This window comes from Lactobacillus sp. C449L, from assembly GCF_059900815.1.
The window spans coordinates 114,888-172,558 of the sequence record NZ_JBWXGA010000002.1; the positions used below are offsets into that span (position 1 = coordinate 114,888).

A 57,671-nucleotide genomic window follows, 5' to 3' on the forward strand; every position below is an offset into this window, starting at 1 on the left:
AACGACGCCCAAAACACCATCAATTTTTTTCAGTCCTGCAATGCTAACCTTGCTACTATCTCTAACGATGATCCGTAATCGGGTCATACAGTGATAAAGTGACTGAACGTTTGATATTCCGCCAATCTGGCTGTATATTTCTTTAGCCATCTCAGCATATTTATCTGTACTCATTTCTTCCTCCTAAATTTGAAAACAAAATTATTATATAATTAAATATACCAATTTTCAACTATTATATAAACTTGCTTATTTTTAAGCGGTTTACTCAATAAACCTAGCTTATACCAATATTAATAAAATTTGCTATTTCAACCATTTTTGTTGATAAAGCTTGATTAAATCACGTGATTTTTCAACTGCCTTAGCACTGTTTTGAAAATCATGACTAAAATATAAATAAAAAATCACATTAATAACATAAAACTGTCCAGCGATTGAGTTAGTTGCTCCCACTCTGACATCAGGCTCAATTGGCTTGCATGTGGTTAACGCTAAGTCAGCTATTTTCAGTAAACTATTTTGACCAAACATCGTTAAGGTAATTACAAATAAATGATGCTGCTTAGCATAGTTAGCCAAATATAAACATTCTGGCGTTTCGCCGGAATTAGAAATCAGCCACAAGGTACTTTTTGCAGTTGCACTGGCAATTTGTGTTAGTAAAACATGGAAATCTTCTTCACACGTGACATTGCAACCAATTCTAGTCCATTTCTGATAAATGTCTTTGGCGGCTAGCGACGAAGCTCCAAGACCAAATACATAAATATGATTTGTTTCTATTAGTTTCGTAACAACTTCTTCACAAACTTTTTTATTAAGTAAATTCTGAGTTTGACTAAGATTTTCTATCTCATTTTTGATCAACTTATTACTAATCGATTCAAATGACTCATTAGCATTAATATCAAGCTGTGTATCTTTCGTATCACTTTCTTCTTGAGCAGCTAAATCACGCGAAAGCATTACTTTCATAGTCGTATACGAATCAATTTGTAAACTTTTGACTAGCCGAGAAACAGTTGCAGCACTAGTTTTTGAAGCTTCCGCTAAATTGTTAATTCCCATTTGGACAGCTTTTTGGGGATTGCTTAAAATATAATCAGCAATTTTTTTTTCTGAAGTGGTCAAATATTTTCTGGCTGCCTCGACACGGCTCTTAAAATTCATTTTTATACTCCATTACCTTTTATTTTCTAGCATAATACCTTAGGCTAGAAAATTTCATTAACTTTTTCACCCTCCTTTGTTTACGCTTTCATTATATATTATTGAAATATTTTTTCAACATATTTTTTATTTAAGTGATAATTTTTTTCATAAATTGACAAAAAAAGCTAAAAGCACATTCAAAGTGCTTTTAGCCGTTGAGAATTTTTTATTTTACTAATAAAAACTCATCCGTATTTAATCGATGAGCGCCCAGCCTAGTTACTATGTGGTTAGAGTGCTCACGTATTGGCTTCAAAATAGAATCATGAGTATATGAAATAAATGTAATTGAATACTTCTCATCAATTGCACTTTGAACCGTGGCTTTAAGGCAATTCTGACTCATCAAACCAACAACAAAAATATTCTCAGGTTTCATCTGATGAATCTTTTGAGCCAAATTTGATTCTTTAAACGCATTATCTTCTTTTTTGGTAAAAACAGGCGCTGCATCTACAATTTTGAGTTTTGCAGATAAATCTCCATGATTTTCCTGTTTAATATAAAAAATCGGCTCATTACTTTCTTCAAAAGTTTTGATAATACGATTAATTTGGTTAATCCGTCTAGAAAGACCTGATTTTCCTCCTAAAAATCGCATGGGCTGTTCTTGAACGTCAACAACAAGTAGCAAATTATCTGCTGGCATGGTTATCCTCTCGCATGATGAATAGTATATAAACTAATAACTCTTAATATATTATATAGAGATACAGTTAATTGGCTGATTACTTAATCAATCTACTATTTCTGTATCTGCTTTCATTATAACGCGTTAGCAGGAACTTTCAATATAATCATTATTACAAAAAATGAAAATTTGTTACAAAAAGGTAATAGTCATTATTATTCCAGCAATAAATACTATTTAAATTTCACCTTATTAGCTCAGATGTTTTTAGCTAATACTCTGTTTGAAAAATTATCCTTTGACCAGCTTCAATATAATCCAATAAAGGTAAGTCGGCAGGGACCACCCTTGCCAAAACATTGATTCGATCATCAGCCGGTAGATCGCATCTAGTAATTTGTAATTCGCTTTGATAGCGTAAGTATCGACGATTATCACAGGTAATTGTTCCCTTTGGCCGTGGCATGATTTCTTCCTGTGGTTCAGTATCAAATAGCTGACGAACCCGTCCTTCTGTCAGACGAACAACATCGCGAGCAACATCGGGACGATTATGCCATTCATGCTCAAATAAATCTGGTAGGTCATCATCGATATGCAACGTTACCGAATCTGTTTTCACATAATTGGTAAAACTAATAACCGTGGACGATTTCAAAGCTGCATCCCCAATAAAAATACAGTCGCAACTTAGTTTTTTTAATTCAAGCATTGCCGCCAGCGGATTTTCGTTACGTTGTTTTTCAAGTGTTGGTAATCCAGCATTAATTGGACCGCGACGTTTGCTGTCTCCAGCCACAAAGGCAACGGTTTGTAAATTCATTTGATGAAGCCACTTGTTCTTTTCTTCAAACCAAACTGAATCAAGCCCAGTTTCAGGACGAGGGTAATAATTATGCCATGCCAAAAGATGATTAAAATCTGCTCCATGTACCCGTAAGTCGTTAATTTCATCTTCATTAATCGTACTTGCATTTAGGGCAATTGTCATTTCTTTAGATAGTTTTGCAATTAAATTAGCATCAACTCCATCGTCAATTCTCAATCCTGTTAAGTTTAAAGACTTAATCTGATCCATATCATTGATTGAAATGCCGAGTTCTTTAAGTCCTTTTTGGGAAACATCAGCAATTACGTTGGTTTCCAGATTTTGACACCATTTAATTAATTCACTTAGCCTTTTCAAAACGACACTTGTATCATCTTCAGGAATATGCAAAGAAGTAAAAACCGTGGTCAAACCTGCATTACGCATTGCCAAGAGATAATTATAATCATCTGCTGTTAAATCGTGGTTAAGATACATTGAAAAACCTAACATGTTTTCCATTTCTCCCTTTTCTTTATATCGAACAAAATTACTAGATATTATTATACTATGTTATTGACAAAAATAAGTGCCTAATCAAAAAAAAGCCGTATTAATTCACGGCTTTTTTTGATTATTCAACTTAAAAATCAGCCTTAATCTTCTCGAAGATTAAAAGTACTCCACGGTTCAACTAAGTCTAATAAATCCATGTCATCATCACTTAAATGACCAACTAAATTTCTTCGACCATCATTTTTAAACGGTGTCAGTACTACTTGTAGTTCACCTTTGTATCGCGGATACTTTTCGTTAACAACAACAATATCGCCAATTTCAAATGTTATCGGCTCATTGTTATGAGCTGGAATTTTTTCTTCAGCGTATACAACACGCGTCTTAGTGTCTCGCAATAAAAACTCAGAAGCATCTCCGCGATACAGGTGTGCATCCTGCAAGCAAATTGTTCGTTCAATTTGAGAAACATCTTTTTCGAATTTAATTCCCATGGTTGGAAATGTACTATTAAATGCTTTAGCTGCTGCAGCTAGTTCTTCTTCACTTGCGAAAGCATTTCCGATAATAATGTCATCAATCATTTTGGTTAAACGCAAGTGCGTAACCTGACTGTAGATATTTCTTAAACGGTCATTCTCCATGGTTGGAAGCCCTTCGTGAACCGGCCATGGGCCAAATTGCGCATTTTTCGAAGAAATAAACGCTGCTGTGTGAAGACCATATTCACGGTACTTGAATGAGTAGTCCATAAAAATATCTTCACTTAACCCAGTATATTCCTGGGGATAGAAGTTGTGACAGCCAACTAAGTTATCCGGTTCCGGATCATAAGACATAATACTGTCAAGATAATTCGTGCCACGACTCATGTTTAACTCAATCTTTAAACCGTATGGATTATGAGTCATTGCAGCTTCTTCCATGCCACTGAAGCCTTCATCTAGACGCAGCCCCCAAACCCCTAAGTCATGAAAGAAGGCCAAATTATTGTACTTGATATTTAACTCCTTAAATAAGCCGGGATTTATATCAACTACGGTGGTAAAGCCTAGTTTATTAGCATATTCAATATCTTTTTTTAACTTTGCCAATAAGTCTTCGCCATCAGCACTTTTTAATTGTAAAAGTGATGTAAAAATGCGCGTATAGCCATATTTATGGGACAAATCCATATATTTTTTATCTTGCTCAAAGGTACTTTGTTCAGGATAAAGTGAAATACCTAACTGTTTCATATGATTATTGCTCCTTAAACCTTATCTAATTTATTTGGATCTATTTTATTTGATGCAATGAAGAACTATTTTAAAAATAGTAATTATTTCGCTACTAGGAAAGCAATTATTCTCTCACAATTTAACGTTCTTTAAGCGATATTCATAAAAAGACGGCATTTAAAATGCCGTCTTTTTTCATTCTGCAAACTATTTATTAGTAGTTGCATAATCTGAAATAGTTAAAGTTTGTTGGAAACCATTTGCACTAGTAATCGTCAAAACGGTATTGTTATTACTGAATTGAACTGCAGTTTTATCAACACCATTTGCAGTTGCAGCCAGTTGCACGATTTGATCAGCTTCAGCAATAGTTAAGTTTTTAAGATCTGAAACTATTACCTTTTTGCCATTAAGTGCAGCCTTAGCAGTATTAATCTTACCCAAAGCGTCATTAACTTGAGCAACCGTTGAAGCGGCCGTGTTTACTTGAGTACCAGTTGTTACAGCAGAATCATAAGCAGCACGTAATGACTTAGATGATAACTTATATGCATCACTTGCTTTGACTGTTGCGTCTTGGGCCAGAGCATCTTGCAGTGCCTTCTTGTCAGTTGCCGAAGCATTAGTTGTTTCGTTTTTAGCAGCTTCTGGTGTGTTAATCGGCGTCAACTTATGTCCACTAACAATGCTAATGTCGTCTTCTCTTAAAAAGCCATTTTTATCACTTTGCAATTTGTAGAACAAAACAGCTTTGTTTTCTGCTTGAACCCAGATGTAGCGTAGTTCATTTACACGTGCAGTATGACCCTTGGCAAAAGTCTTAGTTGCTTGAACAACTCCCTTATCGGTATAAACTTTAGCATCGCGAGCAAGAGTTACCATTGTGGTGTTTTGGTCATCATCTGGTTTGGCATTTGATGGATTCAGTTGCTTACCTGTAATCACACCAACATTACTCTTTTTAACCCATTGATCAGTACCAGGATAATTGCTATCGTTAATTCGATAATATAATTTATCTCCAATATATTGCAACTTGTCTACTTGAACTTTTTGACCTTTTGCAATTAATTTCTTAGTTGCATTACCCTCACCATCGTAAATGTACGCATTATGGCTCAAGATAATCATGGTTGGATCGTTTTGATTATCACTTGGAGTGTCATCGTTTGGATCATTAATTGGCTTTAATTTTGCACCAGTAATTTTACCAACGTTAGCTGCCTTGATAAATTGATTATCTTGACCACTAATTCTGTAATAAAGCTTCTTATTGATGTAAATTAACTGGTCAACAGTAACACTTTGACCCTTCTTAACCTTTTTCTTTTCAGTTTTGCCTTTTGCATCATAAATATATGCATTGCGCTTAATTTTTGCTGTAGCTGTTGCTGTTGTCTTGCCAACCTTTTTGCCGTCAACGTAACCAACATTTGCTGCTTTAACAAAAGCTCCGCTGCCAATGTCATAATAGTCTATACCATCAATGGTAACTTTATCCTTGTACTTTAAAGTAACGCCTTTGCCAATCTTGGTATTTTTGGCACTACCCATATAAGTCTTCAACCGTTTGCCGTCTTTATCATAAACATATGCATTATGGCTTAATTTAATTGTGCCCTTTTTTGAAGCTTTTTTCTTAGCTGCAGGTTTATCAGCGGCTTGCACTAATACAGCCTGGCTTGCACTCAAAACTGGACTAACGCCAATAAGTGCAGCAGTCGATACCATCATTAACTTATGATTTAATTTCATTTAATTACCTCACTTTAAAATACTTCTTTATAATATATTGTATACTTAAAAAACGCTCTAATAAACAAAGATATTAAGAGCTTACTTTTTCTTAATACTATTTCTGAAAGTCATCGTCCTTAATTAAAAGACGTTCACCAGTAACTACCGCGCTCTTTTATTCCCAATTCGAATCTTTAGAAAGTGGCAGTTTTTGCCAATAGTTTGGTTTATTAACCTGCCGACCGCGAGCTATTGCCATGTCGAACTCTTCTACATCTTTTGTAATCGTTGAATCTGCGGCTATAAATGCATGATCAGCTATCTTAACTGGGGCTACTAGAGTTGCTCCAGAGCCGATAAAAGTACGGTTTCCCACAATTGTGCGGTCTTTTTTAACACCATCATAATTAGCAAATATAGTGCCACAGCCAACATTGACATCCTTGCCTAAAGTTGCATCACCAACATAAGTCAAGTGACCAACTTTTGAGTTTTCACCAATTTCAGCATCCTTGATTTCAACAAAGTTTCCAATATGAGCACCCTGTCTAATAACAGATCTAGGACGTAGGTGAGAATTAGGACCAACATCAGAATGGTTATCCATTTTAGAATCTTCAATTGTTGAGGAAGTAACGGTTACATGATTGCCAATTTTAGAATTATCAATTCTTGAGCCAGACGTAATTGTGCAATCACTACCAATTACTGAATTGCCTTTAATGACAACATTGCCTTCAATTACTGTATCGCAACCAATTTTCACATTCGCATCAATATAAGCAGTTGCGGGGTCAATAAAGGTCACACCATTTTCCATGTGTTTTTTGTTGATTCGTTCTTGCATAATTTTAGTAGCCTGCGCTAAAGCCACTCGATCATTAACACCAATACTCTCACTGAAATCGCGCATTCTATAAGCACCAATACGCTGACCTTCATTACGCAAAATTTCTAAGACATCGGTTAAATAGTATTCTCCTTGCGCATTTCGGTTGTTGACATGTGTCAGAGCCTCAAAAAGCTGCTTATTATCAAAGCAGAAAACACCTGTATTGATTTCTGTAACTTTTAGATCTTCAGGAGTACCGTCCTTCTGTTCAACGATTCGTAGTACATTGTCTTGATCATCCCTGATAATACGACCATAACCATAAGGATTAGGTGCTTGAGCTGTTAAAACGGTAGCAGCATTTCCCTTGTTTTGATGATAATCAAATAATTTTTGAAAAGTCTCGCTGGTAAATAGTGGCGTATCACCGGTAATTACTAAAGTTGCTCCATCTTTTCCAGCTAATTCTTTGCCTGCGGTTAAAACTGCATCGCCAGTACCAAGTTGCTTTGCTTGAAGCGCAAACTCAGATTTGCCTGCCAGCACTTTTTTAACTTCCTCAGCACCATTACCAACAACTGTCACTATTTTGTCAGGTTCAATTGCTTGTGCTGCTTCAACAACATGCTCAACCATTGATTTTCCACACACCTGATGCAAAACCTTATAAAGTTGAGATTTCATCCGTGTGCCTTTACCTGCCGCAAGGACAACTACAAACTTTTTCATCACTTTTAGCCTCTTTTAATTAATGAATTTATATCATCCCAGTATACCATTTTGTATACTAAAAGCGATGAAAATCAGTGTGAGCAACAATTGTGCCTGGTTCGGCTAAAATCACTTTCTTCTTGCCGTCAACTCGCTTAATTTTTACTAACGAAAGATGTCCTTCGATCAGTTTTACGTCGTCAAAATCAGCTTCACATAAAACACAAACGCCTGCAATATTACTGTTAAATTCCTTTACCAATTGCTGCATACCGGTCAAAGTGCCCCCAGCCATCATAAAGTCATCTACTAGTAAAACATTCGAGTTGTCATTCAATACTCTAGTAGGCAGTTCCATTTTTGAGACGCGATCGAGTGAAGACGAGATGTAATTAACCGAAACTGTTGCCCCTTCTGTTACTTTTGAACGTTTGCGAGCAATAATGAACGGCACATTTAAGTACCGCGCAACTGCTTGGGCTAACGCAATGCCCTTTGTTTCAATCGTCATCACAACATCAATGTTTGAATATGCGTAGCGGGTTGCAATTAGTTTGCCAATTTTTCCCAAATCTTCAGCATTGCCAAGAATATCAGAAAGATAAACAAAACCACCTGCCAAAATCCGTTGTGGATCTTCAATGCGACTAGCTAGGCTATTTAAGTATTTTTGAGCATGTTTTTTCCCCCAGAACGGGACATACCGAACACCACCTGCAGCGCCTGCAACGGTTTCTAAGATACCGTCTTGATTGTCAGCTAGTGTGTGCTTTAAAATTGCTAAGTCTTCAGAAATAGATGATTTAGCGGCTCCATAGCGCTTTGCAAAGAAAGGCAATGGTATCAAGTCGTGTGGCCGCTCCATTAAATACTTGGTCATATCAACCAGTCTCTCTGAACGTTTCATAAAATCTCCTCCCTATTGTTTGTTTTTTGCCAGTTTCTACTATACACTGAACGACAAAAAAAGGCACTAACATTGTGCAAAATGTTAATGCCAAAAAAGTATACTCGTTTAAATTCTAATTCAGTTTATTCAACTGCATCATCAAATTTTAATGTTATATTTTTGGTTAACAAATCCGTGTAGCTGTATGAAACATGCTTGAAGTTGTTTTGATCTTGGTCTAAATCAACCACGAAAACAGCTGGAAAAGTCTCTTTTAAAACCCCGCGTCTTTTGGTAACTTTCTTACGTCCGGCTCTTGCAACAACAGTCAAAGAGTCCCCTAAATGTGAATCTAATTTATGCTTAATGGTAGTAATAGATGTCGGCACTAATAACAACTCCTTTGCTTGTTAATTTTACCACAATACTATTATTTTTTCAATTCATTTTAAGAGCTAACAAAGGTTGTTCTCATCATTTTTGAACCGGAATTTCATGGGCGATTTTAATGAATTCATCAATTGTCAATTGTTCGGGTCTAGTTCGGGGGTCAATTCCTAATGAAGTAATCATTTGCTCCCGTTCATTTTTATCAGAAATTAAATTCTTTAAGTTGTTATTTAGCGTTTTTCTCCTTTGACCAAAGCACATCTTCACTACCCAATTAAAGTGCTTAACATTGCCAACATCTGGCTTAATGGTCAAAGGTTTAAGCACTACTACACTAGAATCAACTTTAGGACGGGGAATAAAAGAATTGCTTTTTACCTCAAGGGCAACCTGGACATGCATCTGCGTTTGGACTGCAATTGTTAGCGGACCGTAAGCTTTACTGCCCGGCTGTGCTTCAAGTCGTTTAGCCACTTCTTCCTGCATCATTAACGTTAAACTCGCAAAATTCAAGTCCGCCTGATTCAGGAAAAATATAATTGGAGTAGTAATATAATAAGGTAAATTTGCCACTACTTTAATTGGCTTTTCTAAATCAAAAAAGCCGGCAAGATCAGCATGAAAATCAGCTTTTAAAATGTCTTTCATCAATAGCTGGAAACGTTCATTAAGCGGAGTGCCATCTATTTTAGTCGGCAACTCGCTTTGAAGGATATCCGCTAGCGAATCATCTACTTCGTATGCAAAAACTTTTGCTCCGGCGTATAGCAACTGCTCAGTTAATGAGCCAATTCCTGGGCCAATTTCAATTACTTGATCATCGCCTTTGATTTCAGCTGCTTGTACAATTCTGCTAATAACATCCAAATCAATCAAAAAGTTTTGTCCTAAGTTCTTCTTAGCCCGAACAAAATGTTGATTGATAATTGCTTCAGTTCTAACCGCCGAGCCAATCGGAATATTATTTTTGTTCATTTCTAGACTCCTCGACTGCTTGCTCAAGTTGAGCAAGCGATATGCCAAACGTATGCAGTCGCTTATAGAACTGCTTTGCATTACCGTAACCAACACGCAACTTAATTCCAACCTGCTCACGTAATTTACGTGAACTTGTTCCACTAGAAAGACCTAAATTACGATAGGCAGCAAGTGTCAAGTCACTAAGTGGTGCTTGACTCTCATGCAGATCACTTAATGCCTGTATTAAAGCCTCTTTTGAAGCATGCTCTACTCCAAGAGAATTACCACGACCATGTTTTTTGGGTTCACCTTCCTTGCGTGAAATAAAGGCCTGCTTCGCATCTGGAACGGCTTCTGTTACTAATCGCCTAATGCGCTCACCATTTAAATCAGGATCAGTTAAAACAATTATTTCACGCTTTTGAGCTAGTTCTTTTAATTCAGCTAAAACTGAGTTTGGTACATCGGACCCGTTTGTTTCTATTGTTTCGATACCCGGAAAAAACTGTTTTAAGCGAACTGTATCATCTTTTCCTTCAACAACCACAACTGCGTTGAATTGTTTTTTATTTAAGACCATATATCCTCATTGTATTTGCATAAGTTGCCTGAGCAACCTCTTCAAGTGAAGTGCCTTTCAGCTCGGCAATTGCTTGCGCCACGTAATAAACATTTCCAGGTTCATTTTGCCTGCCACGGTACGGCTTAGGAGTTAAAAACGGTGCATCGGTTTCAACCAGCAGACGATCCATTGGTGTCTTTTGGGCTGCTTCATGAACTTCAGTTGCTTTAGTAAATGAAACAACACCAGAATATGAAAAATTTACATTTAGGTCTAAAAACTTTTCAAGCCACTGAACACTACCATTAAAGCTATGAAGAATGGCACCATATTCCAGATTACTATTTTTCAAAATTTCATAGCAATCTGAAAAAGCATCCCTAGTATGAATGTCTACCGGCATTTTCAAATGATGCGCGACTTCAATTTGCCGAGCAAAAATCTCACGCTGCAAAGCACGTGGAGATTCGTCCCAATAATAATCAAGACCAATTTCCCCTAGCGCAACTACCCCTGGAATCTGGAGCTGTTCAATCAATAAATCTTCGGTTTTTTGACTATAGTTTTTAACAACATCTGGACAATAGCCAACCATAGCGTAAACTTGATCGAAACGTTGGCTGAGTTCAATGGCCTGTTTATTAAAATCAGCATCTTGGCCAACACAAATCATTTTGTTTACGCCCAGTTTTTGAGCCCGATCTATGTAAAATTCTTCTTTTCCTTGAAAAGGCTTGTCTTGTAAATGAGTATGGTTATCAATTAACTGCATTAACCCAAGTCAGCCCCAATTTCGTGTTCATCACCAACGATTGCTAACTTAACTTCTCCGCCTTTTTCACTTGATAAAAGCATGCCTTGACTCATGTGACCAAGCATTTTGCGCGACTTCAGATTAGTTACCGCCAAGACTTTTTTACCTAGAAGGTCACTAGCATTAGGGTAATACTTGCGAATACCACTCAAAATCTGGCGTTCATCCCCGTTACCAAAGTCTAATTGGAACTGTAACAGCTTGCTTGAGCCTTGTACCGGTTCAACTGATAAAATCTTACCAACTTGAATTTTGACCTTGTCAAAGTCATCAATCGTAATTTCTTGATCTTGGCCTTTTTCGCTTCGCGATTGCTTTTTAGGTTTAGCCTTGGCCATCTCATCTTTTATGTACTTGATTTCTTCTTCAGGTTTTAAGCGCGGATAAATTGGTTCTGGTTCTTCAGTAACTTTAACGTCCCAATTAAAAGCACCAAACTCAAGTTGCTTTTGTATGTCGTTATTCCAGTCAAGCCCAAGTTGCTTATACATTTCAACTGGCGTTCTCGTCATAATTGGTGCAATTAATAGCGCAATGATACGCAAACTTTCTGCCAAGTTCGACATTACGCGAGCTAAGTCTTCAGTTTGACCGTTTTTGTTTAACGCCCAAGGCATAGTCTCATCAATATACTTATTGGCTCGACTAACAAATTTCCAAATATCATCAATAGCCTGGGTAAAGTGGAGCGTATCCATTTCCCTGAGATAATCTGCAATAGATTCACGAGCAACTTTAGCCAAATCTTTGCCAAGGTCATCTTGCTCAGAAGCAACAGCAGCAACTTCGCCATTTTGATATTGATTAATCATTGAAACAGTTCGGTTAAGTAGATTGCCAAGATCATTTGCCAAATCATAATTTACTCGTTCAACAAAATCTTCCGGAGTGAAAACCCCATCTGAGCCAAATGGTAACGCGCGCATTAAGTAATAGCGCAATGCGTCCACACCGTAGCGGCTAGTAATTGACTCAGGATAAACTGCATTACCCTTTGACTTGGACATCTTACCGTCTTTCATTAGAACCCAGCCATGACCAATGATATGCTTTGGCAAAGGAAGGTCTAGTGCCATCAACATAATTGGCCAATAAATCGTGTGAAAGCGGACGATTTCTTTACCAACTAAGTGAACATCAGCTGGCCAGTATTTTTTAAATAATGAATCATCAGCTGAGCCATAGCCAAGTGCCGTAATATAATTAGATAATGCATCAATCCAAACATAAACAACATGTTTAGGATCACTTGGTACTGGAATGCCCCAAGAAACCGTTGTGCGCGTTACCGAAAGATCTTCAAGCCCAGGCTTAATGAAGTTATTGACCATCTCTTTTTCTCTAGAATGAGGCAAAATAAAATCAGGATGATCTTGATAATATTGGTAAAGACGGTCAGCATACTTACTCATTTTGAAGAAATACGAAGGTTCCTTGACTAGTTGAACTTCATGGCCTGATGGCGCTTTTCCACCAATCACATTACCATCATCATCGCGATATACTTCATCTAACTGTGATTCAGTAAAATATTCTTCATCTTCAACAGAATACCAACCTATATATTCGCCAAGATAGATATCACCTTGTTTTAATAGTTGTTCAAAAATTTTCTGAACACCTTTAACGTGTTGCTGATCAGTTGTCCGAATAAATTTATCATATGAGATATCAAGGTTTTTCCAGAGCTTTTTGTAGGTAGTAACCATATTATCTACAAACTTCTGCGGCTTTATACCTTCTTTTTCGGCTTTTTGTTCAATTTTTAATCCGTGCTCGTCGGTTCCTGTAAGAAAGAAAGTATCATAACCCTGGCTCCGTTTGTAGCGTGCCATTACGTCGGCCGCAATGGTTGTGTAAGCATTACCGATTGTTAGTCGGCCAGATGGGTAGTAGATTGGGGTGGTAATATAAAAAGTTTTTTTATCAGCCATATTCATTTTTCTCCTTGGGATTGGTTCAATTTCATTATATTATACTACATCAATAAAAAAGAGAATTCCTTACGGAGTTCTCTTTTTTATAATTTCATAACGTACTTAACGTAAAGTAGTCAACTTAATAGTACTATTTCCTATGCTTAATGTTGATTCCAAGCAAGCTAGTTAATAGGGCAAAAGTACCTAATAACGTCGTAATCAACAAGGAGTTTTTGTCAAAACTCGTTTGTGGTAATTTTTGATCTTGCGGAGTATCTATTATTGGATTATTCGTCTGTCTTCCGCTACGTTGTTGCGATACTCGCTCAGAGTGTCTTGTAGTGATCAGTTCTGAACTTTGCGAATTATTTTTATCAACCTGAACATTTAAGATTTGAGAATTTTCTTTTTGTGTCAGACGATAAATGTATATAACCGTTTGTTCATTATCAGTAAATGAACCAACTGCATTAGAAGGTCTTAACTTCAGAGTATAACCAGCAATTGCTTTATCCTCAGAAACATAGCCATCGCCAACTTTACCTGTTAAAGTTTCATCTGAGGCAATAGAATTGCCATTTTCGTCTAGATATTTAACAATTACGTTAGATATTTTGCTAGGTGACACTGATTTAGAAGAAGCTGGTTGGTAAACATAGGTAATTTCTTGCTGACCATCTATAAATTTATACGTAAGGTTAGCTGGTACTGTTTTCAAAGTGTAGCCAGCAACTGTTTTTGGTTCAATAACTTTCTGAGACAATCGTCTGCCATTTATAACCGAGTCGTCGGCAACTTTTTTACCTTTGTCATCCACATAGTGCACAGTAAGACTTGCCAAGCGAACATAACGATCATCATCAGTTTCACCACTAAACAGCTCTCTAAGTTCATTTGAACTCCACTGTTTAAGTCCTTCCGGATTATCGTCTGTTCCTTGACCAACTTTAAACCACGTTCCTGGAGTATCAAGGCCGCTGTGGGATATTAAATTATATCCTTCAGGAGTTTCGTAACCCGAGGCATTTTTACCCAGCACTAAAAGACTCAATTCGTCCGTACCTTCAAGCATTTGATCAGAATTTCGCAAAATTGATAAGTCTAGCTTGCTTATATCCAATTCTTCCAAACTAATACAATCATAAAACATATATTCCATGTTAGTAACGCTTTTAGTGTCAAAACCACTGAGATCTATTTTAGTTAAATTCTCACAGCCATCGAACATATGCCCCATACTATCGATATCAGAGGTATCAAAATTACTAAGTCCTTCAATTTCAGTTAAACTTTGTAAGTCAGAAAATAAGTAATCTAAATTGCCTGCAAATTTGAGCTGACCAGTTATTCTAATCTTTTTAAGATCATTTAAGCTAACTGTTTCGCCATTTGAGTCATCACTGGAGTCTGAAAAAGAGATGCTAAAGATTTTTCCAGGACTTGTTATTATTTCCGAACTGCCAGGTATTGTTAAAGTGTAAGTAGTTCTATCATAAACCACATCTAATCCGTTCCACATTGCATGAAGTTCATTATCATTAGATTTAACCGACCGTGTAGAATTTGCAGTCTGGTTTTGTTCTGGAGCTTTAGAATCAGCATCATGAGTTGTGGTATATTCTGTTGCACTATTTTGTAACTCGTCATTTTGTGATGCTAACTTTTTCGCACTTCCCTTGACTGTTTTTTGAATTACTTGATTTTTTCCAGTTGCTTTAGAGATCAAATAATCGGAAGATACGCTGTCAGCCTTTGCTACTTCCACATTATTAACTAACAGCCAACCCAAAGATGTAACTGCTGCGGCTTCAAATAATATTTTTTCAGTTATGGTGTGTTCACTTATTTTATTTATCAACTTTACCTTTCCCCTCAATAAACAATAACTATTTTCCATATGCTACAAAGCATGTCAGTGCTTTGTTAACTAATATTCCATTCTCAGTTCTTTTAGATTGCTCTATATCAGGTAGTGATCTAACAGCTTGAAAATGATCGCATTAATTATAGCGCAATTTTCTATATATGACTATAATATACATAGTTTTTATGTGCCTATTAGAAAAAATCTTTTTACTGGCTCCCACTTTTCATTATTGCCGGCCAATAGTTCATTCAGAATTAACTGATGCTATATTTAATTAAATAAAAAAACGCTCTTATCCAATCAGAAAAGAACGTTTTTTTACTTATTTATTTTCTAAATTAAGTATTTCTCATTTTTTAAATAGAAATGCTTGATTACTGTTGTTAGTAAAATGTATAAGACTAAAATTGCAAAAACTACCCAGATAAAGTTCATTGGCATTTGTCCAAAGCCTAATTTTTCAGAAAGAAATGAGAATGGGATAAGCGTTCCAATCACTCCAGCTCCAAAAGTAGCTAAAGTAACTCCAGGTGCAGCGTGCTGACCAATAAACGGCAAGCGTGGGTCGCGCAAGGCGTGGATAACCATTTCCTGAGTCCATAGTGATTCAATAAACCAACCTGTATGGAACAAGGCAATAAAAGCCGTCTGTTGACTCGCGTTAATGGCATTAAATTGGCCACCAACTAGCCGCGGACAAATTATGAAGAACAATAAACCAAAGGTTAAAATGTCAAAAACTGATGACGTTGGTCCAAAGTAAAACATAAATTTAGGTAGCTTTTTGGTTGACCAACTACGAGGTTCATTTAGAAACTCATCAGACATATCATCAAATGGTAATGACAAGCAACTTGTACCATATAACAAGTCTAAAACAAGTAGCTGTAATGGCAACATTGGCAAAAACGGTAAGAATGAAGATGCAACCATAATTGACAAAATATTACCAAAATTGGAAGACAATGTGATTTTAATATACTTCATGGTATTGCCAAAGACCTTACGTCCAATTCTCACACCAGTTTCCAAGACACTTAGGTCTTTATGTAGCAAGATAATATCTGCTGATTCTTTGGCAATATCTACTGCCGTATCTACCGAAATTGAAACGTCAGCCGCTTTCATAGCAGGGGCATCATTGATACCGTCTCCCATATAGCCAACAGTATGACCATTTTGCTTAAGAAGATTAATAATATTAGTTTTATCTTCAGGTGATAACTTAACAAAAATGTTGCATTCTTCGACCATTTTTGCTAATTCTTCTGGTTTCTTACCTTCTAAATCGGCACCTGAATAGACTGTATCAACGTTTAGACCTACCTGTAAGCCAACTGTTCTGGTAACAGCTTCATTATCTCCAGTTAAAATTTTAACCGTAATTCCGTCTTTCTTGAGACGAGCTAATGCAGCTTTAGCACTTTCTTTAGGCGGATCAAGAAAGGCTAAGAACCCACATAGAATTAAGTCACTTTCATCCTCTACCGAAAATTCCCCAACTGGTGCAGGATTACGTTTATATGCCAACATAATTACCCGCAAACCGTCTTCATTCATGTCATTAACTTTTGCCATTACTTTTTGCTTACGTTCCGTAGTCAGTGGTAAAATCTGTCCGTCAACCTCTATCTTAGTAGAAACAGCCATCATTTCTTCAGATGCACCTTTAGTTACAAGCAGGTGCTCGCCGTGCTCACGGTCAGAGTTTTCCACCACAACACTCATTCGTCTTCTGGAAAAATCAAATGGGATTTCATCAATTTTGTTGTAGTCTCGCTGAATCTCATTAATATCAAGCTCATCACCAGCAGCTTCAATGATTGCCTTATCAATCAGGTTTTTCATCCCTGTTTGGTAATATGAGTTTAGATAACCAAATTCCAAAATTTTAGGATTTTCATGCAGGTTCAAATCATAGTGCCGTTCCAAGACAACCTTATCTTGGGTAAGCGTGCCCGTTTTGTCAGTACACAAGATGTCAGCTGAACCAAAGTTTTGGATTGAGTTCATCTTTTTAACTATTGTGCCTTTTTTCGACATTTCGATTGACCCTTTAACCAGGTTAGTAGTTACAATTACTGGCAACATCTCAGGAGTCAAACCAACCGCAGTCGCAATTGAAAAGATTAATGCATTAAACCAATCGCCTTTGGTTAGACCATTAATAACTAAGACAAGCGGGGCAATAATTGCCGTCATGATAATCAATAATTTTGAAACATTTTTGATTCCCACGTCAAAAGCAGTATTTTTAATGTCATTATGTGATATATCGTGGGCAAGCTTGCCGAACATCGTTCTCTCACCAGTAGCAAATACCACTCCTAGTCCAGAGCCTGAGACAACTGTTGTCCCCTCATAAAGAATGTTCGGGTAACCGAGATAGTCCCGATCAGTTTCAGTCGTTGGTTTTTTGGTAGCAATTTTCTCGCTTGGATTTGATTCTCCGTTCAATGAACTTGATGAACAAAAGAGGTCCTTGCTTGATAGCAACCGCATATCAGCTGGAACCATATCACCAGCAGCAAGACGTATTACGTCCCCGACAACGACTTCACTGGTATCAATTTCTTGGTCTTTGCCATCCCTAATAATATCAGTTGTAACAGACACCATCTTGAGCAATGCATCGACCGCATTTGATGACCGAATATTTTGAATAAAACTGGTAATTCCAGAAATAAATACCATGATTAACATGATAAAAACAGTCGTCAAATCTTTTTCACCGGCTGGTACAAAGATGTAATCAGTAAATAGCGATAACAGTGCTAAAAATAAGATTACTAATGTAAAGGGTGTAATAAAAGCTTCTACTAGGAAGTGCAGTTTTGAGTTGTGCTTATTTGATGCAATAGCATTTGAGCCGTACTTTTCACGATTTTGCTCGGCTTGTTCAGTAGACAAGCCATTACTACTGGCATGGAGCCTAGTTAAAGTTTCTGCTCTACTTTCGTTAGCGACTGCCTTTACCAGTGCTAAATCTTTGTTGCTGGTCGTCTCATTTGGTTTTCTCAGCATCATTTTCACTCTCCTTTTTTCAAAGAACTCAAACAAACTAAAAAAGGAGCCACCAATACTGTCGCTGGTGACCCCTTTTTATAAACAAGGTATCATTATACTCGTCGTTCAGCTTTAACACTACGTGACGTAAGCTTATAGCTAGCTATCTGGTTGCCGCCTTAAATCGACGGTAACTATTTAACTCGTTGGCATCTCTGGATGTTTCCGGGCGATAGCATATGTTCACGTAGGAGTCTCACCTAACAGTTTATTTGTTAATATTTAATTTGCATTGTGAGTGTAATACATAACACAGTTGCAAGTCAACCTTTTTATTTTATTTTTTGGTATGCAGGTTATTTTTAAGAAAGTATATTAGGCCGCCAATAACTAAAGCTAAAGCTAAGGCAATCGGCAATGCAAGTCGATGCGGATGTGTCAGCTGAGAACGCTCTTCATTAGTTAAATCATATTTATCTAAGGAGTATTGATAACGCTGATCAATCGTTGTGGCACAAGCACGAAAAACATACCGTAGTCCTTCGTTAAATTCTTTTTTATTATTACTGCGAAGTTTGTCGACTTGTGAACGGATGATATTGCTTCTAACATCCGCTGTAAACGCACTATGAAGGTCCTTGCTTGAATAAATCTGCACATTTTTCTTTTTATTTTTATATCCGACAACAATAAAAACCGTCCGCTTATATTTACTTAAATTTTTCGGAGTTAAATGCTCAACGTGATTAACTGTCTTAACAATGATTGTTGGCTGCTCACCGGTCTGACTATAACGGCCATTTTTAGCATGAACCAACTGCTTTGTTTCTTTGTTTACTAAGTGACAATTATCCTTTACATATGGATCTGTAGCCGCTGTTAGTAAACAAAAAATTCCAACTAAGGCAGTAAGCAAAGTTAATCTAGTTCTCAGCATCTTCCAGTTTACGTGCCAATTGCTCCACGTAATTACGGTCGATTTTAATTTGTTCATAGGGGACCCCACAATCTTTAAAAAGTGCAATTGTTAATGGACTATCATGATAGTCAAAATAATAATTAATTCTTTTAACACCGGCCTGAACAAGGGCCTTAGCGCAATTATAGCAAGGAAAATGCGTTACATAAATTTCGGTATCATCAGTTGAAACGCCATTGCGCGCACACTGAATAAGCGAGTTCATCTCAGAGTGAATAGTTCGCACGCAGTGACCATCAATTAACTGATGGCCCACATCATCACAGTGCGGTTCATTAGTAACTGAGCCATTATAACCCGTACCGATGATACGTTTACTTTTAACTAAAACACTGCCAACTAATGCACGGTCACAGGTTGAGCGCTGAGCAATAACCAGTGCCTGCATCATGAAATATTGTTTCCAGGGAATTCGCTTACGCATCTTTTTTACCTCTCAAAGTAATTAAGGCCGATTGCATCACGTACTTCTCTTAAAGTCTGATTTGCAACCGAATTAGCTTTTTTAGAGCCTTCAACCAGCATATCATAGACCTCATCTTGATTTTGTGCATAGCGAGCGCGCCGTTCGCGAATTGGAGCCAGTTCAGCCTCCATTACGGTATTTAAATAGCGCTTAATTTTGACATCGCCCAAGCCACCTTTTTGGTAATCTTCCTTTAATTGCGCTACTTTAGCTTTATCAGGATCAAAAATATCAAGATAAGTAAATACAGTGTTGCCTTCAATTTTACCGGGGTCTTCCACATGAATATGGTCAGGATCAGTATACATCGACATTACTTTTTCTTGAACGGTTTTCGGATCATCTGACAAGTAAATCGCATTGCCTAGCGATTTGGACATTTTAGCATTACCATCAAGCCCCGGCAAACGACCTTGACCTTTTTCTGGAAAATAGCCTTCAGGTTCAACTAGAACATTGCAACTATATACTCGATTAAATGTACGGACAATTTCACGTGCTTGTTCCAACATTGGTTCCTGATCATCTCCAACTGGTACCAAAGTTGCTTTAAAAGCAGTAATGTCTGCTGCCTGCGACACTGGATAGTTTAAAAAACCAACCGGAATCGAATCGTCAAAGCCTTTTTGTTTAATCTCAGCCTTAACCGTAGGGTTACGTTCCAAACGACTAACGGTTACCAAATCCATATAATAAGCTGTGAGTTCAAAAAGAGCTGGAATTTGCGACTGAACAAAAATGGTGGAAATTTCAGGATCAATTCCAACTGCTAAGTAATCTAACGCAACTTGAATAAGACTATTGCGGATCTTTTCAGGATCACGCGCATTATCAGTCAAGGCTTGCGTATCCGCAATCATAATGTATGGGTGGTATTCCCCTGAATTTTGCAACATAACACGGTTTTTTAGCGAACCAATATAATGGCCGACATGCAGCTTGCCCGTTGGGCGATCGCCTGTAAGGATAACTTTCTTTTTCATTGTTTTTTGCCTTCCTTAGAAATAAAACCCGTTTTAATGCGATAATTAAGTTAATTCTACCAAAAATCAAACGATGATTAAACCTGGAGGATAGAATGTGCAATCAATTTCAGCTGCCAAACTTGGCAGAAATCAGAAAATATTTAGTTAGTGATTTAAAATTACCACTTGATGAATTTGACACCAATTTACCACAAAATTGTCATGTCTTTCCCAAAGCTACTGCCCCCGTTTTGCTATATCAAAACAATCGTTTGCAACTGATACCCAAAACTTGGGGCTATCCTAGTCCTTATGACCCCAATCAAGTTGTTTTTAACGCTAGAATTGAGCGCTTCTTTGAAAAAAGACCGTCAATGTGGGATGCGGCTTTTGCTAAGTCCCGTTGTATTATAATTACGAAGTGCTTTTTTGAATCTGGACATGATACTTATATTGCGGAGAATAATCACCGTTATCATGAAAGGTTTAGCTTTCACAATCCAGATGAACCATTGACTTTAATTGCGGGCATTTACCAAGACGATTATTTTTCCATGGTAACAACTAAGCCAAATTCCGTTATGGTTCCCATTCATAATCGTATGCCTTTAGTCATTCAGCCCAATGAACTACGTAAATGGCTGTTTCAAGATTTTTCGCCACTAGTTGACCGCAGTCAAATGAGCTTAGTATCTGCCAAATTGCCAAGCAAAGAATAAACTTGATAGCAATAGCAAGTTGAATTTAGTTAGTCTGGGCGTTGCAATAATCGTTTTCTGATGGCTAAAACAGTGCTTGGTTTTGCCCCCAAAACATGATAAACTATTTCAGTAATGCGGGTATAGTTTAATGGTAGAACGTTAGCTTCCCAAGCTGAAGATGCGGGTTCGATTCACGCTATCCGCTTATACAAAAAAGCAATGATCTTCTTAGATTATTGTTTTTTAGCTTTCTAAAATTACCTGTGCTGTAAAAAACACTATTCGCTGACTTAACTTGTGCAACTTGATACTTGCAACTAAAAAAGCTGATTGACTTCGCTTTTTAAGCACGAAATCATCAGCTTCTAAATAATTGACTATTTACGTCATTATTAAGAGAATAATGCCGTTTAATACTGCCAAATAAATTGGCATCCATAAAGTTTGGGTATATAAATAGGACCAAGCAAAAATTGCGCCAAAGATTGCATCAATAATTAACAATGGTATTGAATTTTGCCAGTTAAGCAAACTGAATAAAATTCCTGAAGTAGCAATCCCAATGACCGCTGTTGTAACCGTGTTTTTGCGAAAAGCATAGTTAAACAAAAAGCCAGTAATGAGGAATTCTTGCAAGATTGGAAGAATAAGTCCAATTGCGACTATTAAAAACCAGTATGATAAAACCGATTCGTGACGAAGATAGGTAACTTGGAAACCATACATGCTGAGTTTGCCATAGGATTGCAACCATGAAACACTAATTCGCAAAGCGGTTATAACTACTGTCAATCCAATAATTAAGCCAAAATTATTGAGCCAATGACCTGAAGTACAGTGCTCAAAAAAGCGCTGTTCACGGTTAAAACGGTAAACAAAAAATAATAATATCATCAGCGAAATCGTCGCAAATAAGATCAAATCCCAAACATGAATTGGTGAGTTCTTAGTAACAAGTTTGACTGTACCGCCAACCATTAAATAGCCAATAATATAAAATACATAGCGTATTAGGTTGCCCTCTCTTGATGCTGGTGTGTTCACTAAAATTACCTCTATCTCTTTGTTTACCTTACAGATTCCATATTATAACAAAAAAGATAATTTTATGAAATGACGACCCGTTTTTAGTCTACTTTTATATTATTAATGTCTTCTATTGCTATTTCTTGATTATCAATAACAATTTGGTCCCCATGATAGCCACCAACAAAGCCGACAATATCATCTGACAGCTGATTGTCTTCATCGATAATTTTAGTTTGTAAGTGAACCAATCGATGATTGCTGTATGCCTTTAAAAGTTGCACACCGATTTCTTCTTGAGTCATTGCTGCTTTATGTGGGTGTTTTGTTTGGCGTCTTTTTTTATCTTTGTTAATGACTACCGTATGGTCACTTAGATAAAAGCCCATCCATTTTTTCATCTTACGGTCTTGATAGTTTTTAAAAAAGGCCTGTACTACTTCATCAAAATCACTCATATGCATTACCACCGCTGTGCCCGCCAACTAGATTACTGCGTTGAATTGCAGTTGCTCCTGCTAACAAGCTGGACGCTTTTACTAGACTGGTAAAACCATATTTGTTTCTGATTTTATCTACAGTTCGATCAATCGTTCTATTTTTAATTTGCTCAGCTGGTTGAACAAAAAAAGTCAGCTGTTCACTTGTATCTGGAACCAAATGACTATAGGTAATGCCTAAAGACCGAATAGGCTCGCCATGCCAGTTTTTCCGAAACAGTGCCAAAATCTCCTGGACTAGCAAAGCATTATTATTAGTCGGACAAATCTTTCTTTGCACACTAAAGCCCTTGCGCTTTCGCCCACTTTGGTATATCGAAAACCTAACATACAAGTTAACACAGCCAGCCTGTACCTTGTGAGCGCGAATTCTAGCTCCAACTTGTTCACCAATTTCACGCAAAACAATTTCAATTTCGCGCTGTTCTTTATAGTCTCTAGTTAGAACCTGGGAATTACCATAACTTTTTGTTTTAGGAAAAAATTTTTCTCTAATAATGCTCCGATCAACACCCCAGCTCATCGCAAAAAGCTGTTCTCCAAGCACACCAAATTCTGCTTTCAAAATCGCTGGATCAGTATGAGCTAATTGATACATATTATCGATATGTAGTTTTCGTAACCGCACTGCCGTTCTCTTCCCAATGCCCCAAACTTCCTCGAGATTATTAATTTTCCAAATTGTATCAGGCACATCAATATAATGCCAATAGTCTATCATCGACTGCCGATGCTTAGCTGAAGTATCCATCGCAAGCTTTGCTAACAACGGATTTTCCCCGATTCCACAGGTTGTATACAAACCCAGCTTGTTTTTAATTTCCAGCTGAATTTTACGTGCAACTAAATATGGGTCATCTCCAAATAAATGCCACGACTTAGTCATGTCAATCATACTTTCATCGATTGAATAGACATGAATGTCTTCACCTGCCGCGAATTCACGAAAAATTTCTAATACTTGCATACTGCGTTTAATGTATAAGTTCATATGAGGATCAACTAGTAGCAAATCGGGGGCTGCTTTTTTGCTTGGTAAATCGCGCACACGCATAATGTTAGACAAGCCATACTTCTTTTTAGCTAAAGGAGATGCAGCCATAATTAGTCCCGAGCCATAGTTTGAATCAGGCTGATGCGATACCACTGCCAATACTGCTTTCATCGGATTGAGTCCTAATTCGAGTGCCTCACAACTGGCAAAAAATGATTTATTATCTATCATAAACACTACGCTGTGTGGTTCATACCGATAATCGTACATTTCCTTCACTTCCTATTGCAAACTTCTGTTCGCATAAAAATTATACAAACACTTGTTCGAATAATCAAGTGATTTATTCAATTGAAATAATTGTTACCTGATATTTTCCAGCTGGTGCATCAACACTGGCGGTTGCATTTACTTCTTTTTTCATAATTGCTTGTCCTAAAGGTGAGTCAAAAGCAATTTTGCCAGCAGCAATATCGGCTTCCATCCGACCAACTACTTTATACTCTTCAGTTTCTTCATCATCAAATTTGAGTGTAACGGTTTTGCCTAAGTCAACCTTACCATCATCTTTTTTTTCTATGATTTCAGCATACCGCAACTGCTTTTCAAGATAGCGTAAGCGGCTTTGTAGATGTCCCAAGTCGCGTTTAGCTTCTGTATATTCAGTATTTTCTGACAAATCGCCAAGCGATCGCGCCTCCTGCAAAATTTTAATTCTCCGCGGTCGATCCTTTTTCAGTTTTGCAATTTCATCCTCAATTTTTTGGTAGCCTTCCGGCGTCATTTTCTGATAATAAACCAATATTTTTCTCCTTTTTATTTTTACTTAAAAGTTTTCCACATAAATAATTTCTTGATTTACCAGCTTTTTAAATTAATTTTTAGCACTTAAAAAATAAGAGTGCTAAATATTTCCATTTTCAAAATATGGATACTATAATAATAAGTGTAATGAAGAAAAGAAAGTTCTACATTACAAAATTTAACTAAAATTGATAACAAATTTGAAAGGAAGTTTTTATTATGGCAAACGATATGATTAATCGTCACGATGACTTATTTGATGCAATGAATGACTGGTTCGATCTTCCAAGAAAAGTTTTTGATAACAATAATATAGCAAACCTGATGCAAGCTGATGTCGTTGAAAATGATAAAGATTATGTTGTCAAAGTTGACATGCCTGGCATGGAAAAAGACAAAATCAACTTAAACTACAACAACGGAGTTTTGAGCGTTTCGGGCTCAAGAAAATCATTTAAAGATTTATCAAAAGACGGCAGCATTATTCATCGGGAAAGAAGCGAAGGCCACATTTCTCGTAGTTTTAGATTACCAAATGTAGTTGCAAGCGAAATCCATGCCAAGTATGATAATGGTGTATTGACTATTACCTTACCTAAGCAAAGTGCTGGAGAAAGCGATAATTCAATTCAAATTGATTAACTTATTATTTATTATTGCAAGAAGTTCAAGATAAGTTGCCAATACAAATAATTCTCTCAAGCGAGTTCGGTGTTGAACTCGCTTTTCTTTTAGATTAAAATATAAAGTAATTTAAAATTAAATTAAAAAGGAGAACTTATCTATGGGACACGAAGTTACTGTTCAAGAATTGGAAAAATTTTCCGACAGTTTTAATGAAAATCCAAAAAACCCAGTTGTCGCACGTGCTGCTCAAAAAAGTGGCGTCTTGATGGCCGCATATAATGAACGTGTACAAGGTGAATTAACACGCGTCTTTTCAACTGAATTGGATACTGATAATGTTACAAACCAACAACAGTCAGGACGTTGTTGGGAATTTGCAACACTAAATATTTTACGTCATAGCTTTGGCAAAAAATATCATTGCAAGAATTTCACTTTTTCACAGAGTTACAACTTTTTCTGGGACAAAATTGAGCGGGCTAATATTTTTTATGATCATATTTTGGACACCGCTGATGAAGAGCTCAACTCACGGACAGTTAGAGCAATTCTAGAAACCGCTGGAGCCGATGGTGGTCATTTCCACATGGGAGCAGCTTTAATTGAAAAATATGGTGTTGTACCTTCTTATGCAATGCCTGAAAGTTTCAACGCTAATAATACCAGTGCTTTTGCTAAAGCGCTAGAAGACAAGCTGAAAAAAGATGCCTTAGTCTTGCGTAAGCTAAAAAAAGAAGCCAAAGACGAAGAAGTTGATAAAATTCGCAATCAGTTTTTAGGCGAAATTTATCAAATGACGGCAATTGCAGTCGGCGAGCCTCCAAAGAAATTTGACTTAGAATACCGTGATGATGATAAAAAGTATCACTTGGACAAAGACTTAACTCCAGTGGAATTTTTGCATAAGTATATGGGTGATGTTGATTTTAATGACTATGTTGTCTTAACTAATGCACCTGATCACGAATATGACAAGTTGTACGCTGAACCATACGCAAATAACGTTGAGGGTCTATGCCAAGTTAGATTTTTGAATGTGCCAATGGAATATTTGGAAACTACTTCCGTTAGCCAGTTAAAGGACGGCGAAGCTGTCTGGTTTGGTAATGATGTTGGTATCCAAAGCGATCGTAAAAAAGGTTATTTAGACAGTGATTTGTATAAATTCAATGAACTGTTTGGCGTTGATCTAGAAATGTCAAAAGCTGATCGGCTTAGCACCGGTGCGGGTTCAGCTACTCACGCTATGACTTTAGTTGGTGTTGATGAAGAAAATGGTCACATTCGTCAATGGAAAGTTGAAAATTCATGGGGTGAAAAGAACGGTGACAAAGGTTTCTTCGTAATGAATAACGAATGGTTCAAAAAATACGTTTATGAAGTAGTTGTTCACAAGAAATATTTGACTCCCGAACAAGTTGCCATTGCTGAAGGTCCAGCAGTTGATCTTCCTGCTTGGGATTCATTGACTTAATTATAAAAATTCAAACCAAAAAAGCCGAAATTCGTAAATTCGAATTTCGGCTTTTTTATATTATATTTTACTTTACCCGCATCAGCAGTTCGTCAAACTTTTTGAAGAACAAATCTTTGTCGGCTTTAGTCACCAAAGTAATCTCTCGACCGTTTGGATCGTCTTCCATGCGACCTGCAGCAACGCCTTCAGTGAATACTTTAACTTTACGCTTTTCTGAAGTCAAAACTACTTCAGGATAAAGTGCACTAATTACTGTCAAAACATCCCAGAAGTATAACTGAGCCGTTTGAATTGGCGGATTTACTAGCAAACTATAACCCTGACAAGTTAAATCAACTGCTGGATATTTGCGTAAACTCGCCCAATGCATCTTTAATTCATTAGTCAGTGGCAATTCTTCACTACTTTCAAGACCAATTACTTCCATCGGCACATTTGAAGCTAAAACACGTTTAACTGCATATGGATCCCAAAAAGCATTCCATTCCTGAGTGCCGTCTGCATTGACTTGAACCACATTACCGTGTCCATCTAAAGAGCCACCCATCCAGTATAGTTTAGCAATTTTTTCTTCAATTGCCGGAACAGCATCTAGTGCCCGAGCTAAATCAGTCAATGGTCCAGTCATTACTAAGGTAACTGGTTCTTGCGCATTTTCAAGTTTAGCCACCATATCTAAATGAGCCGGTTGCTTAGCTTGTTTGGTAATCATCTTTCCTGACTCGTTTAATAACGGTAATGAGTTAAACGAATAAGAAGCTGTTCGCCAAGCTTCTGGAAATTGATTAACAGCACGCGAAGTTGACTTAGCTACTTCTAATTTGTCACCGCGTAAGTTGAAACGGTCGGTCATTTTTCGGCAAACTTCTACTGATGGATCAACATAACCGTCGGCATCAATTGCACTAACACCTAATAATTTGATATCCGGTGCTAGCAAAAAAAGTAGATATGAGACTAAGTCATCGATGTTACCGTCGTGATTAAAATAAATAGTTTTCATTTTTCTCCTTATTTGGACTTGATATAATTTTGACCATCAGCAGCAGGAGCGACTGATTTGCCAAAGAATAGTACAAGAATAACAATCGTAATTACATATGGCGCAATCTGCATGTAAACTGACGGAATATGGTTGAAAAATGGCAATTGATTACCAATAATACTGATACTTTGTGCAAAGCCAAAGAACAGTGAAGCAAGCATCGCTCCAATTGGGTTCCATTTACCAAAAATCATGGCGGCTAAAGCCATGAAACCTTGCCCCACAATCGTTGAAACTGAAAAGTTGCCTGAAATTGCTTCCGCAAAAACAGCACCACCAATGCCACCTAAAAATCCTGAAATTAACACACCAGCGTAACGCATGCCGTAAACATTAATTCCCATTGTATCTGCAGCTTGCGGATTTTCACCACAAGAACGCAAACGTAAGCCAAAGCGAGTCTTATATAAAACCCACCATAATATGATTGCAACAATAATAGCTACCCAGGCTGGAGTGAAGGTGTTTCTAAAGAAAATTGGTCCTATTACTGGAATATCAGCGAGTCCCGGAAAGCTGAAGTAGCCAAAACTTTGCGTAATGTTCTCAGTTTGTCCTTTATCATAAATTGCCTTAATCAAGAACACTCCAAGTGGTGGCGCCATTAAGTTCAAAACAGTACCACTAATCACATGATCGGCATGGAAATTAATAGTTGCAACCGCATGCAGTATTGAAAATAACATGCCGACAATTCCGCCAACTAATAGTCCTAACCACGGTGTGATTTTGCCTAAAGTTGGTGCAAAGGTCAGATTAAACACAACTGAGGCAAAGGCTCCCATCGTCATGATTCCTTCAAGACCAACGTTAGTAATGCCAGAGTTTTCACTATAAACCCCACCAAGGGCAGTAAAAATAAGTGGAGTTGAATATACAAAGGTCGATGACACCAATAAAGCTAAAATAGTAGTTAAGTTCATTCCCCTTGTCCTCCCTGCGTAGCTGAAGTATCAATATTGCTTTCTTTTGTAGCATTTTCCACTAGCTTAGGCTGCTTATTTTTAAACAAAAGACTGATGACATACTGAATAGCCACAAAGAAAATAATTGCCGCAATAACAATCGACACAATTTCATATGGAATACCTGCGATTGTCTGCATTCCTAAACCACCAATTTTTAAAATTGAAAAGAGAATTGCGGCTAACAAAATGCCTATCGCTGTGCCGCCACCAAGTAAAGCAACAGACAAACCATCCCAACCAATATCTAAACTAGTAGTTTGGGTAAAGTAATTTTGATAAGTACCAAGTCCCTGTACAACGCCACCCAATCCGGCAAAGCCGCCAGACAAAAGCATTGAATACATAATATTCTTTTTTGTTGACATTCCGGCATAGCGACTCGCATATGGATTAGTACCAACAGAACGAATTTCAAAGCCAGTTGTGGTCTTTTTCATCAAGTACCAGTAAACAAATACGCCAATTAAGGCTAAGAATATACCGGCATTGATTCTTGAGTCACCAAACATTGAACTTAGCCATTCAATTCTCAGACTGCCATTAGCAGCAATAGTTTTTGTAGTATCAGTATCAATACGCAGCTTACTAGACATTATCTGCTGCATTAAGTACTGACACGAATAAAGCACAATGTAGTTCAGCATAATTGTAGTAATAACTTCATTTGTCCCAAATTGAGCCCGAAGCCAACCTGCAATCCCCGCAACAATTGCACCAGCAATTACACCAGCAATAATTGCTAACGGAAGAAGTAAGCCTTTAGGCATATTGGGATTAGCCAAAACAATCCAAATAGAAGTTAACCAACCTGCTTGCGCCTGACCTGGTAAGCCAATGTTAAAAAAGCCAGCACTTGAGGCAATCGCAAACCCAATTGCCGTAAAAATTAATGGAGTAGCTTCACGAATAGTTTCACCAATTCCATTCATGTTTCCTAATGCACTAGAGAACATGGACGAGTACGCCTCAATCGGATTATAGCTCCATACCAACATAATTAGCGCACCAACTAAAAAACCAGCTAAAATTGAAATAATTGGTACTAATATTTTTCTTGTTTTTGATGTCACTTTAAGCAAGAGCTGTGCCTTCTTTCTTAATTCCCGTCATTAATAAGCCCAGCTCCTCATCACTGGTTGTCTCCGGTTTAACTTCGCCAGAAATATTGCCATTATGTAAAACAATAATTCGATCAGACAATTGCATAATTTCATCTAGTTCGTAGGAAATGAGCAAAATCGCCTTGCCTTTAGCTCGTTCTATCAACAGCTGCTTGTGAATGTACTCAATTGCACCAACATCAAGACCACGAGTTGGCTGAAAAGCAATAATCAAATCACTATCGAGATTTAATTCTCGAGCAATAATAACTTTCTGCTGATTACCCCCGGATAAGTCGCTAACTGGTGAATTACTGCCCGTAGTTCGAATATCAAACTTCTTGATTAATTCTTCAGCTTGTTTACGAATTACATCGTAGTGCATCATATGATGGCTTGAAAAAGGAGCATGATAATAGTTCTGTAACGCTAAATTGTCAGAAATTGAAAATGGTAAAATTAAGCCATATTTTTGCCGATCGGAGGGAATGTAAGAGACTCCTTTTTCGGTAATTTTTCGCACTTTTTGATTCGTCATATCTTCATCATTAATAACTACTTGACCGGAATTTACTTTCTGCATTCCGGTCAGGGCGCGAACTAATTCATCTTGACCATTTCCATCAATTCCAGCAACGCCAAGGATTTCACCCGCACGCAAACTAAAGGATAAACCCTTAAGTGCATAAACTCCTTGTTTGTTTTTAACTTTTAAATCACTAACCTTAAGCGTGGTTTGGCCAATTTCACTTTTAGGCTTATCAAGCTGCATATTAACATGTCGACCAACCATTAATTCTGCTAATCGACTATTAGTTACTTCGGCAACTTCAAAACTGCCAACGCTCTTGCCCGAACGAATAACAGTGACGCGATCAGCTGCACGTTTAATTTCTTCAAGTTTGTGCGTAATTAAGATTATCGACTTTCCTTCTTTAGCCAATTCTTTCAAAATCTGAATAAACTCGGTAATTTCCTGTGGTGTCAAGACTGCCGTTGGCTCGTCAAAAATCATGATATCAGCGCCACGGTATAGAACCTTGAGAATTTCCACCCTTTGCTGCTGCGCAACAGTGATTTCACCAACTTTTTTCTTGGGATCAACATTCAAATTGTAGCGCTTGGATAAGTCTTCAATTTGTTTTTGCGCTTTTTTGAAGTCTAATTTCGGTCCCTTAGTTGTTTCATTGCCTAAAATAATATTTTCTAAAACTGTAAATGAGTCCATCAACATGAAATGCTGATGCACCATTCCAATTCCCAGTTCTTTGGCAACAGTGGGATTTTTAACTTCAACTTGCTGACCGTCAACAAAAATCTCACCTGAAGTTGGCATGAGCAAGCCCGAAAGAATACTCATTAAGGTTGATTTACCGGCACCATTTTCACCAAGTAGTGCCAAAATTTCACCTTTATGCAGAGTTAGATTAATATCATCATTGGCTTTAAAACCATTAAAATCTTTGACAATGTGGCGCATCTCAATTACATTAGTCGTATTTTTCATTTCACTTATTATTTTCCTTTTGTAAAAAACTCTTTGCGTATGCACATGCAAAGAGTTTTAAAATCATTTAATTACGAGTTTTTTTATTTTTGCGTAACTTTAATCTTACCAGAAATAATGTCTGCTCTTGCCTTTTGAACTGCTGACCACGCTTTAGACGAAAGATTACCTTTAGTAACTGAAACTCCATCACCTTTTAACGAGTAAACAAGGTGCTTACCACCAGGAAATTTACCTTTATTTGCGTCATCAGCTAAGGATTTGGTGGCAACATTTAGTCCTTTCAAAACCGAAGTTAAAGTGAAGTTAGACTTTTTACCGTCTTTAGCTTTATATTCACCCATATTTTCTTGGTCAACATCAACACCAACAACCCACACTTTTTGGTCAGCTAAACGTGTCTGGTTATGCGCCTTAGCTTCTTGGAATACACCATTACCAGCAGAACCAGCAGCTTGGAAAATGACATCACATTTATCAGCGTACATGGACTGAGCCATTGATTTAGCTTTATCAGTTGATGTAAAGTTGCCAACATATTGTGTACTTACAGTGATTTTTTTGTTCATTGCCTTGGCAGCATCAGCAACCCCTTGCTTAAAGCCATTTTCGAAAGAACTAATAATCGTTGATTTAGCGCCACCGATAAAACCAACTTTATTTGTTTTAGTCGAGTAGGCAGCTGCAACGCCGCCCAGATATGATGATTCATTACTCATAAAAGTAACAGAAGCAACATTTTTTTGCCCTTTAATCACATCATCAACAATTACGAAATTCTTCTTGGGGTTTTTCTTAGCAGCTGCACTAACCGAATCTTTTAGCAAATAGCCAATACCAAATATTGTCTTATAACCAGACTTGGCAGCTTGGTTAAAGTTTGGCGTATAATCCGAAGCACTGTTTGACTGAAAATATTGATAGCCACTGCCCTGCTTTAGATTCTGCTCTTTACCGTAGGCTTTGAAACCTTCCCATGCAGCTTGGTTAAATGACTGATCATTTATTCCATTACTATCAGTGATTAAAGCGATACTGTTTTTCTTGCTTTGAGCAGTTGAACTTTGCTTTTTACCTGAACAACCACTAACTAGAAAGACAAAGGACGCAGTCGCAACTCCTAATGACAGTAATTTCGTAAATTTTTTACCCATAATTAACTTTTATCCTCCATAAAAAATACGAACTTTTCATCATTAACTTTATTATAAAATACGTATAATTTCAAGGAAAATATCATACTTTAAGGTTCATAAAAAAGTATTAGTGCTAAAAGCGAACTATTTAGCTGGGTGGATTGGAACTTTGATAGAACCGTCAATAATTTGCTGACGCGCCTCACGGGAATATTTCCAAGCAGTGTCATTAACTTTACCGCGTACAATGGAGACGCCGTTCGTCTTTAAGCCGTATACTAACTGCTTACCACCAGGAAACTTGCCTTTATATGCACGATTAGCAATATCATGAGTAGCAACATCTACACCCGTGATTACCGAAGTTAAAACGAAGTTATCTTTTTTCCCGTCTTTTGATTTGTAGTCACCTAGGTAGGACTGGTCAACGTCAACTCCAATTACCCAAACCTTCTTGTCAGCAGGGCGATCTTGGTTGATTGCCTTAGCTTCTTGGAAAAGTCCGTTTCCGGCTAAACCAGAAGCATGGAAGACAATATCAGCATCTTTGGCATACATTGACTTTGCAATTGCTTTTTCCTTGTCAGCACTGGTAAAGTCACCAACATATTGATTCAAAAGCGTAATTTTCTTATGGAGTTTTTTAGCTTGATCATTAACGCCTTTAGTAAAGCCTGCATCAAAAAGATCGATAATGTCACTGTGAGCTCCACCAATAAAGCCAATCACATTAGTCTTAGTCTGGGTAGCAGCTGCAACACCGGCCAAGTATGATGCTTGTTCACTCTTAAAATTAGCTGAAGCAACATTTTTTTGACCCTTAACTACATCGTCAACAATGACAAAGTTCTTCTTAGGGTCCTTTTTTGCAGCTGCGCTAACAGCATCTTTCAAACTATATCCTATACCAAAAATAGTTTGGTAACCTGCCTTACTTGCTTGATCAAAGTTCGGCTCAAAGTCGGCAGCACTACTTGATTGGAAGTATTGATAACCATTACGACCACGTTTTATGTTGTGCTCTTTACCATAAGCTTTAAATCCACGCCAAGCCGATTGGTTAAATGAGTTGTCATTAACACCGGCTGTATCAGTAATTAATGCGATTGAATGCTTAGCACTGCTGGTTGAATTACCACTGCCGCCTTGCTTTCTCCCAGAACAAGCAGTAAGTGCTACACCTGCAGCAACCGTCACTGTAGCGAATGAAAAAATCTTTTTTATCTTAGTCTCCATATTGGGTCCTCCTAAATCTTACAGATAATAAAATATCAACATTTAGTGGTTATGTCAAAGGCAACACCACAATATAGAGTGTTGATATATCAAGGTTTGTATTTGGTATAGACCACAATGTAAGCTTAAAAGACTATGGTTTTGCATACAGCAACGAAAAATATAAAATTTTTTTGTGTCTTTTTGTAAACTGAAAACAAAACCAGATTTTTTCCATATTCTCTAATAAAAAACTATGTTAATCTAAAAAGAGTATGTGCCAAAATAATAGCCGCACGCTTAGCGCACGGTATTAAAAAATAATCGTTATTTTGTGTAAAGAGAGAATGAAATATCATGCTGCACCGAACTACTTATCAATCAAGCCTTGGAGAAATTCTCCTACTCAGTGACGAACAATATTTACGCGGGCTGTGGTTTAATGACCAAAAGTACTATGCTATAAATTATGATTTAAACCAAACAGACGAAAAAAATTGTCGTCCCAATGAACTAGCATTAAAATGGCTGAACCAGTATTTCGCTGGTCAAAATCCTAATCCATTCATCGTGCCAGTTAAGCCGCAAGTAACTGAATTTCGTAAAAAAGTACTTAGCGAATTGCAAAAAGTTGCCTATGGTAAAACCACCACTTATAAAGAACTTTCTGATCAACTACAAACTAAGAAAAAACAAAAGACCAACCTAGCGCGTGCGGTTGGTGGTGCCGTTGGGCATAACCCAATTGCAATAATCATTCCCTGTCATCGTGTGCTAGGAAGCGATGGTTCATTGACCGGATACGCTGGCGGAATTGACCGAAAAAAAGCATTATTAGAGTTAGAAAAGCAAAGCTAAACTAATTTTTTAAACATTCCATTCAGCCATAAATTCATTAACGAAGTCGCGCATAAACTTTGTTCGTTTGTGGGCTTCTTTTTTTCCACCTTTGGTATTCATCAGTTCTTCTAATTGGAATAACTTCTCATAAAAGTGGTTAATAGTAGTTTCCGTATGTTCACGATATTGGTCATGACTAACTAATTTTTCCGGCTTAATGTCTGGGTCGTAAATAACATTACCGTGAGCCCCACCATAAGTAAAAGCACGGGCAATTCCCATTGCGCCCAAGCTTTCAATTCGGTCAGCATCCTGGACATATTCTCCCGAGATGGGTAATTGATAATGATGCTCTATGTTTTGTGAAAATGACATGTGTTGAATTGTAAATAAGATATCTTTAGTCTCTAGTTCTGTAAATCCAGTTTCTGGCAATATCACTTTAATTTGCGCGAGAACCCTCTTAGGGTCAGCACAGATCTTTTCATCGATGGTATCGTGCAAATACCCACCGGCCTGAATAATTGCCACCATCCGACTGTCAGCGTGAGCAGTGGGATTGTCATTTAAATACATCTTGCTAGCTAAATGCGCTACCCGCTGACCGTGATAAAAATCATGACTAGTCTTTTCACCTTTTAATTGCTGCTTAACGAAATCCTTTATTTTAACGATATCCATACTTTAATCATGTCCTTTTTAATGTTTAGTATCTAAATGTCATGGTCTCTTATCTTCCAGTATATTCTGAAACTTCTTCGCAAAATATACTTTTTATAAGCCACTTCCCAGATTTGAACTGAGGACCTCCTCCTTACCACGGCGGTGCTCTACCTTCTGAGCTAAAGTGGCAACTTAATTCTATCAAAAAAGTATCCGCCTTGCTTAGCGAATACTTTAGTTTTTTTATTTAAAATACTCTAACGATACTTAACTGCCGTTCCATAGGCAACTACAGATTGCATATCACCACCAATTGTGCCTGAATCAAACCGCATCATTACAATTGCATCGGCACCTTTTTCAGCTGCTTCTTGACGTAAACGCTCAAGTGCTTGTTCACGTGAAGTTTGAAGCATTTTAGTATAACTACGAATTTCTCCACCGACCATTGACTTTAAGCCTGCACCAACATCCTTAAACATATTCTTTGATTGTGTTGTCAAACCAAATACTTCACCAATAATATCATACTCTTTACCAGGAATATTCTCTGTGGTAGTAACTAAAATTTGGTCATCCATATATTATTCTCCTAAAATCGTGTTAAAAACATAACTTATATTGTCTCAAATTGATTATGCCGTATCCTATGAGTTTTGGTCAATACAAAACTAAAATAATACCACTATCGTGCACTCTTAAGTTTATTCAAAATTTGCTGAGCAATTTCTGATGGCATTAAATCAATACCTGTTAGCTTATTTATTTTTACCCAAGTCGGCTTATAAACATTATTTTGATTAGCCCGCTCTTTTTCTTCACCGCTAATCTCAGGTATTTTAATTTGAGTAATTTTTGCTAAAAAAATGAATTCGTCAGCTATTTTAAACATAAAAGTTAAATCTGTAGCAGCAAGAGAAATCTTTAGTTCTTCAGAAATTTCTCTAATTGCAGTTTGAACAGGAGTTTCTTGCCCTTTGCTGCCACCACCAGGAATAACCCAATAATCACGGCTATTTTTTAGCCTGTGAATTAATAGAACAGAAGCTATATTTTGATTATAGAGAACCACTCTTGCGCGCATTGCTGTCATCTCCTTGTTAAAAGCTAGTTAGTTCCATTCTATGCTTTTTAAGAACACTTGTCTTTGCCACAAAATAAAAAGTCTAATGCTGTGCATTAGACCTTTTACAAAACTACCTAGTTAATCTTTAATACTTACTAACGTATACTTTCTTTTTCCTTTACGAACGATTACGTATTTGCCATCAAAAGCTCTTGCGGGGGCAACATCAAAGTCAACTGATTGCTCGCGCTCACCATTAATGTAAATTGCTCCATTTGCAACATCCTCACGTGCTTGGCGCTTGGAGGGCTCAATCTTAGTATCAACTAAGAAGTCAACAATATTTTTACTTGTCGAATCAGATTCTGCAGTTGGCGCACTCTTGAGTCCCTGCTCAATCTGCTTAACCGTAAGCTCTTTAATATTGCCAGAAAACAGCGCTTCTGTAATCATTTCAGCTTCTGCAAGGCCTTCTTCGCCGTGAACAAACTTGGTTACTTCTTTAGCAAGCACCTTTTGAGCAGCCCGTTTCCACGGTTCGTTCTTAACTTGCTGTTCCAAATCATCGATTTCTTCATGACTTAAGAAAGTAAAGTACTTCAAATATTTCACAACATCGCGGTCATCTTGATTAATCCAAAATTGGTAGAACTCATATGGACTTGTCTTTTCAGGATCAAGCCAAACCGCACCACCAGCAGATTTACCAAACTTGGTTCCGTCAGCTTTTAGCATTAAAGGAATGGTTAAGCCGAAGGCTTGACGATCAGGACCCATTAATTTGTGAATTAAATCAATTCCAGCTGTGATATTGCCCCATTGATCACTACCACCTATTTGCATTTGCACACCATGGTTTTTATTTAATTGATAAAAATCAATCGCCTGCAAAATCTGGTATGAAAACTCGGTGAAAGAAATACCATTTTCTAACCGACTGGCAACAACATCTTTGCCTAGCATATTGTTAACTTGAAAATGCTTACCATATTCACGTAAGAACTCAATTAAACTAAGCTTATCCAACCACTCGGCGTTGTTGACAATCTCAAAGTTCTCCGTACCAAATAATTTTTCCATTTGTCTAGTTAAAGCAAGTTCGTTTTGGTGAAGCTTTTCAGCACTAAGTAATACTCGCTCCGAACTGCGCCCTGACGGATCGCCAATTGTCCCCGTGCCGCCGCCAATAATAATTACAGGATGGTATCCAGCAAGCTGGAATCTTTTCAAAATCATGAATGGTATTAAGTGACCAATATGTAGCGAATCACCAGTAGGGTCGGTACCACAATATAGGGCCAAATCATCATGTTCTTGTAAGTACTTAGCCAAACCTTCTTCATCAGTTTGTTGGTTAATTGCACCACGCCATTTTAAATCCGCTAAAATATCAAAGTTTGCCATTGGTCTCCTCCAAACAAAAACGTCCCTAGATTCTAAGTATCGAATCTAGGGACGACTAAATTACTTTATTAGCCGTGGTACCACCCACGTTTACGCTTGTGACAGCGCCTCTTCTTATAGTCTTTACGGGAACTACCCACTCGTATTTCGTTAACTTCGACCTGTCTAGCTTACACCAACCGCTAGTTCTCTGAACACTGAATCGAACCACTACTAAAATTGATTATAAATGATAATACTCATTTTTTCTTAACAAGTCAATACTCACTTCTACTACTTGTAAAAGCCTTTTATTTTCAAGCCATATGCTTTACCAGCTGTCATATCATACTGAACAGTTTCATAATCTGCTAAAAGCTCTTGCTGCTTCTTAGTTAAGTATTTTGGATCAATGACTTGACCTTTACGTCCAATTAACTCGTATCCCTTATCACCACTAAAGTTAATAGTGATTGCTGGTAACTTTTTATGTACTTCAGTCAATAACGCTTGATAAGGGGTAACCTTTGAGTCAGTCTGCTCTAACATCATTGCAATAAAGTCACTGGAGCTGACAAAGTTATTTGCCTTGCGTGGCAGCCGTGTTTTTGCACCATGTTGACGGGCGTACTTATTTGAATAAATAAAGTAGCGCGTTGAGTGCATTTGCACCGGATACTTAGCCGTATAACTTTGAGAAATAATGCTTGGATAATGATCACCATAAAAGACTAACGTAATTGGTTTCTTAATTTTATCAATTTGACCAATAAACTGTTTAACCGCCTTATCGGTATATTGGGTACCCTTGATGTAAGTTGCCATTTGTTCACGTACAGCAGGTGTATTGAACAAATCACCTGAGATCTTACCCATATACTCATTATCTGGATACCAGTTGTTATACGGCATATGATTTTGAATAGAAATCAGATTAATAAATTGACCACCTTTACGTGCGTTAATCTGGTTTAATCCATTGGCATATGTTGTAAAGTCAGAATTATAGCCACTCTTACCTAGTTTTTGTTGATCGATAATCTTGTATTTTGATCCAGTGTAAACAAATTTGTCGAACTTGAATCTTCGATAATCTTCACGCCTAGAGTAGTACGTTCCAATAAATGGGTGAACCGCTGACTTGTAGTCAAAATTCATTCCAATTGTTGGATAAAAATCATAATTAGGAACAATTTGAACATATGGAGTTAAAGTGGATTTGAATAATCCCATGTTTAGGCCAGTCAGCGTTTCCCATTCCATGTTGGCCGTACCACCACCATAGCCAGCACTAAGCATTGTTCCATATGATGAACGCGACTTCATTGACTCAATAAATTTAACTGGGTTTGGTACAGAACGATCAAATCTAATTGTTGGGAAAGTATTTGGATCAACAAAACTCTCACTCAAGTTAAAGACAATCGTCTGATCGTTTAAATTATTCTGGCGGTTTTTGTTTATCTTATTAGCTACTTTAGCGTACTTATCATTTAGTTGCTTAATCGTAGTTTCAGAATAGCCGGTTTCAGGCTGATCCATTATCTGAAGATCAATATAATTCAAGAAGTTTAAGACTGGACCGTTAACCTGAATGTCTCGTTCAGGATTACGGAATCTTTGGCGGTTATCAAATCCGCGATTAATATGGTAAATAACACCGCCATCATGATTAAAGCGCAATGGTGTCATAAACAATAACAGACTAGCTAAAGCCCAGATACCACGTCTCTTCCATGAACCACGCTTCTTAATTGGAAACTTGACTTCTAAAAAGACGTCAATTGCAATTACAATTACAATTGCAACTAAAATAGCAATTACCGTGGTCTTACCAACCATTGGCAAAAGTGTCTTCCAATTAACAATTTCGCTTATTTCCGTTGGATAAATTGGTTCACCACGAAGTAGCAACTTAATCTTGTTTGCAATTGCCCAGCCAATTCCAATTAAGCTAACTAGCATGTTAGAAGTCCAATACCGGGTTGTTACAAAGTAAAATATTGAAAATAGTGCATCAAGAAAGATTGTCGTCAAAATGATGGCAAAAAACTTAGTTCCCAGCAGATAAACAATCGCGTTGATTGTCGCTGCCGTGCTGATTTGAATTCGAAGATTATCTGATTCAATCAAAAAGGAAACAAAACTAAGAACATAGAACCAGCCCCAAGTAAGCAAGTTAACCCGATTGGTTACAATAAACTTGGTAAAGTATGACCAACCTTTTTCACAAATTTTCGCTAAACTAGGCTCATGATTTAGGTAATCAATTATTTTAGCAAAAGGCTTAATCTTGAATAAGTAGCGCTCTAATACTCTATCCCAAACAACTGCTATAACCGCCATAACAACAATCATAATTAGCTTATTAACAACTGATGAGCGGGTAAAACTGAAGTCGTTCATAAAGCGCGTGGAAATTGGCGCATCCATGAAGATAATTACTGGAATAAAGTAACGCATCTGCTTTTCATTAAAAGTCACGATAACTTTTTTAAATAATAAAAACGCAGACACAACCATTAAAAACATAAATGGCGAAGACGGATTATTTAGAAATTCTCTATTCCAATCACCGCCGCCATTACCTGAAATAATTTGCGACCAGTAAACCGCATCAAATCCTGATACACCAATCACAACGATGAAAAATGATAAAATGCCGCTAATTAACGATAAACTTACGAATTTTCTATCAATTGTCACGTTTGCTAGGAACATTCCCCACGCAAAAAATAAAATTAAGTAAAGTCCATAGAGTGAGTATTGGAATGATAAATTACCTGCACTGAGTGCAAAGCCCAGTAATGTTAATAGTCCTAAAACTAATACGTTCTGCTTTATAGTTAATTGATGCTGTAAGTCGTAAATCCGCGGCTGAACTAATAAACTGAAAAACAGCCCAGCAAATAATACTGAAGTGCTAGTAATGATTGGGAACAACATTCCCCAAACACGCCACATATTAAAACGACCAGGCACTTTGATGAAAAATAACACGTAGTAAACAAGCAAAGTAGCCATAGCCATGAGCCAAAATTTAAAGCTCTCGCTTACTTTTTGCTTCTTCTTACTATAAACGGCGCCAAAGACCATCGGGACAATCATTACGGTTGCATTATGCATCATATCGGGCATAAAGCGCATAAATGACCTGCCTGGCTGAGCAGCTGCTCCTTTTAAGCTGTACATTTGTAACAGCATAAGCAGAGTAGCAACCAACAAGCAGATAGTCTGTACAGCTTTTAACGTTTTTTTGTCTTTATTCATATTTCCTAGTATATGTCCTCACTAAAAATGGTATTTATTGATTATTGCGTTTTACCACCTAATTTTTTCTTAATTGTGTATAAAACATCAACTTTTTTCCCGTTTCCCATAAAAAAGTCACGCAAATCATACCTGAACTTAACGGTCATAATCAACGTAATGAATAATAATACAATTCCTGCTTCTTTGACTTGCATCAGTTCATAAAGGCTAAACAGCAATATAAAAACTAATGGTGGAACCGTCAAATTCTTTAGAATAATCATCAGCAAAAGTGCAATTAAAAGCGTTACTACCGCCGCACGTACATCATAGATTGCAGCTAACAAAACAGATACGGTCACACCCTTACCACCCTGAAAATGATTCCAAAAAGGAAAACAGTGTCCTAAAACTAGACCCAATCCAGCATAAATGAGTGCAATTCTTTCTGATAAAAGATAGTGTACAGTCAGCAGACAAATGGCAACTTTTAATAAATCACCAATGCAAGTAATTATACCCCATTTTTTACCAAAAACAGCACCAACATTAGCAGTACCTGGGTTGCCGGAACCCACCTTAGCAGGATCTTGGTGCAAACAAAAACGACAAACTAGTTTCGCGAACAGCACACAACCAAATGCGTAGCCAATCAAAACAGCCCACAAGCGTGTCACTAGTTTACACCTTCTTCCTGCTGAAGCTGATTTACATAATCATAATGAATAGTATAGTCCTGAGTTGCAAGATTGGTAAAATCAAAACCGTTTTCTTTATTTTTCTTATTCTGGTAGGTTTCGTTATTTTTTATTTGTTTTGGACTAAGCCCCAACTCACCGCGTAAGTAATCAGATACTCTTTGCAATTCTTCGGTTGATTGAACCTGATAAGAAGCACCATCAATTGTGGCGTTATGTCCATGAAGGTAATCATTTTTGACATTTTTAGTTGAACTACGATAGTTAAATGCAATTTGCTTTAACGCATCAAACGGTAAGTTAGTTTTAACGTTCCCAGAAATTGAAGTTAAAACTGAATCGAGTTGCGCTAGAGTATTAAGCGATACTGCTTTTTTTATCAATGCAGTAATCACTTGACGCTGCCGCTTTTGTCTACCATAATCGCCTTCAGGATCATCGTAGCGCATTCGCGAATATGCTAAAGCTCCACCGCCACCCATGTGAGTTAATTGGTCTTTTTTAAAAATGTAGCCACCATATTCGAAACTAAGGGTTGGTTTGATATTAATGCCGCCGACATAACGAATTAGGCGCATTATGCCTTTCATATTAACCAAAGCATAATATTTAATTGGCACGTTAATCAATTCAGAAACACTTGCCATTGCCATTTTAGCTCCACCAATCGGATATGCAGCATTGATTTTCTCAACTTGAAACTGCTCTGCGCCAACCATTTGAGCCATTGTATCTCGTGGCACTGACATTAAAGTGTAACGCTTTTTTTGCGGGTTAATGACTGCGATAATGACGGTGTCAGTATTTCCAATTTCTTCTTTCCGGTCCAAAGCACCGGTATCAGTACCCATCAGCAGAACAGCAAATTTTTTCTTACCATTAAATTCACCGTTTTGAATTTGGACATGATTACTGCTGTCATAAGTATTATCAACCGCATTTTTAGTCCGAAAATAAATATATGCTGAGTATACACAAAGACCAACCGCTGCAAATACCACAATACTGAGAAGCCAAGTTATGACTCGCTTTTTACTTTTCTGGTAGTCCTTTGCATGCAACTCGACTCGGCTTTTATTCGGGTGATTATCGTTGTGATCCATATTCCACTCACCTATTTTTATACAATGAGCATATTATAGCAAAAAAACAAACCACTGCCGGTTTGCCTATAATATCTTATTAAAAACGTAAATTTATTTAACTCAATGTCAGAGTTAACGAAAATTCCTCATCACTGTCACCTTTAAGCTGAGCCTTATCGAGTAAAGCAATGATTTCATCATCCTTAATTAGCAAGTCAAAGTTTGTAGAAGCAAGTTTCAGTTTTACATCATTATTGCTTAACTCAATTTCATTCAAATTTTCGCTTTTAACCCAGCCCTCAATGATTGGCAAAGTAAAAACCAGTGAAAACGGCATATCTTTATGCGAATTATTTTTTAGGTAGTACTTAATATTGACCTGGTTGCCCTCAAGAACATAAGTCAAAACAGCTTCAAAATGATACGGAAACTTTTTATAGCTAGCACTATCATCAATTAAAGCTAAGCTAACTCTTGCGTCACCCTTGTCAACAACTGTCCAAGGTAAGAGCTCAGCCCAATTTTCACCTTTCTCAGTTCCCATAAAGGTAACTCCCAATTTTTTTTGCGTATCGCCATCTTTAAAATAATCGACTTGATCATGTTGGGACACAAAATTAACAAGTTGTGCACCTTTTTCATCGACAGCAGCACGCAAAACAGAACTTTCAATTGTTTGCATAGCTTACCCCATACTTTCTCCCTCATAGAAAATAGCACGTAAATAGTGCTTATGTCAATTCTAGCTAGGGAACTGTTCATTTTCAGTCAGAGCTTAGAATTTAAAAAGTTATTGATAAAAGATTATACAATAAAATCGCTGAATAATGACAAAAAACAGCTATTAACCTAATTGCTATTTTCCTAAAAATCAGTGATTTCTTTGCTTTAAAAGAGCGTTTAAATCATTAGCAAAAATTGCATTAATATACTATAATAAGGTTGTTCCCGAGAATTATAATTAGTTTTTGGAACAAGTTAATAAAAAGAGCACTCCAAGAAATTGGAGTGTTTTTTTATTTTTAAATCCGATAATTGATGCGCGCTCTTGATGCTTCAGTTAGGTCAGCTGAAACCGGCGCTATAAAGGAGCCATCGTCTGGAAGCTCAATATCCCTTGCTTGGCTGCACTTGGGTAGTTCAGTTTTATTATACAATCTGCTTGCCAACGTATCAGCTGCCATTTTCATTGACTCGCGCAAGCCTTCCCCTTCAGTAATTCCACCTTTAACATCAGGAAATTTAATTACATATGTATCATTTCCTAAGGGCCTAAAAATTGCTAGGTATGTTACAATTCGATGATTCATTTACTAAACCTTCTTATTTTCCATTTGCTCTCACTTGTTTTTTCTTTTCTGCTATTGTCATCATATACCCAAAAAGATAAAAATAGACAAAATTATGAAAAAATTAGTTTTTACAATCAAGGGCTTTTATGCCTTTATTAAAGTAGTTTATGTTTGAATGGAGGACTAACAAAAGCGTTGCAATATGATACCGCAACGCTTTTTATATTCTGTAATACTATTATACTAAAATTGCTTTTAATCTTTTTTGAACAATCGCCATCCACTTAATATTACCGTTATTAGACAAATAATCAGCGAAATAATGAAAACAACATGCATGCCATAAATAAAAATTTCTGGTTGCTTGGGTAAGTAAGCTGTTACCCGTGTCCCTTTGGCATGGCTCATTGCCGCAAATAGAACAGTAGTCGCACTTGAAATTCCGATAACCATACCTAAATTACGCGATAATGAATTAATACTGCCAGCAACTCCCAAGTCCTTTTGAGCTACCGAACCCATTACTAACGAATTATTCGGAGAACTAAATATGCCGCTGCCAAGACCCATAATAGCGATACTTATAATAAATAGCCAGATTGGTGAATGCAAATTACACATTGTATAACCAATTTGACTAATTAATAAAAGTACTAAGCCAATAAATGTAATCAGTTTAGGGCCAATTTTATCAGAAAGTGTGCCCGCAATCGGAGCTGCAAAAAGTTGAACTACCGGCAAAATCATTAAAATCATTCCTGCTTGACTTGGAGCAAGTTTCAAGGCATTTTCTAAGTAAAATGGTGTAACCACATTAAAGAAAAAGTTCGTAATGAAAATCAGTAAAGCACATAGTAAACTAACTGAAAAGTCAGGGTTTCTAAACAAACTGAATTGTAATAATGGGTTGGTTGTGCGATTTTCAACTGCAACAAACCAAATAAAACTACCTAAACCAACAATTAACATTACTAAGACAGGTAAAGCTGTAAAACCAAGTTGTTGCCCTAAAAAGACGCCACCAAATAATGTAATCATTCCTAAGGCAAAACTAAATGACCCAGCTTTATCAAGTGACGCCTTATTATAAGTAATATCCTTAGGTAAAAAGATGGCACCAATGATTGCTGCGATAATACCTACCGGTACATTTAACCAAAAAATATATGACCAAGACAGATGGCTAAGAATCAAGCCCCCAAGACCAGGACCGGCAATTGAACCTAAAGCTACAAAAGAGCCGATTGTTCCAAGTGCTTTTCCCCGTTCCGTTGAAGGAAAAATCTCGGTAATAATACCATTGTTAGTAGCCATTGTCATTGCTGCACCAATCGCTTGTAGAGCGCGAGCTACTAACAAAAATATCAGATTCACTTTAATACCAGATAATAAGGATCCAGCAATAAAGAAAATTGCCCCTAGCCGAAAAATTCTAATCTTTCCGTGAAGGTCGCTTAGTTTACCAAAAAATAAAATAAAACTACAAACTACAATTAAGTACAATGAAACTACCCATTCGGATTGACTCATTGGAATATGCAAATCACTGCTAATTACTGGCAAAGCGATATTAACTATTGTTCCATCTAAGGTTGACATGAAAGTAAAAAGTCCCACGGCAACCAATATCCACCATCTGTTTTTTTGCACCTTTTGGTTAGTTTGGTAACTCGAAGTTTGCGTCATTCTTACCAATCCTCTCAAATTCAAAATTTAGTTAGGTACCTTAACAAATGAAATTATACTCTTTTTTTATTGGCTGCCAAGCAAAAAAAAACATTTTTATAGCAATATTTTATTTTTCGTTTTGTAATATTACAACTGATTTTTCCAAAATCATCTTGATGTGAACGTTTTACGTTTTTATATCAAGATAATAAAACTTAACTCTGCTTTTAAAAATTTCCATTGACTTTAAGTTTTTCCTATTCTAGACTCTTATTATTAGATATTTATTAATTTAATATAAAATTACTAATTTTAAGGAATTTATATTTAATTTTAGAAAGGGGAAATCTATGCCAGAGCACATTAAAAATATTACAAAAAATGAGGATATATATGATGACTACTCTACTCAACGTTTTCCAAAAGAAAAACGTGATCCAATGTGGAAAGTTTTGATGGTTCAAATTGGTGGCTTCGTAGCCCTAAGTCAATTCATGCTAGGTGCGGAGCTAGGCTATGGTATGACCTTTCGTGATGCCGTCTTGTCGACTATCTTAGGCAGCGTAATTTTGCAATTTATTTCGTATGGTTTAGGTTTGGCTGGACAAAGAGAAGGTCTTCCAACCAGTCTGTTGTCAAAATGGGCTGGATTTGGAACAATTGGTTCCGCAATCGTGGGATTAACCTTTGCAATTAGCTTAATTGGATGGTTTGGTATTCAAAATTCAGTTTTCGCTGAGGGTGTTGTTCAAATATTGAGCACAATCACTCACAGCAGTATTAACTACCAATTAGTAGCAACAATCACTGGATTGCTAGTAACATTTTCAGTCATTTTTGGCTTCAAGGGATTGAGTTGGACAACTAATATTTCCATTCCTGCTTTTATTATTGTTATGGGCTTTGCAACCTATAACATGTTAAAAGGTAATAGCCTCAGTCACTTAATTACAATGGCTGCACCAGGTGCTGCTATGGGGATGGGAGCTGGAATTACCATGGTCACTGGTAACTTTATTGTTGGTGCCATTATCATGCCAGACATCACAAGAAGAACCAAAAACGGCCGTGATGTTTTTTGGGTATGTGTTATTGGTACACTAGTTGGTGAACTTGGTGTTAATGTTATTGGCGTTTTGATGGCACATGCTATCGGTTCAAAAGAAATTATGCCCATTATTTATCAGTTAACCGGGGCTTTAGGAATAGCTTTAATCGTTTTATCATCGGTTAAAGTTAACGATATGAACTTGTACTCAGCAAGCCTTAATGTGGTTAACTTCTTTAGACAGGTTTTTAAAGTCAATTTAAACAGATCGGTTATGACTGTTATTACTGGGATTCTGGGCACAATTCTTTCAGTCGTTGGCCTAATCGATAAATTTCAAGGCTTTTTAACCATTTTAGGCGTTGTTTTCCCACCAATAGCTGCAATTATGTTTGTTGATTATTGGCTTTTAAAAACTGACCGGAACAACTTGGATGAAAGTCGTGCTAAAGGAGAATTACCTAAGACTTCCTCAAGGCTACCATTAATGACAGTTATTGCCTGGGTTTGTGGCATTTTAGTTGGACAGTTTGTTACTTGGGGTGTTCAATCGCTCAATGTTTTAGTTACTTCTGGATTAGTCTATTATTTAGGTAGTCTGTTAATCAGAAAAATTGGTCAAGAAAGCAAAGAAAATGAAGAGATAGAGGAGTAGATTTTGAGTAGAGAAATAGGAATCAAAGACGTAAAACAAATTGCTATTGGAGCTGCATTGCTCGGCTCAGGTGGCGGGGGTAATCCATTTATTGGCGAACTGATGGCAATTTCTGCTATTAAAGAGCACGGTCCCGTTACATTACTTGAGCCCAGTGAATTTCCAGACGATGAACTTTTTGTTTCAGCCTCAAATATTGGTGCACCAGCTGTCTCAATGGAAAAGTTTCCTAATGGCAACGAGTTTCCTAGTGCTTTTAAAATTTTTGAGCAATATTATAATAGAAAAATCTACGGTACTTTTCCCATTGAAGCTGGTGGTATCAACTCAATGATGCCAATCGTTGCAGCCGCGAACATGAACATGCCGATTGCTGATGCTGATGGAATGGGACGAGCATTTCCTGAACTGCAAATGTCAACTTTTGTTTTAGCAGGTCATTCAGTTACACCAATGGTTTTGTCAGATGAGCGAGGCAATACTTCACTTATTAACACGCCTGATGCGTTTTGGGCTGAAAAGATTGGCCGTGACTTTACCGTTCAAGTAGGCGCAACTTCTTCGAGTGCCAGTGATTCATTAACCGGTAAAGAGCTACGTGAGTCAGGAGTTTTAAATATCGTTGACCTTAGCCAAAAAATTGGTGAGCTGATTCAACACGCTAATGATTATGAATCTGTAGACAGTGCACTAGCCGAATTACTCCGACTAACTCATGGTTATAAGTTAATGACAGCTAAAATTGTTGATATTTCTCATACAACAAAAGGAGGCTTCAACTTTGGGGAAATAACCTTGGGAGGCTTTAACGAAAATGAAGGCCAAACTGGTAAAATTTCATTTCAGAATGAAAACATTATTATGGAGCTTGATGGTCAAATTTTAGTCACTGTACCTGACTTAATCACCATGGTTGATGTTGATACGCTGCAGCCAATTACTAACGAAGAAGTGCGCTATGGCAAAAGAATCATGGTGCTTGGTTTACCGGCAAACGAAAAATGGCGAACAGAAGCGGGAATTAAGCTGGTCGGTCCACGTTATTTCAAATATGATGTTGATTATATTCCAATTGAAAAACGATACGCAGAGTACAAAAATCAAAAGGAGGAAAATTAAGTGTATAAATTAGGAATTGACGTTGGTGGTACTAATACTGACGCTGCCATTTTGGACGATCAACTCAATGTTATTGTTTCGACCAAAACTCATACAACCAAAGATATCGAAACTGGAATTAAAAACGCAATCCATAAAGTTATTAACGAAAAAAAGATTGACGTTGATCAAATAGGTCAAGCAATGCTTGGTACTACCCAAGCAACAAATGCAATCGTTGAACGTAAAAATTTAGGTAAAGTTGGTGTTTTACGCATTGGATATCCTGCAACTGCATCAATCTTACCATATACTGAATGGCCAGAGGACATTACTGAAATCTTGTCTAACCGCTATGCTCTGATTCGTGGTGGTTATGAATTTAATGGCGATCCTATTGCTACATTTTCTGAAAAAGAAGTACGGGATAAGCTGAACGAATGGAAGGGTCAGATTGATGGCTTAGCAGTTGTAGGTGTTTTTTCTTCAATTAATGATGACCAAGAAAAACGCGTTTCAGAAATGGCGCAGGAAATTTTAGGTGAGAACTTCCCTATTTCTACTTCATCTTCTATTGGATCAATCGGTTTAATTGGACGTGAAAATGCTACAATTTTAAACGCTGCTTTGAATAAAGTTATAAAAAGCGTTACTACCGGATTTTCCAATGCTTTAGCCAAAGAAAACATCACTGCCGCTAAGGTATATTTATGTCAGAATGATGGTACATTGATGTCACTGGAATATGCAGCTAAATACCCAATCTTAACAATTGGGAGTGGTCCAACCAACAGTATCCGGGGAGCTGCTTATCTATCTAAATTCAAAAATGCCTTAACTGTCGATGTTGGTGGTACTACATCTGATATCGGCGTCTTGACTAATGGCTTTCCGCGCGAATCATCTAAGGCTGTCACTGTTGGCGGCGTACGCACCAACTTTAGAATGCCAGACGTTTTATCAGTTGGTCTTGGGGGCGGCACAATTGTCCGCGTCAGCGCAGACGGGTCAGTGACAATCGGACCTGATAGTGTAGGATATGCAATCACTGAAAAAGCTCTTGTCTTTGGTGGTGATACTCTAACCACAACTGATATTGCCGTTAGACTTGGTCTCTGCCAAGTAGGCAATCCAAAACTTGTCGAAACAATAGATGAAAAAATAGCTCAAAAAGCCATGAACAAGATTGCTGAAATTTTAGAAGACGGCATTGATCAAATGAAAACCAGTGCTGAAGATGTAGAAGTCATTTTAGTAGGTGGTGGCTCAATCATTGCTCCAAATAAATTAAAGGGAGTAAAACATATCACTAAAAACAGGTTCGGTAGTGTTGCAAATGCTATTGGTGCTACAATTGCTAATATTGGTGGTGAATATGAAAAAGTATACCAATATTCTCAAGTCAAACGTGCTGATGCTTTAACTGATGTTGAAAAGCAGGCTAGCCAACAGGCTGAATTAGCTGGTGCAAAGGCAGATACAATTAAAGTAGTTGAAATTATTGAGGTGCCACTTGCTTATGCTCCAGGCGAAACAACAAGGGTTAAAGCAAAAGTTGTTGGCGAAATTGACAACTCAAAACATTAAGCGAGAGTATTTATCACTAATTAACTCACAAAGAAACGATTGCGTTTGTAATGAAATGCGATCGTTTTTGATTTTATACAAATACAGGAGACAATTATCTTAATGACTTACGATATCCTGCATTAATTGCTTCACGTTCAGTCTTAAAGTAAACTGCATTACTGGAGTTTAGCCAGTAGCCGGCTTGACCAGGCACATGATAAATTTTTGACCTACGATTGCCAATTATTCTACCCCGTCCTGCATATACTTGATTACCTCGCAGACGTTTTCTGGTATAGCTCTTTGCTTCAACAGTATTTTCAGCACTAGCAAAGTTGTTACCTTCACGATTTACCGGTATAAAGTCAAACAGGCTCAAAGCTAATAATAACGAAATAAACGCTGCTGATAGTTTTTTCTTTCTTAATTTCATTTATATTCACTCCTTTTTCTTTTTAATTAAGTATATTAAAAGTTAAACTATGCAACAACTACTATTTAAATTTACATAGTTTCTAGTCACTTTACAAAATACGAGTTAATTTTGGTAAAGTTTCTCTTTTGTATTACAATTAAACTAATCCGATTAAAGAAAGAAGATAGTGAACATGTGGAATATTCAAATCGTTAAAAAATAAGTTATTACCTAAATATTACCTAGAAAGAGGATTAAATGATTGAAAATATTCCACAGCAGGACAGAGCTTATCTTGCAGGCGTTAATTTAAATGATCCTAATTTTGATTATTATATGGCTGAACTGGCTAACTTAACTGAAGCCGCCAACATGAAAGTTGTTGGCCAATCTTACCAAAATTTGGAACATGTTGTTGCTGGCTCTTATTTTGGTCTTGGCAAAATCAACGAAATAAAAGACCTAGCGCGAGGCTTAAAAGCCAAAGTGCTTATTATAAATGATGAACTAACTCCGGTTCAAATTCGCAACTTGGAAAAACTAACCAAGCTACGTGTTGTTGACCGAACTGAGTTGATTTTAGAAATTTTTTCTAGTCGTGCTCGCACTAAACAGGCAAAGCTGCAAGTTCAACTGGCTCGTTTAGAGTATGAGCTACCGCGACTCCATCCCTCAGAAAATAATTTAGATCAACAACGTGGTGGTGGTTTTGCTAACCGTGGCGCCGGTGAATCAAAACTAGAGCTAAACCGGCGAACTATTGGTAAGCAGATTTCTTTGATAAAAAAAGAACTAAAAGAAATTTCTGGACAAGAAGAAATTAAAGCAAAAAAGCGTAACCAAAATAACATCCCAAAAGTGGCTCTAGTTGGCTACACCAATGCCGGCAAGTCAACCACAATGAACGGCTTGCTAGCAGAATTTACAAAAGAAAGCAGCGAAAAACAAGTTTTTGTTAAAGATATGCTATTTGCTACTTTAGATACGAATGCGCGACGTATTGAGCTAGGCAACAATTTTAGCTTTATTCTCTCCGATACGGTTGGTTTTATTTCCAAACTCCCGCATAACCTGATTGAATCTTTTAAAGCTACTTTACAAGAAGTTAAAGATGCTGATTTACTTATTAACGTAGTCGATGCTTCTGATCCGAACAAAATTCAAATGATTCGAACTACGCAAAACGTGTTAACTGAAATTGGCGTTAAAAGCACGCCCATGATTAATGCATATAATAAAGCAGATAAATCTGCACGCAATTATCCGCAAATTGAAGGCAGCGGAATATTATATTCTGCAACAGATCACGAGTCTATTAAAGCTCTAGCTGACTTAATAACTAAACGCGTTTTTGCAAACTACCAAAAAATCAATTTAGTCTTACCATTTTCTGACGGTAAAGCTCTCGCAGACTTACATGAAAATGCTCAAGTTATTAGTGAAGAATATTGCGAAGATGGCATCCATATTATGGCTCGACTCGCCCCAGCAAAGCAAACGCAGTTTGAGCAATATTTAGTGTAAAAAATAACTCTGACTTTTTGCCAGAGATTTCTGCACTTCAAACAAAAAAAGCAGTAGTCGAAATCTATTCGACTACTGCTTTTTTGTTTACTGAATAACCCGCTTAGCGATACACGGATAAAAGTAAGAGCTAAGCGCTTGTAATACAACTCCATCGTCTGGGGTTGAGGCATGAATATACTGATTATTACCAATATAAATGCCGATATGATAAGGGGCATCAACCGATCCCCAATAAAGTAAATCACCAGGTTGCAGCTGATCCATGGAAACAGTCGTACCAACTTTAACTTGATCAGTTGTTACTCGTGGTAAGTTAATACCAGCTGCTTTACTGTAAACTGATTGGACTAGACCAGAGCAATCATAGCTATCAGGTCCATTGCCACCCCAAACATATGCTTTGCCAATTTGGCTTTTAGCTAGCTTAACAACTGCTTGGGCACGTTGCGCAGTACTACTTGTTGCCGCTGGGGCCGTAGCCACAGGCAGCTTAGTGGGAGCCTGGCTGGTAGTTTTGTTCTTATTAATTTTGTTAACCGTATTGGTTGGCTTACCTGCAGTCTTTTGCTTACTTGCCTTGGCTTTTTTATTAGTAGGCTTAGTTACAGCTAACTGCTTAATAGGTGTTTGCTTTTCCTTTTTCTTATTAGCGGTTTCTTTAATCACACTAGCGCTTGATTCAGCATCTAGCTCTTTAGTGTAGCGTGCTTCAATCCACTCATTTTCGCCGATTTTATACCACAGCTTGCCTTTTTTATCGACAGCCGTTTCAGCAACATTCCATTTACTATTATTTTTTGCGCGAAAATTAATAAGTTGGCCACCTTGGTAATTAGACCAAATCTTGACCTCTTTACCAGGTAGATAGTTAATTTGTACACGCTTAACGGGAGCCTTTAAAGTGGCTGCATTCACCGCTTTCTGTGGTGAAGCCACCGCGACGCCAGTTAATGTCAGAGCAGTCGCAAGCCCCATTTTCAAGAAGTTACGCTTCATTGAATTTCATTCTCCTTTAGTAGCTAAATGTGGTCATAAATTAGTACTCACTTCTATTTTAACTTGTTAAATAAATTTATCAAGTTCCAGTGGTCAATCATTGAGATAAAACTGACTTCACACCATTATTATTAGTAATCACTTGCACTATATATCCACATACCGACTAGCTGATTTTTGGGTTTTCTGTATAAAAAATAAAAAAATTCAATTATAAAATCAAACAATAAAAAAACGTTTTTCTCATTAAGAGAAAAACGTTTTTTGGATTTTTAGTTTAAAACGCGTTTAGCAACTGAGGGGTAGAAGTATGAGCTAATTGTATCTTTGACAACTCCTTGAGCCGGAGTTGCAGCGTGAATATACTGGTTACCGCCAACATAAATACCTACATGATAGGGTGAAGAAGCAGAGCCCCAGAATAGCAAATCACCCGGTTTGAGGTTCTTCATTGAAACAGTCTTACCCTGCTTTACTTGGGAAGTAGTTGTACGACTAATCTCTACACCGGCAGCCTTATTGTAAATATATTGAGCTAAGCCTGAGCAATCAAAGCCACTAGGACCATTGCCACCCCAAGAGTAAGCTTTACCTACTTGTGCATTCGCTAAGTTAACAATTTTATCAGCTTGTTTTGAAGAAATATCAGATTGGACAACTCCAGGCGCAGCTTCTTTAGTTGAAATTTTTGCAGCTTCAGCACTATCAGCTTTTACTGTATAACGAGCCTGAATCCACTGACCTTCTCCGATTTGATACCAGGTCCTTCCTTTGCTATCAATTGCAGAGCTGATTACATTAACAGTTTCACCATGTTGAATTCTTGTACCAGTAAAACTAGGATTATCGTAGCTATTCCAAATGTTGATACCATAGCCTGGAACATAATTAATTTTAACCTTAGTAGTCGCAGCTTCAACATGGTTGGTGGTGGAATTTGAATTGACAGCATTTGCTACCCCAATACCAGTAATGGTCAGAGCAGCAGCTGTAGTAAATTTAACTAAATTACCCTTAATTTTCAAAATCAAATTCCCCCTGTTTTTAAATTCAACCTAATATTTGTATTTTTTGCTTTAACTTCTACATTACGATTTCAATTTTACTCGTACTATATTACAAAAGAGTTACAAAATTGATACTAGAAAGTAAAAAAGCCCTTTCGAAATAAAAACTCCGATAAGGACTACAATTTTTATTAATTATTAAGCTATTCAACAAGGTCTTTATTCAATAACTCGTTTAGCAGCCGATGGGTAAAAATATGTGCTAAGTGGTTGCTTGCGCACACCTTGATCAGGCGTTGCTGCATGAACATATTCGTTACCACCAACATAAATACCCACATGGTACGGTGAAGAGGCTGAACCCCAAAATAACAAGTCGCCCTTCTTCAATTTACTCATTGAAACTTTTTTACCTAAAGCAACTTGGGAAACAGTTGTTCTAGGTAAAACAGTTCCACCAGCATTTTTATAGACATATTGAACTAAGCCAGAGCAATCAAAAGCAGATGGTCCGTTTGCACCATACACGTAGCTCTTGCCTACTTGCTTTTTAGCAAGCTTGACAACAGCATTACGTTTCTGGGTCACAGTACTTGCATCGGCTTCCGTGATAGTTTCAGTTTCAGCTGAAACTTTAACCGTAGTAGCAATTCCTGCAAAAAACAAAGATACAAATGCAGCTAACTTAATTAAACTATGTCTGTGTCTCAAAACAAATCTCTTTTCTTTAACAAATATTTTTTTAGCGTTTGCTAAGAGCAATTTCGATAATCGCTCCCGTTTTGTATTCGGCAATATATATACTACCTATTGAATGTTACACGTTTATTTCAAACGAACTACAAAACGGTAAGAGTTATTTTAAAATACAGATTTGTTTAGTAATATAGGCAATTAGTCATGCAAGCTAAAGACTATTTTAGTAAGCTTTTTACGGGTCTGATCCCAATCATCATTAACTAAAACATGTGCTACATTTTTTAATTCTGGTGGCAAAACATTTAATTCACTTCCACTTAGTCTTTCTTTTATTTTGGTTAAAGTGTCACCGCGCTTGATTAAGCGTGTCTCTAATTCTTCTTTAGAACTGGCAGTAACATATAAAAAGTAGACCTGATCTCGAAGCGCATTAATATAAGAAGCTGCACCTTTGATGTCGACAATTAAAGAAACTACTTCATGCTCTTTCCAGGCTTCATCTAGTGCTTCTTTACTGGAACCATATTGATATGAACCGTATTTTACCTGCTCAAAAAAATGCAGTTTTTGAAAACTAGCTTCGCTTTCAAAATGATAAGACTTATCTGGAATTTCTTCTTCGCGTATGGGTCTAGTAGTATGTGTTAAAACACGCGGAATACCATATTTTTCGGTTAAAAATGCTGAAATTGTTGTTTTTCCCGCACCACTAGGACCAGCAATTAGAATTAATTTTCGCAAAATATAGGCTCCCTTTACTTGAAAACAGTCAGTATTTATAATAATATCTTTCATTATAAATTAAACATGGGTATGAGAGGAAGTAAAAATTCATCATGAAAAAAGCAGATGTTAAAACAGACGCTATTCTAAGCGCAAAGTCTGAAGAAGAACTTACTAAGCCATTTATAGGCAAAGTAGAAAAGATTTACGAAAATTCTGCCCTGTTAGCAATCATCGATTTTGATGAAGCTGACGAAACTGCAGTCAGTGACCTTAACCAAAAAATCGTAGTTAATTTTAAGAATTTAAAAGCTGCGCCAAAATCCAAGATTAAGGAAATTCAAGCTAAAGCAAAAAGTGACGTTAAAGTAGAAAAGATTGCTAAGACCGAAGAAGATCAAGAAAACGGTACTGAAAAAGAATAGTAAAATTTATTTTTTTAATTAAAAAGCAGCGTTTAAAGCACACTGCTCTTTTTTTTTGCGATCTTTTTGCCTAAAATTAAACTAGCACTTATTTATTATATGTAAACTACCAGGAGAACAAACGTGAAAGAAAAAGCAAAATCCATATTGTTTTGGTTTATCCTCATTCAACCATTTTTAGACTTATATTGGTTCTACCATGGCACACTGGCAAATGTTTTACCTTTTACTCTGCCAACAATTATTCGTATCTTAGTGGTTGGCGTATTAATCGGCCTCTTTTTCAGTCAGAAAAAATCCTGGCAATATCTTGCTAAGCAAAAGTGGCTAATTATTTATTTAGTTTTACTTGTCGTGTATTCGGCCTTGCATTTAGTACATGTCCGTAATTTCACTAGTGTTAGTCCTAACGGTTATGGCTATTCTGCTGCTAGCGAGATTTTTTATCTAATAAGAATGACACTGCCGTTAATTATCTTGTATTTAACAAACGAGCTAAGTTTTACAGAAAAAAAACTGCGCTACGTAATTGAAGGTATTTCAGGGCTCTTTTCAGGCACAATAGTTTTGTCAAATTTGTTTGTTGTCTCACTTAAATCATATGAAACAGGAGTAATCAGTGCCAACATTTTTGAGTGGTTCTTTAATCCTAATATTGGCTATTCTCACATGGCATCCAAAGGATTTTTCAATTTTACCAACATGATTTCAGCAGTTTTGTTCATGTTGCTACCACTTATGCTTTACTATTTATTTGCAAATTTTAGCTGGACTACCGTAATTTTGAATGTAGTTCAAGCTTTAGCAATGATAGAAATTGGTACTAAAGTTGCCGCAATTGGTTTATTGGGCGGAATCATAGTTAGTTTGCTGCTCTTTTTATTGCACCGCTTTTTGATTAAAGACGTTAAAAACGGCGGATGGGCTGTTTTAGTGGCTGTCTTGATTGAACTTGGATCATTGGCAATTTTGCCTTTTGGACCCGCCATTCAGCGCTATAACTACGAAATATATTTAGCTAAACAATCAGACCGAGATTTAACTGCTGAAAAAAGAGACTTAGCAGATGGTCTCCAAAAATATCCGGCTGGTGAAAAGCGCAAAGAGTTTTTAAGACACTTTATTAAGAAAAATTATCAAGCATATGCGTTGAACCCTAAATTTGTCTTCAAAAGCTATCCATATCAATATGATCCTGAATTTTGGCTAAGGATTATTAATGAACCCGGACAGGTTCGAATGGAAAACAGACATGTTGAAAAGGCGATGCTTACTCAAGTAGTCAAAACTAACAATAATCAGTTGGACAAGTTTTTTGGGATTTCTTACACCCGCGAAAACAACATTTTCAACTTGGAACGTGATTTTGCAGCGCAAGTATACTCTCTAGGATGGATTGGTATGCTGCTGTTTCTTGGTCCTTATGTAGCCACATTAGCCTATGCTTTGTATAGATGGTGCAGATTTAAATCGGCGCGAACCTATCTCGTCAGTTCACTTCTTGTTGCCAGCGCATTTATTTTATTGGCAGCTTTTTCTTCCGGCAATGTAATGGATTTTTTAACGGCCAGCTTCATTCTTGCTTTTATAGAAGGAAACTTGCTTGTACAAGTAAACAAGAACGACTCTTAATAAGACGGATCAGAATAGTTGCATTGGATCAGTAGTTTTCCTTTCTATTTTTATTCTCTTTTAAGTTTCCAAATGAATGCACAAGTGCATTATTTGGAAGCTTTTTTATTAACAAAAATCCTACTTTCATGTCGATACTGCTGTAGCCGCCAATTCTAAGTAGGATTGATATTTTATTTTTGTTTGATAAAAGAAGCATCCGGAATTCGAATCAAATAATAGCGCGTCGCGTTATGACCTGCATGCATCCCAATACCATTTTGCCAGGATTTTTTATAAGTTGCAGTATAAGTGGCCACATAAGCTCGCTGATATTTTCGATCCATTTTCTTTAGGGCTTTTT

General features: G+C 37.1%; 54 protein-coding genes, 2 tRNA genes and 1 riboswitch (2 of these 57 cut by a window edge). Of the genes, 11 read left to right on the plus strand and 45 right to left on the minus strand.

Going from position 1 to position 57,671, the window contains the following annotated elements; genetic code table 11:
- The 18 genes from AC2JF9_RS03955 to trpS all read right to left on the minus strand — a co-directional run.
- Positions 1-174 carry the 5' end (the start) of a glucose PTS transporter subunit IIA gene (locus AC2JF9_RS03955; RefSeq protein WP_500725500.1) on the minus strand. It extends 1,827 nt beyond the left edge of the window, so 174 of the gene's 2,001 nt are visible here — the first part of the coding sequence; the start codon lies at positions 172-174; its stop codon lies beyond the left edge, outside the window.
- A gap of 132 nt (positions 175-306) precedes the next feature.
- Complete coding sequence (locus tag AC2JF9_RS03960; protein ID WP_500725501.1) at positions 307-1,173, minus strand: MurR/RpiR family transcriptional regulator; 867 nt, start codon at positions 1,171-1,173, stop codon at positions 307-309.
- A 208-nt stretch (positions 1,174-1,381) separates the two neighbouring features.
- The gene (locus AC2JF9_RS03965; RefSeq protein ID WP_500725502.1) at positions 1,382-1,864 is read right to left on the minus strand and encodes a cysteine hydrolase family protein; all 483 of its coding nucleotides are present in this window, start codon (positions 1,862-1,864) and stop codon (positions 1,382-1,384) included.
- A gap of 253 nt (positions 1,865-2,117) precedes the next feature.
- Positions 2,118-3,167, minus strand: coding sequence for a DUF871 domain-containing protein (locus AC2JF9_RS03970; RefSeq protein WP_500725821.1), 1,050 nt, complete (start codon positions 3,165-3,167; stop codon positions 2,118-2,120).
- 143 nt (positions 3,168-3,310) lie between these two features.
- Positions 3,311-4,408 (minus strand): DUF871 domain-containing protein, encoded by a 1,098-nt coding sequence (locus tag AC2JF9_RS03975; protein ID WP_500725503.1) that lies wholly within the window; start codon positions 4,406-4,408, stop codon positions 3,311-3,313.
- 189 nt (positions 4,409-4,597) lie between these two features.
- Entirely contained in the window at positions 4,598-6,145 is a 1,548-nt protein-coding gene (locus tag AC2JF9_RS03980; protein ID WP_500725504.1) for an SLAP domain-containing protein, read from the minus strand.
- A 157-nt stretch (positions 6,146-6,302) separates the two neighbouring features.
- Positions 6,303-7,688, minus strand: a complete 1,386-nt coding sequence (glmU, locus tag AC2JF9_RS03985) for a bifunctional UDP-N-acetylglucosamine diphosphorylase/glucosamine-1-phosphate N-acetyltransferase GlmU (protein ID WP_500725505.1) — start codon at positions 7,686-7,688, stop codon at positions 6,303-6,305.
- Positions 7,689-7,746: 58 nt separating this feature from the next.
- The gene (gene purR, locus AC2JF9_RS03990; protein ID WP_500725506.1) at positions 7,747-8,577 is read right to left on the minus strand and encodes a pur operon repressor; all 831 of its coding nucleotides are present in this window, start codon (positions 8,575-8,577) and stop codon (positions 7,747-7,749) included.
- 125 nt (positions 8,578-8,702) lie between these two features.
- Positions 8,703-8,948 (minus strand): Veg family protein, encoded by a 246-nt coding sequence (locus AC2JF9_RS03995; RefSeq protein ID WP_500725507.1) that lies wholly within the window; start codon positions 8,946-8,948, stop codon positions 8,703-8,705.
- A gap of 85 nt (positions 8,949-9,033) precedes the next feature.
- Positions 9,034-9,924 carry a 16S rRNA (adenine(1518)-N(6)/adenine(1519)-N(6))-dimethyltransferase RsmA gene (gene rsmA, locus AC2JF9_RS04000; RefSeq protein WP_500725508.1) on the minus strand — a complete coding sequence of 297 codons (891 nt, stop codon included), beginning with the start codon at positions 9,922-9,924 and terminating at the stop codon, positions 9,034-9,036.
- Positions 9,911-10,489 (minus strand): ribonuclease M5, encoded by a 579-nt coding sequence (gene rnmV, locus AC2JF9_RS04005; protein WP_500725509.1) that lies wholly within the window; start codon positions 10,487-10,489, stop codon positions 9,911-9,913. The genes rsmA and rnmV overlap by 14 nt, the downstream gene beginning before the upstream one ends.
- A complete protein-coding gene (locus AC2JF9_RS04010) occupies positions 10,476-11,243 on the minus strand; it encodes a TatD family hydrolase (RefSeq protein ID WP_500725510.1) in 768 nt (255 codons plus the stop codon). The genes rnmV and AC2JF9_RS04010 overlap by 14 nt, the downstream gene beginning before the upstream one ends.
- A complete protein-coding gene (gene metG, locus AC2JF9_RS04015) occupies positions 11,243-13,219 on the minus strand; it encodes a methionine--tRNA ligase (RefSeq protein WP_500725511.1) in 1,977 nt (658 codons plus the stop codon). Before metG ends, AC2JF9_RS04010 begins: the two co-directional genes overlap by 1 nt.
- A gap of 133 nt (positions 13,220-13,352) precedes the next feature.
- The gene (locus AC2JF9_RS04020; protein ID WP_500725512.1) at positions 13,353-15,062 is read right to left on the minus strand and encodes a MucBP domain-containing protein; all 1,710 of its coding nucleotides are present in this window, start codon (positions 15,060-15,062) and stop codon (positions 13,353-13,355) included.
- Positions 15,063-15,404: 342 nt separating this feature from the next.
- On the minus strand, positions 15,405-18,095 hold the full coding sequence (mgtA, locus tag AC2JF9_RS04025; RefSeq protein ID WP_500725822.1) for a magnesium-translocating P-type ATPase: 2,691 nt from the start codon (positions 18,093-18,095) through the stop codon (positions 15,405-15,407).
- A 92-nt stretch (positions 18,096-18,187) separates the two neighbouring features.
- A riboswitch (M-box (ykoK) riboswitch) is annotated at positions 18,188-18,352 on the minus strand.
- A gap of 62 nt (positions 18,353-18,414) precedes the next feature.
- The gene (locus tag AC2JF9_RS04030; protein WP_500725823.1) at positions 18,415-19,014 is read right to left on the minus strand and encodes a TPM domain-containing protein; all 600 of its coding nucleotides are present in this window, start codon (positions 19,012-19,014) and stop codon (positions 18,415-18,417) included.
- A complete protein-coding gene (locus AC2JF9_RS04035) occupies positions 19,001-19,480 on the minus strand; it encodes a deoxycytidylate deaminase (RefSeq protein WP_500725513.1) in 480 nt (159 codons plus the stop codon). Before AC2JF9_RS04035 ends, AC2JF9_RS04030 begins: the two co-directional genes overlap by 14 nt.
- Before the next feature lie 5 nt (positions 19,481-19,485).
- A complete protein-coding gene (trpS, locus tag AC2JF9_RS04040) occupies positions 19,486-20,505 on the minus strand; it encodes a tryptophan--tRNA ligase (RefSeq protein ID WP_500725514.1) in 1,020 nt (339 codons plus the stop codon).
- A gap of 95 nt (positions 20,506-20,600) precedes the next feature.
- Here trpS and AC2JF9_RS04045 point away from each other — a divergent pair, with 95 nt between their 5' ends.
- On the plus strand, positions 20,601-21,206 hold the full coding sequence (locus AC2JF9_RS04045) for an SOS response-associated peptidase family protein (protein WP_500725515.1): 606 nt from the start codon (positions 20,601-20,603) through the stop codon (positions 21,204-21,206).
- A 116-nt stretch (positions 21,207-21,322) separates the two neighbouring features.
- A tRNA-Gly gene (locus tag AC2JF9_RS04050) sits at positions 21,323-21,393 on the plus strand.
- Positions 21,394-21,569: 176 nt separating this feature from the next.
- Here the strand turns inward: AC2JF9_RS04050 and AC2JF9_RS04055 are convergent.
- The 4 genes from AC2JF9_RS04055 to greA all read right to left on the minus strand — a co-directional run bounded on the left by AC2JF9_RS04055 (position 21,570) and on the right by greA (position 24,510).
- Positions 21,570-22,232, minus strand: a complete 663-nt coding sequence (locus AC2JF9_RS04055) for a CPBP family glutamic-type intramembrane protease (protein ID WP_500725516.1) — start codon at positions 22,230-22,232, stop codon at positions 21,570-21,572.
- Between the two features lie 83 nt (positions 22,233-22,315).
- Positions 22,316-22,678, minus strand: coding sequence for a hypothetical protein (locus tag AC2JF9_RS04060; RefSeq protein ID WP_500725824.1), 363 nt, complete (start codon positions 22,676-22,678; stop codon positions 22,316-22,318).
- Positions 22,665-23,978: a Y-family DNA polymerase gene (locus tag AC2JF9_RS04065; RefSeq protein WP_500725517.1), complete on the minus strand. Its 1,314-nt coding sequence runs from the start codon at positions 23,976-23,978 to the stop codon at positions 22,665-22,667. The genes AC2JF9_RS04060 and AC2JF9_RS04065 overlap by 14 nt, the downstream gene beginning before the upstream one ends.
- A gap of 73 nt (positions 23,979-24,051) precedes the next feature.
- Entirely contained in the window at positions 24,052-24,510 is a 459-nt protein-coding gene (greA, locus tag AC2JF9_RS04070) for a transcription elongation factor GreA (protein ID WP_500725518.1), read from the minus strand.
- A 221-nt stretch (positions 24,511-24,731) separates the two neighbouring features.
- Here greA and AC2JF9_RS04075 point away from each other — a divergent pair, with 221 nt between their 5' ends.
- Both AC2JF9_RS04075 and AC2JF9_RS04080 read left to right on the plus strand, forming a co-directional pair.
- Positions 24,732-25,154: an Hsp20/alpha crystallin family protein gene (locus tag AC2JF9_RS04075; RefSeq protein ID WP_500725519.1), complete on the plus strand. Its 423-nt coding sequence runs from the start codon at positions 24,732-24,734 to the stop codon at positions 25,152-25,154.
- A 142-nt stretch (positions 25,155-25,296) separates the two neighbouring features.
- Positions 25,297-26,613, plus strand: coding sequence for a C1 family peptidase (locus AC2JF9_RS04080; protein ID WP_500725520.1), 1,317 nt, complete (start codon positions 25,297-25,299; stop codon positions 26,611-26,613).
- Positions 26,614-26,680: 67 nt separating this feature from the next.
- Here the strand turns inward: AC2JF9_RS04080 and AC2JF9_RS04085 are convergent, their stop codons facing one another.
- The 6 genes from AC2JF9_RS04085 to AC2JF9_RS04110 all read right to left on the minus strand — a co-directional run bounded on the left by AC2JF9_RS04085 (position 26,681) and on the right by AC2JF9_RS04110 (position 33,608).
- Entirely contained in the window at positions 26,681-27,619 is a 939-nt protein-coding gene (locus AC2JF9_RS04085; protein WP_500725521.1) for a nucleoside hydrolase, read from the minus strand.
- A gap of 8 nt (positions 27,620-27,627) precedes the next feature.
- Positions 27,628-28,584, minus strand: a complete 957-nt coding sequence (locus tag AC2JF9_RS04090; RefSeq protein WP_500725522.1) for an ABC transporter permease — start codon at positions 28,582-28,584, stop codon at positions 27,628-27,630.
- Complete coding sequence (locus AC2JF9_RS04095) at positions 28,581-29,708, minus strand: ABC transporter permease (RefSeq protein ID WP_500725523.1); 1,128 nt, start codon at positions 29,706-29,708, stop codon at positions 28,581-28,583. The genes AC2JF9_RS04090 and AC2JF9_RS04095 overlap by 4 nt, the downstream gene beginning before the upstream one ends.
- Positions 29,701-31,236 carry an ABC transporter ATP-binding protein gene (locus AC2JF9_RS04100; RefSeq protein ID WP_500725524.1) on the minus strand — a complete coding sequence of 512 codons (1,536 nt, stop codon included), beginning with the start codon at positions 31,234-31,236 and terminating at the stop codon, positions 29,701-29,703. The genes AC2JF9_RS04095 and AC2JF9_RS04100 overlap by 8 nt, the downstream gene beginning before the upstream one ends.
- Before the next feature lie 83 nt (positions 31,237-31,319).
- Positions 31,320-32,390: a BMP family lipoprotein gene (locus AC2JF9_RS04105; protein WP_500725525.1), complete on the minus strand. Its 1,071-nt coding sequence runs from the start codon at positions 32,388-32,390 to the stop codon at positions 31,320-31,322.
- Positions 32,391-32,516: 126 nt separating this feature from the next.
- Positions 32,517-33,608, minus strand: coding sequence for a BMP family lipoprotein (locus AC2JF9_RS04110; protein ID WP_500725526.1), 1,092 nt, complete (start codon positions 33,606-33,608; stop codon positions 32,517-32,519).
- Positions 33,609-33,944: 336 nt separating this feature from the next.
- Here AC2JF9_RS04110 and AC2JF9_RS04115 point away from each other — a divergent pair, with 336 nt between their 5' ends.
- On the plus strand, positions 33,945-34,445 hold the full coding sequence (locus tag AC2JF9_RS04115) for a methylated-DNA--[protein]-cysteine S-methyltransferase (RefSeq protein WP_500725527.1): 501 nt from the start codon (positions 33,945-33,947) through the stop codon (positions 34,443-34,445).
- Positions 34,446-34,454: 9 nt separating this feature from the next.
- Here the strand turns inward: AC2JF9_RS04115 and AC2JF9_RS04120 are convergent, their stop codons facing one another.
- The 11 genes from AC2JF9_RS04120 to AC2JF9_RS04170 form a co-directional block, all read right to left on the minus strand.
- Positions 34,455-35,108 (minus strand): HD domain-containing protein, encoded by a 654-nt coding sequence (locus AC2JF9_RS04120; RefSeq protein WP_500725528.1) that lies wholly within the window; start codon positions 35,106-35,108, stop codon positions 34,455-34,457.
- 98 nt (positions 35,109-35,206) lie between these two features.
- Positions 35,207-35,279 (minus strand) — tRNA-Thr (locus tag AC2JF9_RS04125).
- A 68-nt stretch (positions 35,280-35,347) separates the two neighbouring features.
- A complete protein-coding gene (locus tag AC2JF9_RS04130; protein WP_500725529.1) occupies positions 35,348-35,671 on the minus strand; it encodes a heavy metal-binding domain-containing protein in 324 nt (107 codons plus the stop codon).
- A 104-nt stretch (positions 35,672-35,775) separates the two neighbouring features.
- Positions 35,776-36,174 (minus strand): NUDIX domain-containing protein, encoded by a 399-nt coding sequence (locus tag AC2JF9_RS04135; protein WP_500725530.1) that lies wholly within the window; start codon positions 36,172-36,174, stop codon positions 35,776-35,778.
- 120 nt (positions 36,175-36,294) lie between these two features.
- Positions 36,295-37,560, minus strand: coding sequence for a tyrosine--tRNA ligase (tyrS, locus tag AC2JF9_RS04140; RefSeq protein ID WP_500725531.1), 1,266 nt, complete (start codon positions 37,558-37,560; stop codon positions 36,295-36,297).
- Positions 37,561-37,833: 273 nt separating this feature from the next.
- Positions 37,834-40,809, minus strand: coding sequence for an LTA synthase family protein (locus AC2JF9_RS04145; protein WP_500725532.1), 2,976 nt, complete (start codon positions 40,807-40,809; stop codon positions 37,834-37,836).
- Between the two features lie 41 nt (positions 40,810-40,850).
- Positions 40,851-41,468, minus strand: coding sequence for a glycerol-3-phosphate acyltransferase (locus AC2JF9_RS04150; protein ID WP_500725533.1), 618 nt, complete (start codon positions 41,466-41,468; stop codon positions 40,851-40,853).
- A complete protein-coding gene (locus AC2JF9_RS04155; RefSeq protein WP_500725534.1) occupies positions 41,468-42,592 on the minus strand; it encodes an LCP family glycopolymer transferase in 1,125 nt (374 codons plus the stop codon). Before AC2JF9_RS04155 ends, AC2JF9_RS04150 begins: the two co-directional genes overlap by 1 nt.
- A gap of 97 nt (positions 42,593-42,689) precedes the next feature.
- A complete protein-coding gene (locus tag AC2JF9_RS04160; RefSeq protein WP_500725535.1) occupies positions 42,690-43,256 on the minus strand; it encodes an aldose epimerase family protein in 567 nt (188 codons plus the stop codon).
- A 340-nt stretch (positions 43,257-43,596) separates the two neighbouring features.
- On the minus strand, positions 43,597-43,884 hold the full coding sequence (locus AC2JF9_RS04165; protein WP_500725536.1) for a type II toxin-antitoxin system HicB family antitoxin: 288 nt from the start codon (positions 43,882-43,884) through the stop codon (positions 43,597-43,599).
- 237 nt (positions 43,885-44,121) lie between these two features.
- Positions 44,122-45,552, minus strand: a complete 1,431-nt coding sequence (locus tag AC2JF9_RS04170) for an MFS transporter (RefSeq protein WP_500725537.1) — start codon at positions 45,550-45,552, stop codon at positions 44,122-44,124.
- A gap of 332 nt (positions 45,553-45,884) precedes the next feature.
- Between AC2JF9_RS04170 and AC2JF9_RS04175 the strand changes: the two genes are divergently transcribed.
- From AC2JF9_RS04175 to AC2JF9_RS04185, 3 genes are read left to right on the plus strand one after another with little or no spacing between them, the layout of a single operon-like run.
- A complete protein-coding gene (locus AC2JF9_RS04175) occupies positions 45,885-47,237 on the plus strand; it encodes a purine-cytosine permease family protein (RefSeq protein ID WP_500725538.1) in 1,353 nt (450 codons plus the stop codon).
- Positions 47,238-47,240: 3 nt separating this feature from the next.
- Complete coding sequence (locus AC2JF9_RS04180) at positions 47,241-48,356, plus strand: S-methyl thiohydantoin desulfurase family protein (RefSeq protein ID WP_500725539.1); 1,116 nt, start codon at positions 47,241-47,243, stop codon at positions 48,354-48,356.
- The gene (locus AC2JF9_RS04185) at positions 48,357-49,922 is read left to right on the plus strand and encodes an ROK family protein (RefSeq protein ID WP_500725540.1); all 1,566 of its coding nucleotides are present in this window, start codon (positions 48,357-48,359) and stop codon (positions 49,920-49,922) included. It begins immediately after the preceding gene.
- A gap of 94 nt (positions 49,923-50,016) precedes the next feature.
- Here AC2JF9_RS04185 and AC2JF9_RS04190 read toward each other — a convergent pair whose 3' ends face one another.
- Positions 50,017-50,337 carry a sunset domain-containing protein gene (locus tag AC2JF9_RS04190; protein WP_500725541.1) on the minus strand — a complete coding sequence of 107 codons (321 nt, stop codon included), beginning with the start codon at positions 50,335-50,337 and terminating at the stop codon, positions 50,017-50,019.
- Positions 50,338-50,577: 240 nt separating this feature from the next.
- Here AC2JF9_RS04190 and hflX point away from each other — a divergent pair, with 240 nt between their 5' ends.
- A complete protein-coding gene (hflX, locus tag AC2JF9_RS04195) occupies positions 50,578-51,843 on the plus strand; it encodes a GTPase HflX (protein ID WP_500725542.1) in 1,266 nt (421 codons plus the stop codon).
- A gap of 87 nt (positions 51,844-51,930) precedes the next feature.
- On the opposite strand, the gene AC2JF9_RS04200 is transcribed toward hflX, so the two are convergent.
- The 4 genes from AC2JF9_RS04200 to AC2JF9_RS04215 all read right to left on the minus strand — a co-directional run bounded on the left by AC2JF9_RS04200 (position 51,931) and on the right by AC2JF9_RS04215 (position 55,289).
- Positions 51,931-52,842, minus strand: coding sequence for a C40 family peptidase (locus tag AC2JF9_RS04200; RefSeq protein WP_500725543.1), 912 nt, complete (start codon positions 52,840-52,842; stop codon positions 51,931-51,933).
- A 272-nt stretch (positions 52,843-53,114) separates the two neighbouring features.
- Positions 53,115-53,867: a C40 family peptidase gene (locus AC2JF9_RS04205; protein ID WP_500725544.1), complete on the minus strand. Its 753-nt coding sequence runs from the start codon at positions 53,865-53,867 to the stop codon at positions 53,115-53,117.
- A gap of 201 nt (positions 53,868-54,068) precedes the next feature.
- The gene (locus tag AC2JF9_RS04210; protein WP_500725545.1) at positions 54,069-54,560 is read right to left on the minus strand and encodes a C40 family peptidase; all 492 of its coding nucleotides are present in this window, start codon (positions 54,558-54,560) and stop codon (positions 54,069-54,071) included.
- 183 nt (positions 54,561-54,743) lie between these two features.
- Positions 54,744-55,289, minus strand: a complete 546-nt coding sequence (locus AC2JF9_RS04215; protein WP_500725546.1) for a guanylate kinase — start codon at positions 55,287-55,289, stop codon at positions 54,744-54,746.
- 95 nt (positions 55,290-55,384) lie between these two features.
- Between AC2JF9_RS04215 and AC2JF9_RS04220 the strand changes: the two genes are divergently transcribed.
- Positions 55,385-55,696 (plus strand): DUF2187 domain-containing protein, encoded by a 312-nt coding sequence (locus AC2JF9_RS04220; RefSeq protein ID WP_500725547.1) that lies wholly within the window; start codon positions 55,385-55,387, stop codon positions 55,694-55,696.
- A gap of 123 nt (positions 55,697-55,819) precedes the next feature.
- On the plus strand, positions 55,820-57,328 hold the full coding sequence (locus tag AC2JF9_RS04225) for an O-antigen ligase family protein (RefSeq protein WP_500725548.1): 1,509 nt from the start codon (positions 55,820-55,822) through the stop codon (positions 57,326-57,328).
- 173 nt (positions 57,329-57,501) lie between these two features.
- Here AC2JF9_RS04225 and AC2JF9_RS04230 read toward each other — a convergent pair whose 3' ends face one another.
- Positions 57,502-57,671: the 3' end of an LVIS_2131 family protein gene (locus AC2JF9_RS04230; protein ID WP_500725549.1), read on the minus strand. 451 nt of this gene lie beyond the right edge of the window; only the last 170 of its 621 coding nucleotides appear in the window; the start codon falls outside the window, past its right edge; its stop codon occupies positions 57,502-57,504.

What these genes read in the sequence shown, in the direction of transcription:
- AC2JF9_RS03960 (WP_500725501.1), bottom strand. Translation starts at nt 1,173, where the DNA reads ATGAATTTTAAGAGCCGTGTCGAGGCAGCCAGAAAATATTTGACCACT.
- AC2JF9_RS03965 (WP_500725502.1), bottom strand. Translation starts at nt 1,864, where the DNA reads ATGCCAGCAGATAATTTGCTACTTGTTGTTGACGTTCAAGAACAGCCC.
- AC2JF9_RS03970 (WP_500725821.1), bottom strand. Translation starts at nt 3,167, where the DNA reads ATGTTAGGTTTTTCAATGTATCTTAACCACGATTTAACAGCAGATGAT.
- AC2JF9_RS03975 (WP_500725503.1), bottom strand. Translation starts at nt 4,408, where the DNA reads ATGAAACAGTTAGGTATTTCACTTTATCCTGAACAAAGTACCTTTGAG.
- AC2JF9_RS03980 (WP_500725504.1), bottom strand. Translation starts at nt 6,145, where the DNA reads ATGAAATTAAATCATAAGTTAATGATGGTATCGACTGCTGCACTTATT.
- glmU (WP_500725505.1), bottom strand. Translation starts at nt 7,688, where the DNA reads ATGAAAAAGTTTGTAGTTGTCCTTGCGGCAGGTAAAGGCACACGGATG.
- purR (WP_500725506.1), bottom strand. Translation starts at nt 8,577, where the DNA reads ATGAAACGTTCAGAGAGACTGGTTGATATGACCAAGTATTTAATGGAG.
- rsmA (WP_500725508.1), bottom strand. Translation starts at nt 9,924, where the DNA reads ATGAACAAAAATAATATTCCGATTGGCTCGGCGGTTAGAACTGAAGCA.
- rnmV (WP_500725509.1), bottom strand. Translation starts at nt 10,489, where the DNA reads ATGGTCTTAAATAAAAAACAATTCAACGCAGTTGTGGTTGTTGAAGGA.
- AC2JF9_RS04010 (WP_500725510.1), bottom strand. Translation starts at nt 11,243, where the DNA reads ATGCAGTTAATTGATAACCATACTCATTTACAAGACAAGCCTTTTCAA.
- metG (WP_500725511.1), bottom strand. Translation starts at nt 13,219, where the DNA reads ATGGCTGATAAAAAAACTTTTTATATTACCACCCCAATCTACTACCCA.
- mgtA (WP_500725822.1), bottom strand. Translation starts at nt 18,095, where the DNA reads ATGCTGAGAAAACCAAATGAGACGACCAGCAACAAAGATTTAGCACTG.
- AC2JF9_RS04030 (WP_500725823.1), bottom strand. Translation starts at nt 19,014, where the DNA reads ATGCTGAGAACTAGATTAACTTTGCTTACTGCCTTAGTTGGAATTTTT.
- AC2JF9_RS04035 (WP_500725513.1), bottom strand. Translation starts at nt 19,480, where the DNA reads ATGCGTAAGCGAATTCCCTGGAAACAATATTTCATGATGCAGGCACTG.
- trpS (WP_500725514.1), bottom strand. Translation starts at nt 20,505, where the DNA reads ATGAAAAAGAAAGTTATCCTTACAGGCGATCGCCCAACGGGCAAGCTG.
- AC2JF9_RS04045 (WP_500725515.1), top strand. Translation starts at nt 20,601, where the DNA reads ATGTGCAATCAATTTCAGCTGCCAAACTTGGCAGAAATCAGAAAATAT.
- AC2JF9_RS04060 (WP_500725824.1), bottom strand. Translation starts at nt 22,678, where the DNA reads ATGCATATGAGTGATTTTGATGAAGTAGTACAGGCCTTTTTTAAAAAC.
- AC2JF9_RS04065 (WP_500725517.1), bottom strand. Translation starts at nt 23,978, where the DNA reads ATGTACGATTATCGGTATGAACCACACAGCGTAGTGTTTATGATAGAT.
- AC2JF9_RS04075 (WP_500725519.1), top strand. Translation starts at nt 24,732, where the DNA reads ATGGCAAACGATATGATTAATCGTCACGATGACTTATTTGATGCAATG.
- AC2JF9_RS04080 (WP_500725520.1), top strand. Translation starts at nt 25,297, where the DNA reads ATGGGACACGAAGTTACTGTTCAAGAATTGGAAAAATTTTCCGACAGT.
- AC2JF9_RS04085 (WP_500725521.1), bottom strand. Translation starts at nt 27,619, where the DNA reads ATGAAAACTATTTATTTTAATCACGACGGTAACATCGATGACTTAGTC.
- AC2JF9_RS04090 (WP_500725522.1), bottom strand. Translation starts at nt 28,584, where the DNA reads ATGAACTTAACTACTATTTTAGCTTTATTGGTGTCATCGACCTTTGTA.
- AC2JF9_RS04100 (WP_500725524.1), bottom strand. Translation starts at nt 31,236, where the DNA reads ATGAAAAATACGACTAATGTAATTGAGATGCGCCACATTGTCAAAGAT.
- AC2JF9_RS04105 (WP_500725525.1), bottom strand. Translation starts at nt 32,390, where the DNA reads ATGGGTAAAAAATTTACGAAATTACTGTCATTAGGAGTTGCGACTGCG.
- AC2JF9_RS04110 (WP_500725526.1), bottom strand. Translation starts at nt 33,608, where the DNA reads ATGGAGACTAAGATAAAAAAGATTTTTTCATTCGCTACAGTGACGGTT.
- AC2JF9_RS04115 (WP_500725527.1), top strand. Translation starts at nt 33,945, where the DNA reads ATGCTGCACCGAACTACTTATCAATCAAGCCTTGGAGAAATTCTCCTA.
- AC2JF9_RS04120 (WP_500725528.1), bottom strand. Translation starts at nt 35,108, where the DNA reads ATGGATATCGTTAAAATAAAGGATTTCGTTAAGCAGCAATTAAAAGGT.
- AC2JF9_RS04130 (WP_500725529.1), bottom strand. Translation starts at nt 35,671, where the DNA reads ATGGATGACCAAATTTTAGTTACTACCACAGAGAATATTCCTGGTAAA.
- AC2JF9_RS04135 (WP_500725530.1), bottom strand. Translation starts at nt 36,174, where the DNA reads ATGCGCGCAAGAGTGGTTCTCTATAATCAAAATATAGCTTCTGTTCTA.
- tyrS (WP_500725531.1), bottom strand. Translation starts at nt 37,560, where the DNA reads ATGGCAAACTTTGATATTTTAGCGGATTTAAAATGGCGTGGTGCAATT.
- AC2JF9_RS04145 (WP_500725532.1), bottom strand. Translation starts at nt 40,809, where the DNA reads ATGAATAAAGACAAAAAAACGTTAAAAGCTGTACAGACTATCTGCTTG.
- AC2JF9_RS04155 (WP_500725534.1), bottom strand. Translation starts at nt 42,592, where the DNA reads ATGGATCACAACGATAATCACCCGAATAAAAGCCGAGTCGAGTTGCAT.
- AC2JF9_RS04160 (WP_500725535.1), bottom strand. Translation starts at nt 43,256, where the DNA reads ATGCAAACAATTGAAAGTTCTGTTTTGCGTGCTGCTGTCGATGAAAAA.
- AC2JF9_RS04165 (WP_500725536.1), bottom strand. Translation starts at nt 43,884, where the DNA reads ATGAATCATCGAATTGTAACATACCTAGCAATTTTTAGGCCCTTAGGA.
- AC2JF9_RS04170 (WP_500725537.1), bottom strand. Translation starts at nt 45,552, where the DNA reads ATGACGCAAACTTCGAGTTACCAAACTAACCAAAAGGTGCAAAAAAAC.
- AC2JF9_RS04175 (WP_500725538.1), top strand. Translation starts at nt 45,885, where the DNA reads ATGCCAGAGCACATTAAAAATATTACAAAAAATGAGGATATATATGAT.
- AC2JF9_RS04190 (WP_500725541.1), bottom strand. Translation starts at nt 50,337, where the DNA reads ATGAAATTAAGAAAGAAAAAACTATCAGCAGCGTTTATTTCGTTATTA.
- hflX (WP_500725542.1), top strand. Translation starts at nt 50,578, where the DNA reads ATGATTGAAAATATTCCACAGCAGGACAGAGCTTATCTTGCAGGCGTT.
- AC2JF9_RS04200 (WP_500725543.1), bottom strand. Translation starts at nt 52,842, where the DNA reads ATGAAGCGTAACTTCTTGAAAATGGGGCTTGCGACTGCTCTGACATTA.
- AC2JF9_RS04220 (WP_500725547.1), top strand. Translation starts at nt 55,385, where the DNA reads ATGAAAAAAGCAGATGTTAAAACAGACGCTATTCTAAGCGCAAAGTCT.